Here is a 54061-nt window from a genome sequence, read left to right as displayed (position 1 = left end):
CGCGTCGCGCCCGTATTCGCCCGGCGACAGGGTGTAGACGAAGTTGCCGGTGCGGATCTCGTTGAGCAGCATTCCCGCCAGGGTGTCGCCGTTGGCTCGCGCAAAACGCGGGTCCTTGCGCAGCTGCGCGGCCCACTGCAGCATGCGCGGGTTGTAGCCCGGTGGCAGGTTCACGTGGTCGCGCAGGCCCCAGGCGCGCTCGCTGGGCCCATGCTGGAAGCGCAGCCAGGCACGGGCCTCGAAACGCAGCCGTTCGGTGATCGGGCGATCGACCGTCCACTCCAGTTCGTTGCGCGGCATCGCGCGCCAGCCCGGTGGCACCCCGGGTGCCGCGTCGGCCTGGGGCGGCGTGGCTTCCAGCAGCGGCAGGGTGGTCAGGCGCGACGGCTCCAGCGTCATCTCATAGGCCACCGGTTCGCCTTGCACCCGCAGGTCGGCGTGCAGCTGCCAGTCGGGCGGGAAGCTGGATTCCATCCGCTTCCATTCGGTGCCGTCGAAGCGGCTGAGCACCGGCCCGCGGAAGTACAGCGCTTGCGGCGCCGGCGGCGGGCCGTGGAAGCGGATGCGGAAGGCGATGCTGTCGTCGTTGGCGATCTCGGCCACGCCACCCATGCGCATGGTGCCCGACAGGCCGGTCCTGGCGCCGGCGTCCTGCGGCAGGCCCCAGAGCGGGCCGATGCGCGGGAACAGCACGAACAACACCACCATCACCGGCGCGCCCAGCATCGCCGCGCGGGCGGACAGCCAACCGGCCTGGCGCAGGCTGGGCTGGCCCACCGGCATGTGCGCCAGCACCAGCGCGGTGAGCAGGCCCCATACCGACACCAGCATCGCGGCGGCCACCGCGATGGACTGCGAATACAGGAAGTTGGTGAGCACCAGGAAGAAGCCGAGGAAGAACACCACCAGCGCATCGCGGCGTGCGCGCAGCTCCAGCGTCTTCAGCACCATCAGCAGCACCAGCATGGTCACGCCGGCTTCCTTGCCCAGCAGCGTGCGCTCGGTCAGCAGGGTGAAGGTGGCCGCCATGGCCAGCACGCCGATCAGGGTCCAGCGGCCGGGCAGCGGCGCGTTGTCCAGCGCCAGGCGGGCGCGCCACATCAGCACCAGCACGGCGAGCAGGCTGCACCACCAGGCGAGGTGGGCCAGGTGCGGCAGGATGGTCCAGCCGATCACGCCGAGCAGGAACAGTGTGTCGCGCGCATCGCGCGGCAGGTGGCGCCAGCCGGGCCAGCGCGGCAGCGGCGCCATGCCGGGCAGGGCGGCCAGCCGGCCGGTGCGCGGCTGTTGCTCGGCGGGATGGTCGTCGGTCAGCGCCACAGTGCCAGTGCCTCCAGGGCCGCGCGCCGGTGCGATTCACCATGGCCCGGCGGCAGCTCCTTGCCGGGCAGGCGCAGGCCGTGCGCCATGCCGGCCTGCTCGGCCACCAGCACCCAGGCGGCCAGGCGCGAGAGCCGGCGTTCGCTGTCGGGCAGCTGGGCCGCCTGGAACTCCAGCCAGAGCTCCTGCTGCGTGGCCTGGCAGGTGTCGCGGCTGACCAGCTCGCCGGTGCGTGCCACCTTCTTCCACACGATGCGGCGCAGAGTGTCGCCGCGCTGGTAGGCGCGCACGCCTTCGAATTCACCGCCTTCGCTGCGCTGCGACTGCGACGCCTCGCCGCCCACCGCATGCGCGGGGGGCAGGGGCGCGGGCGGTTTCTCAGGCGCGGGGTAGGCCAGCACCTGGGATGCGGGGCGCCAGATGGTCCAGGCGCGGAACAGGCCGAAGGGATACCGGGTTTCGGCCCGCACGGTGGGCACCGCATGCAGCCCGCGCCGCGGCGGCACGAAGCTCAGGCGCGCGCTCGCCTGCCCCTGCGCCGGCACGTCGACCCACACCGAACGCAGCGGCACCTTCGGCGGCGGCTCCGGGTCCAGCCGCAGGCCCACGCCGTGGCTCACGCGGCCGGCGCTCTGCACCACGATCTCCAGCGGCGCCGGTTCGCCCGCGAACACCGGCTGCGGCGGGCGCAGGTGCAGGCTCAGGCCGCGCAAGGTGCGGTGCGTGATGTGCATGGACATCAGCCCGCTGCCGGCGAGCAGGAAGGTGAGCACGTAACCCAGGTTGAGCTGGTAGTTGATGGAGGCCAGCAGCATCACGAAGAGCGTGAGCCCGAACACCAGCCCCGCCTTGCTGGGCACGATGTAGATGTTGCCTTGCGTCAGCGTCCAGCTGTCGGTGCGCGGGTGGCGCCCGGTCCACCACAGCCGGATGCGGCGCCGCAGCCACCTCACGGCCGGCACCTCATGGCAAGGGCACGGCCTGCAGCATCGCGCGAACCTGCTCGCGCTGGCCGCGGCCGGCGCCGGACACCGGCACCAGGCGGTGCGCGATGGTCTGCGCCAGGATGGCCTGGATGTCGTCCGGCGCCACGTAGTCGCGCCGGTCCAGCAGCGCCCGCGCCTTGGCCGCGCGCAGCACCGCGATGCCGGCGCGGGGTGACAGCCCGTCGACGAACCACTGGCCGGAGCGGGTGGCCGCGATCAGCGCCTGCAGGTAGTCCAGCAGCGCCTCCGAGGCATGCACCTGCAGCACCGCCTGCTGCGCCAGCAGCAGGTCCGCCGGCTCCATCACCGGCTGCAGGCGGTCCACCGCCGCGCGCCGGTCCTCGCCCTGCAGCAGGGCGCGCTCGGAGGCCCGGTCGGGGTAGCCCAGCGTGATGCACATCAGGAAGCGGTCCAGCTGGGATTCGGGCAGCGGGTAGGTGCCGAGCTGGTCGCTCGGGTTCTGCGTGGCGATCACGAAGAAGGGCAGCGGCAGCGCGCGGGTCTGGTTCTCCACCGTGACCTGCTGCTCCTCCATCGCCTCGAGCAGCGCGCTCTGCGTCTTGGGGCCGGCGCGGTTGATCTCGTCGGCCAGCAGCACCTGGGTGAACACGGGGCCCGGGTGGAACACGAACGCCTCGGTGGAGCGCTCGTACACGCTCACGCCGATCAGGTCCGAGGGCATCAGGTCGGCGGTGAACTGCACGCGCGAAAAGCGCAGGCCCAGCGACACCGCCAGCGCGTGCGCCAGCGTGGTCTTGCCGACGCCCGGCACGTCCTCGATCAGGAGGTGGCCGCCGGCCAGCAGGCAGGCGATGCAGTCCTCGATCTGCGAGCGCTTGCCGACGATGATCGTGCTAATCTGGTCCACGAGGCGGGCCAGCTGGCCTGCATGCTGGCTGGCGATGGACGACGATGCTCCGACGGGGTGCGCGCTCATGCGGCCGACGTTAACCCAGTTTTCCCATGGCCACTGCGTTCTACAGCCCGCCGGAGTGCCGCCTGCACGACATGGGCGCCGGCCACCCCGAATGCCCGCAGCGGCTGGACGCGATCAACGATCACCTGCGCGCCACCGGGCTGGACGTGGCGCTGGACCACCGCGACGCACCGCTGGCCACGCCGGAGCAGCTGGCGCGCGCGCACGATGCGCTCTACGTCGCCGAGATCCGGGACGCGTTGCAGGCGCTGGAGCACAGCGGCCGGTCCAAGGCCTTCGACCCCGACACCTCGGCCTGCCCGGCCACCTGGGCCGCCGCCTTGCGCGCCGCGGGTGCTGCAGTGGCCGCCACCGACGCGGTGCTGCAGGGCGAGGCCGAAAGCGCCTTCTGCGCCGTGCGTCCGCCGGGCCACCATGCCACGCGGGACCAGGCCATGGGCTTCTGCTTCTTCAACAACGTGGCGGTGGCCGCGCGCCATGCGCTGGACGTGCATGGCCTGCAGCGCGTGGCCATCGTCGACTTCGACGTGCACCACGGCAACGGCACCGAGGACATCATCGCCGGCGACGAGCGTGTGCTGATGGTGAGCATCTTCCAGCACCCGCTGTATCCGTACAGCGGCGCGGTGCCCAAGGGCACCAACATGGTCAACCTGCCGATCCCGCCCTACACCCGCGGCGCCGAGGTGCGCGAGATGATCGAGGCGATGTGGATGCCGCGGCTGGAGGCCTTCAAGCCGCAGATGGTGTTCATCTCCGCCGGCTTCGACGCGCACCGCGAGGACGAGCTCGGCCAGCTCGGCCTGGTGGAAGCGGACTACGAGTGGATGACCCGCCGCATCAAGGCCGTGGCCGACCGCCACGCCCAGGGCCGCATCGTCTCGTGCCTGGAGGGCGGCTACGCGCTGGGGGCGCTGGCGCGCAGCGTGGCGGCGCACCTGAGGGTGCTGGCCTCGGTGTAGCGGGGGCGGCTCAGGCTGCCTTGGCCAGCGGCGCCTGCAGCGCCTCGCCCCACACCACCTTCCTGCGCTCGGCCTCCCAGGCCTCGTAGCGCGCACCGTACACCTCCTCGACGCGGTTGCGCTTGACCTTGAAGGTGGGCGTGATGAAGCCGCTTTCCACCGTCCAGGGCGTGGTCACGATCACCAGGCAGGCGAGCTGTTCATGCGGGTCCAGCCGGGCGTTCACGCTGTCGAGGTGGGTCTGCAGCGATTGCTCCAGGGCCTGCCTGCCCGCAGGCGCCATGGCCCGCTGGGCCGCATCCGGCGAAAGCAGCACGATGCCCAGCGGCTGCGCCAGGTTGGCACCCGTCACACAGCAGGCTTCCACCGCGGCATGCACCATCAGCTTGTCCTCGATGGGCGCGGGTGCCACGTACTTGCCCTTGCTCGTCTTGAACAGGTCCTTCACGCGGCCGGTGATGCGCAGGTTGCCTTCGGCGTCGAGCTGGCCCTTGTCGCCGGTGTGCAGCCAGCCGTCGGGTGTGATCGCTTCGGCCGTGAGCTGCGGCTCCTTGAAGTAGCCCAGCATGGTGCAGGCGCTGCGCACCTGGACCTCGCCGCTGGCCGGGTCGATGCGGCTTTCCACGCCGTCATAGGGCAGGCCGACGGTGCCGGGCCGCATCACGCCGGGCAGCGTGGCATGCGAGACGCCGCAGTTCTCGGTCATGCCGTACACCTCGAGGATCGGCAGGCCGAGCTCGGCATACCACTGCAGCAGGTCGGTGGGCATGGGCGCCGCGCCGCCGGCGGCCACCGTGCACTGGTCCAGGCCCAGCGCGGCCAGCACCTTCTTGCGCACGATGCGGCCCACGATCGGCAGGCGCAGCAGGCGCTTCAGCTTGGCCGGCGGCAGCTTGGCATGCACGCCCTGCTGGAACTTCACCCACAGCCGCGGCACCGAGAAGAACACGGTCGGCCGGGCGCGCTGCAGGTCCGCGGCAAAGGTGTCCAGCGACTCGGCGAAGAACACATGGATGGAGTTGGCCAGCAGCCCGTGCTCCACCAGCGCCCGCTCGGCCACATGCGACAGCGGCAGGTACGACAGCATGCGTGCGTTGCCGCCCAGCTTCACCCGGCTCATCCCGGCCTGGATGCCCCAGGCGAAGGTGGCAAAGCTGTGCATCACGCCCTTGGGCGTGCCGGTGGTGCCGGAGGTGTACATGATGGTGGAGAGCTCGCCGCCGTCGCGCACCGGATGCCCGGCCAGCGGTGGCGTGCGCTGCACGATGTCGGCCCACTGCTCGTAGGCATTGGGCGGGGCCAGCGGCAGCGCGATGCAGGGCAGCCCGGCCGGCACGCCGGGTTTCATCGCCTCCCAGCCGTCCAGCTTGCCCACGAACAGCAGCTGCGATTCGCTGTGCTCCAGGATCTGGCGGATGGTGTCGGCCGCCAGCGTGGGGTACAGCGGCACCGACACATATCCGCCGAGCCAGATCGCGAAGTCGGCGATCAGCCAGTGGGCGCAGTTCTTCGACAGCAGCGCGATCTTGCTGCCGGCCGGCAGCCCGCGCGACTGCAGGTGCGCGGCCATGCGGCGCGCCTCGTCCATCAGCTGGCGCCAGGTGTGGTGCTGGACCTCAAGGCTGCCGTCGGCCGCGCGCACCGGCTGGGTGAGCACCACACGATCCGGTGCGGTGGTTTCCCAGTGGTACAGGCGCTGCAGCGCCAGGGATTCCGGGGCGATCGGGGTCGGGGCAGTGGGCATGGCGCGGGGCTCTCGGGGTGAAGGGGGCGGGGCCAGTCTCTCACCGCGGTGAGCCGGCCACGCGGGGACTTTCACCCAGAAGCTGACGCCCGGGTGGCACCAGGGAGCCAGTGGATACTCGCGTGGCTTCGCCGGCCATTGTTTTGTCCGCTTCGTCCAACGCCATGCTTCCTGCGCCCGACGCCATCACCTCCCTGCTGCCCGCCTTGCTGCGGCCCACCGCCGCCACCGAAGCCCTTGTGCTGATCGCCTGCCTGCTGCTGGCCTGGGGCGTGGTGCGCCTGCTGCGCGGGCGCGAACCCAAGCCGGGCAGCATCTGGTTCGGCGAACGCGTGGTCGACGGCGTGCTGTTCCCGGTGATCGCTCTGGCGCTGGCCTGGGGCGCGCGCCAGGCGCTGGCCGCGGCCGGGGTGCCGATCGCGGTGTTCAAGCTGGCGCTGCCCATCCTGGTGTCGCTGCTGGTCATCCGCCTGGGCGTGCGGGTGCTGCGGGTGGCCTTCCCGCAGTCGCAGTTCGTGCGTGTGCTGGAGCGCACCCTGTCCTGGCTGGTGTGGCTGTGGCTGGCGCTGTGGCTCACCGGCGCGCTGCCGGCGGTGCTGGCCGAGCTGGAGGACGTGCACTGGAAGGTCGGCGGCGCCAAGGTCACCTTGCGCAGCATCATCGAAGGCACCATCACCGCCGGCCTGGTGCTGGTGCTGGTGCTGTGGGTGTCGGCCGCCATCGAGGCGCGGCTGCTCAAGGGCGCGGGCCACGGCAACCTGTCGCTGCGCAAGATCGCCGCCAACGCGGTGCGCGCGCTGCTGCTGTTCGTGGGCCTGCTGCTGGCGCTGTCGGCCGCCGGCATCGACCTCACCGCGCTCAGCGTGTTGGGCGGTGCGGTCGGCGTGGGCCTGGGCTTCGGCCTGCAGAAGCTGGCATCGAACTACGTGTCGGGTTTCGTGATCCTGGCGGAGCGCTCGCTGCGCATCGGCGACATGGTGAAGGTGGACGGCTTCGAGGGCCGCATCACCGACATCGCCACCCGCTACACCGTGATCCGCGCCCTCAACGGGCGGGAGTCCATCGTGCCCAACGAGCTGCTCATCACCCAGCGGGTGGAAAACTCCTCGCTGGCCGACAGCAAGGTGCTGCTCAACACGGTGGTGCAGGTGGCCTACGGCACCGACCTGGACACGCTGATCCCCCGCCTGGAGTCCGCGGTGCGCGAGGTGCCCCGTGTGGTGGCCGACCCCGGCCCGGCGGTGCAGCTGTCCCAGTTTGCCGCCGACGGGCTGGAGCTGACGGTGCAGTTCTGGATCGCCGATCCGGAGAACGGGCAGGCCAGCGCACGCTCGGCGGTGAACCTGCAGCTGCTGCGCACGCTGAACCAGCTGGGCGTGGAGATCCCGTTCCCGCAGCGGGTGCTGCACACCCGCGAAACCGCCGCTGCGCGCGACGCGGCTGCTGCCCGGTGATCTGCCCGGGTCACCCGGGCTGGCACACCAACTGCCGGTGAAAACCCGATGGGCAGCCGCGGGGCTGCCAGGAGAGCTTTCGCATGGCAGGACCCGAGTCCGACGAATGGCATCGCCCGTTGCGCATCGGCATTTCGGCACGCCTGATGCACGACCCGCCGCCCGAGCTGGGTTTTCGCAAGAAACGGCTGCAGTACCTGGAGCAATCGATCGCCCACTGGATCATCCGCCATGGCGCGCTCGCGTTCATGGTGCCGGCGGTGGATGCCGAGTCGGCGCGGGTGGAGCGGGCCGTGCCGATCAGCTGCTACGTGGATGTGTTCGACGGGCTGGTGCTGCAGGGCGGGGCGGACGTGGCGCCGTCGTCCTACGGGCAGCAGCCGATCGACGCGCGCTGGCAGGGCGACCCGGTGCGCGACCGCTACGAGCTGGCGCTGATCCGCGAGTTCCTGGCCCAGCGCAAGCCCGTGATCGGCATCTGCCGGGGCTGCCAGCTGCTCAACGTGGCCTTTGGCGGCACGCTCTACCAGGACATCGCCACCCAGGTGCCGCACGCCAAGGCGCATGTGGACAACGACCTCTACGACGACCTCTATCACGAGGTGACGCTGGTGCCGGGCTCGGCGCTGGACGCGCTGTACCCGGCCGAACGCACCTTGCGTGTCACCAGCATCCACCACCAGGCGATCGACCGGCTGGGCGAGGGGCTGCAGGTGGAGGCGCGTTCGTCGGAAGACGGCATCGTGGAAGCGGTGAAGTGGGCCGGGCCCAGCTATGCGCGCGGCCTGCAGTGGCATCCCGAATTCCATGCCGACCGTGAGACCTTGCTGGCGAGCGCGCCGGTGATGCTGGACTTCCTGAATGCCTGTGCACAGCGAAGGCGCGAGACCACCGGGGCCAGGGTGCAATCGGCGGTATGAGCCTCGCCCGGCCGCCCGAAGAGGCGAATTCCCGCCTGGCGGGAACGCGCGCAGCGCGAAGAGTGCACCAATGAGCCCGGTGACGAGCGGTTCTCAGGCCGGCACCACCCATCTCAAGCCCAGCTGCTGCCCGATGAGGTCGAACAACGCATCGCGGTCGATCGGCTTGGACAGGTAGGCGCTGGCGCCTGCCGCGGCGCATTCCTGGCGGCTGATGTCCGAGGCATGCGCGGTGACGGCGATCACCGGGATGCCGGCCCAGTCGCTGCGCGCGCGGATGCGGCGCGTGGCCTCGATGCCGTTCATGCCGGGCATGGCCATGTCCATCAGCACCAGGTCGGGCAGCGAGGCGGCCATGAGGTCCAGCGCCTGCTGGCCGTCGGTGGCTTCGCGCACCTCGAAGTCCAGCAGCCGAAGCAGGTCGGCCAGCACGGCCCGGTTGCCGGCCACGTCGTCCACCACCAGCACCGAACGGCGCCGGCCTTCGTAGCCGGTGGCACGCCGGCAGGCGGGCGCTGCCACGGGTGGGGTGCGGCCGGCCGGCAGCGCCAGCGTGAACCCGAAGCGGCTGCCTTCGCCCTGCCGGCTGTCCACGTGGATGTCACCACCCATCAGGCGCACCAGCTGCCGGCTGATGGCCAGGCCCAGGCCGGTGCCGCCGCCGCGCTTCTGCACGTCGCCCACCTGCTCGAAGGGTTCGAAGATGCGCTCCCAGTGTTCGCGCGCGATGCCCACGCCGGTGTCGATGACGTCGAAGCACACGCTGTAGTCGCTGTCGCCACGCCGCACGCTCAAGGTGACCTGGCCCGCGTCGGTGAACTTCACCGCATTGGTCAGCAGGTTCAGCAGCACCTGGCGCAGGCGCTGGGCGTCGGCTTCCACCGTGTGCGGCAGGTCGGGTGCGGCCTGCACCACGAAGCGCAGGCCCTTGGCGTCGGCACGCACGCTGATGATGTCGGCCACGCCCTGCAGGAACCCCGCCAGTACCACCGGTGCACGCTGCAGCACGGTGCGGCCGGCCTCGATCTTCGAGAGGTCCAGCATGTCCACGATCAGGCTCAGCAGGTGCTCGCCGCTGGTGTGGATGGTGTCCAGCCCGGCGGCGCGGCGCTCCGCGCTCATGCCCTGGTTCAGCTTGAGGATCTGCGCATAACCAAGGATGGCGTTCAGCGGCGTGCGCAGCTCGTGGCTCATGCGCGAGAGGAATTCGGTCTTGGCCGCGCTGGCGGCTTCGGCGCGCTCCTTGGCCACCTGCAGCTCGGCGGTGCGCTCGGCCACCAGCTCCTCCAGGTGGTCGCGGTGGCGGCGCAGCTCGGCCTGGGCTTCGGCGTGCAGCTGCAGTTCGGCGTGCAGGCCCAGGCTCATGTCGTTGAGCGCCGAGGCCACGTCGTCCAGCTCGTCCGGCGCAGCGCCGCTGTGGCGCTGAAGCTGCAGCGGCCGGTCCAGCGCCTGCACCTTCAGGCTGCGCGCGTGGCGCGCCATGTGCTCCAGGTGGCGCGTGATCCACTGGCTGACGATGAACAGGATGAACAGCGCGATGAAGAAGGTCTTGGCCGTCTGGGTGGCCAGGATGACCAGCGTGCGGTCCACCAGCCGGCCGTACACGCCCGCCAGCCCGATGCCGACGGTGAGCGTGCCGATCTGCGTGCGCGGCGCGTTGGGCCCGTGCAGCACGTACTGGCGCACCAGCGTGCGCCCCGGCGTCTGCACGCCGGCCTCGAAGCGCTCCCCCATCTGGCCCTGCACCTTGGCGAACTGCACGTCACGCAGCGTCAGCAGGCCGTCCAGCTGCAGCTGCAGCTGCTGCTTGTCCACCGACCACAGGCTGTTGGCCACGCTGCCGACGTAGGAACTTTCGATCTGCCCGAACTGCGCATCGATGCCGGACAGGTCGCGCGAGTAGTCGAGGTAGAGCTGGATGGCCGTGGCCACCAGTGCCAGGCAGGAGCTGGCCAGCACGATGGCCGCCAACAGGCGCGGCCCCAGCCGGCGCTCACGCCGGCGCGGTTTCGGGGGCAATGCCATAGGCGTCCCGCACGAACTTCATGCGCTCGTTCACCTCGCCGCGCGTGATGCCGAAGTCTTCGATCGCATAGCGGTGTCCCACATGGCGCGCCTCCTGTTCACTGTCCACCAGCCAGGCGGCCATGGCAGCCTCGGCATCGGGGGTGAAGTCCATGCCGGCGAAGCGGTAGATCCGCCGCATCACCGAACGCCAGTCCTTGTTCATCTCATCGTAGTGCACGTCCAGCTGCTGTGCGGGGGCGATTTTTTCGCGCGACTGCATGCAACGCCGGGCCGCCTGCTCACAGAAGTCGAGCCAGGTGTCGCGGATGCCGTCGCGGCAGGGCCGGTCGGTGTGGCGCGCGGCGAAGTGCCACATCAGCGACATCACCGAGCCCACGGTCTTGACCGGGTCGCGGTGGGTGAACACGAGCTTGGCGTCCGGGAAGGTGGCGAGCAGCAGGTCCAGGTCCATCATGTGCTGCGGATTCTTCATGATCCAGCGCCGGCCGGGGGCGGTGTTACGTGACCATTCCACCAGCCTCATCTGGTCGGCCATATAGCCGTAGGCGCCGTGTTTGTCGGCCTGCAGGAACCAGCGGTAGTAACCGGGGATGTCGTACAGGCCCAGCGCGCTGAAGCTGCAGAACGAGTGGTTCAGCAGCAGCATCTCCTCCTCCGGCCAGTCCGGGTGCATGGGGTGCATCACGAAGGACTCCGGGTACATGCGGTGGCGCATCTCCAGCGCCTGGCAGGCCTCCTCGCGGCGCTGGGCCCGGGCGGCTGGCGGCTCGCTGCCGTCGAGCAGGACACGCGGCGCCGGGTTCATGCCTTCCCAGGTGCGCAGGTGCTGCAGCCGCGCATCGCAGGCGAGCATGCGGTGCAGCCGGGTGGTGCCGGAGCGGTGCGGGCCGACGATGATGAGGGGCGCGGCCAGCGGCCGCTGCACGATCTGCGGATGCGCTTCGAAGCAGGCCTGGCTCCAGAGCCGGTTCTTCAGTGAGCCGAGCGTGCGGCCCCATGCGATGCGGGTGCCGAACTCGTTCAGATCGGCTTCTTCGGCCAGCGCACGCAACAGCGCGCGCAGTGCCGGAAGGAAGCGCTCGTCGCCGAAACGATCGAGACCTGTGTCACGCCGCGCCGCTGCCAGCAGCGCGGCTTCCGAGAGTTCCATGCCGTATCCTTGTTCCATCTTGGAAGACCCCTTGCCATGACCGGGCCGCGTGCACGCCGCCATTGCCTTGCCGCAGCGCTTGCCGCGGCTGCCGTGTTGTGCTGCCTGCCGGGCGGGGCCGCTGGCGCGCCGCCGGCGACGCCCATCGTGCTGGGCACCAGCCAGCCGGAGGACACCGTGTCCGGCATGCTGCAGCGGCGCATCTACACCGAGGCGTTCCGCCGGATGGACGTGCCGCTGCAGATCGTGGTGTTCCCGCTGCAGCGCCTGAGCATCAGTGCCGACCAGGGCAGCATCGATGGCGACGTGGCGCGGGTGCATGGTTACGCCGCCTCGCATCCCGAGCTGCTGCGGGTGGAAGAGCCGGTGTACGAGGTCACCTGGTCGCTGTTTGCGGTGAACCCGGCGCTTCAGCTCGGCAGCCTGGCTGCATTGCCCGAGACCGGCTGGCGCGGTACCTACCTGCGTGGCGTGGGCGTCTGCGAGAGCGCGCTCAAGCGCCTGCTGCCGGCCGACCGGCTGATCGACGTCACCTCGGACGCCCAGGGCTTCAACATGCTGCGCCTGGGCCGCTCGGAGGTGCACTGCACCGCGGACCTGTCGGCCTTCACACTGCAGAACTCGCCGGAGTTCAAGGGCAGCACGATCACGCGCCGCGTGGTCGACATCGGCACCTTCCCGCTGCATCCCTACCTGCACCGCAAGCATGCGGAGCTGGCCACCCGGCTGGCCGCTGCGCTGCGCCAGATGAAGGCCGAGGGCCTGGTCGAGCGCTACCGGGCCGATGTGCTGCGCGAGGTGGAGCGGCGCTGAAGCCGCGTGCGGGTCACACACCGGTGCCGAGCGTGCGCATGCGCAGGTTCATCGGCGGCACCTCCTCGCCGTCGATGCGCACGTCCAGCATGGTGGGCCCCGGCCAGCGAAGCATGGCCTCGATGTCCAGCGCGGCCAGGTCCGCCGGCGAGCGCACCACGTATCCGGGGATGCCCATGGCGTGCGCGATGGCGGCGTAGTCCACCTGCGGCAGCTCGAAGCCGATTGGCTCGGCACCGGCCAGGCGCTGGCCGTGTTTGACCATGCCGAGGGCGCCGTCGTTGAGCACCACGAAGAGCACCGGCAGGCCGAGCGCGGCCGCCACGGTGATCTCCTGCCCGTTCATCAGGTAGCTGCCGTCGCCGGTGATGCACACCACCGGGCATTGGTGGTTGGCCGAAGCGATGCCCACCGCCGCGCCGATGGCCCAGCCCATGGGCGCGAAATCCATGGTCACGCGCAGCCAGCTGGCATGGCGGCGCCGCTCGCCGAGGCTGCTGCGCAGCGACGGCCCCGTGGTGCGAGCGCGGCTGCCCGGGTCGGCACGGCGATCCTGCGGGTTCAGGCAGTGCACCGCCCAGGCGGCGCTGTTGCCGGCGTCGGCCACGAAGCGGGTGTTCGGCGGGCAGCGCCGCGACAGCTCGTGCATCAGGCGCTGCGGCTTGATCGGCGCGGCGTCGCTGCGCAACTTGTGCGGCTGGTCCAGCATCGCGTCCAGGTCCTGCTGCTCGGCCTTGCGGTCGCGGAAGGGGTAGACGTTGGTGACCAGGCTGTGCGGTGCCATGCGCTCGATCAGCTGTTCGCACACCGTGAGGATGCGGCCGCGCACATGCAGCCGGGCCATGGGCGAGCGCATCAGGTTTTCGTCGGAGCTGTCGACGTGCACCAGCCGGCTGTTCAGCACGCTCTGGCTCCAGCCGCCGCTGCTGAACTCGCCGAAGCCGGTGCCGAAGGCCAGCAGCAGGTCCGGCTCGCTGCGCAGCAACGCTTCGGCGCTGGCATGGCCGCCGAAGCCGAACACACCCCGGTAGCCCGGGTGGCGCGGGTTGACGAAGCCCTTGCCATCGGGCGTGGTGACAAACGGCGCCTGCACCAGGTGGGCCAGCTTGAGGATGGCCGCCGTGGCTTCGCCGCAGCCGTCGCCGACCAGGAACACCGGCCGCTGGGCGCGCTGCAGCAGCGCCTGCAGCGCTTCCACGGCGGGCAGGTCCACCAGCGCCGACGGGGTGCGCAGCAGCAGCGAGAAATCATGCGGCTGCGAACCCGTGGGCACGGCGCTGCGCAGGATGTCCACCGGGATCGACAGGTGGCTGGGGCCCATGGGCATCTGGCTGGCGTGCATCAGCGCATTGAACAGCTTGATGTGCAGCTGCTCCGGGTGCGACACCAGCGAGTTGTAGCGGGTGCAGTGGCGCAGCATGCCCACGGTGTTGATGCCGGTGCAGCTGGACTCCTGCAGCGCACGCTTGCCAAAGGAATGGATGGGCGGCTGGCCGGTGATCACCAGCATCGGGATGCCGTTGTCGTAGGCGCAGGCCACGCCGGTGATCAGGTTGGTGGTGCCCGGCCCCGAGGTGGCGATGCAGACGCCGATCTTGCCGGTCTCGCGGGCATAACCGTCGGCCATGAAGGCGGCGCCAGCCTCGTGGCGCGCCACCACCGCCCGCGGGCCGCCGCGGCGGCCGCTGCGCGCAAGCGCGTTGTACAGCGGCTCGATCGCCCCACCCGGTACGCCGAACACGTATTCGATGCCGATCTTCTCCAGGCAGGAGACGATGAAGTCGGCGGCTTCAGGGGTGTGCAGGGCGGAGCTGTCGGCCCCCGAACGGGGAACCGCGGCATTCAGGCTGTCCACGAGGGCACTCACTGGCAAGGCAAAGACACGGAGCCACCTCCTGGTGGATCCACCCGGGGTGCGCTCGTTTCGAGCCGCGCCCCGCAAAGCCTTCCCTGCTCTTGTTGTTGTCGTTGTCCGGCGGACGCGTGAGTGTATCTATCGGTAAACGCGGTGTCTGTCGCTTTTGCAGGGTTTCCCCTTGGGTGAGGGGTGGTCCCTCAGTCGTCCGGCAGCGCGGCCGGCGTGATCCCGAAGCGGGCGGCGGCCAGCGCCGCAAATTCGCGATAGAGCGCCGCTGCCACCGTCGGCCGCGTGGTGGCCGACGCCATGCGCAGCGCATCGGCCAGCGCTTCGACTTGTGGCGCGGGTTCGTCCAGCACGGCGAGCAAGCGCTCGAGCAGGTTGAGCCCCAGCTGCACCGCGAGGCGGTCGGTCACATCCAAGGTGCCCAGGCGCTGCAAGGTGTCCAGGGCAAGGCGGCGCAACGCCGCGTGCACAGGGGCATGCAACGCGGCCGCCGCCGGGCTGTGCGGCGGGAGGGAAAAGGCGGCGCGGGTCATCGCGAGGACACGCTCAGCAGGTAGCGTGCCGCACCGGCCCGTGCGCAGCGCAACGAACGGCGGGTTTCTACAGCTTGTGCGTGGACAGCAGGATGCTGGTTTCGGTCTGCGCGATGCCGTCGATCAGGCGGATGCCGCTGAGCACGCGGTCAAAGGCCTCCAGCGAATCGGCGCGCAGCTCGGCCACGATGTCCCAGCGGCCGTTGGTGGTGTGCAGCGCCATCACCGCGGGGTCACCGCGCAGGGCGCGGAGCACCTCGTCGGCCCGGTTGCCTTCCACCGCCACCAGCATGAGCGCCCGGATGTGGTGGCCCTCCACCTGCGGTTTCAGCCGCACCGTGTAGCCCACGATCACGCCGTCGCGCTCCAGGCGGGCCAGGCGGTTCTGCACCGTGCCACGTGCCACGCGCAGGCGCTTGGCCAGCGTGGCCACCGGCATGCGCGCGTCATCGCGCAGCAGCGAGATCAGCTCCCGGTCAGTGTCGTCGAGACCAGACATAACGCTAGCTCCTTTTGGCAGTTTGCGCAGTTTATCGCGCGGATTGCACAGCTTTCTGGCTTCTCCTTGGCTGCGGGAGCCAGAAGAATCGCCCTTGTTGGCCTGCCGGCGCGCGGCATGGCCCATTGAAGGAGACTTTTGAATGACCCGCTTCATCGACGTACCCGCCCTGTCGCAGCTCGTGCAGGAGGTCGGTGTCGTGCGCTTCCTCGAAGAGCTCACCGAAACCCTGCGCCAGGATTACCTGCGCTGGAATGAATTCGACAAGTCCGCCCGCGTGGCCAGCCACTCGCCGCTGGGCGTGATCGAGCTGATGCCGGTGGCCGACGCCGCCCGCTATGCCTTCAAGTACGTGAATGGCCACCCGCGCAACACCGCGCGCGGCATGTTCACCGTGATGGCCTTCGGCGTGCTGGCCGATGTGGAAACCGGCTACCCGCTGCTGCTGTCGGAGCTGACCCTCACCACCGCGCTGCGCACCGCAGCCACCTCGGCATTGGCCGCCAAGGCGCTGGCGCGGCCCAACTCGCGCCGCATGGCCTTGATTGGCAACGGCGCCCAGAGCGAATTCCAGGCGCTGGCCTTCCACAGCATGCTGGGCATCGACGAGGTGCGGGTGTTCGACGTGGACCCGGCAGCCACCGCGAAGCTGGAGCAGAACCTTCGCGCCTTCCCTGGCTTGAAGGTGGTGCGCGCGGCTTCCACCGCCGAGGCGGTTCGAGGCGCCGACATCGTGACGACCGTCACCGCCGACAAGACACGCGCCACGATCATCACGCCCGACATGATCGAGCCCGGCATGCACATCAACGGTGTGGGCGGCGACTGCCCCGGCAAGACGGAGCTGCACCCCGATGTGCTGCGTGGCGCCCAGGTGTTTGTGGAATACGAGCCGCAGACCCGCATCGAAGGCGACATCCAGCAGCTGCCGGCGGACTTTCCGGTGACCGAGCTGTGGCGGGTGCTGGCGGGCGAACATGCCGGCCGCGCGGGCGCGCGGGCGGTGACGGTGTTCGACTCGGTGGGCTTTGCGCTGGAGGACTACTCCGCGCTGCGCTATGTGTACGAGCAGTGCCTCAAGCGCGGCATCGGCATCGACGCCGACCTGGTGCCGCCGGCCGACGACCCGAAGGACCTGTTCCGCCACACCCGCAACGGCGCACGGCGCCGCGCGCAGCTGAAGCGGGCAGCCTAGGAATCTGAGCGGCAGAAGCCGCCCAGATTCCTAGCCGGTGGCTGTCTGTCCGACTCCCCCGCGCCCCCTCCGCGAGGGGGCTCCAGCGAGTTGGGTCGGCTCCCTCCAGCCTCCCTCCGAGAGGGAGGCTCCAGCCAGAAGTGATGCCCTCAGGCCGTGGCTACCGGAATTTTGCCGATCTTGGCCTGCCACTCCTTCGGCCCTGTCACGTGGGCGGAGGTGCCGCCGGCGTCCACGGCCACGGTGACCGGCATGTCCTTCACCTCGAACTCGTAGATCGCTTCCATGCCCAGGTCGGCAAAGCCCACGACCTTGGCGGCCTTGATCGCCTTGCTCACCAGGTAGGCCGCGCCGCCCACCGCCATCAGGTAGGCGCTCTTGTGCTTGCGGATCGCCTCGATGGCGACCGGGCCGCGTTCGGCCTTGCCCACCATCGCGATCAGGCCCGTCTCGGCCAGCATCATGTCGGTGAACTTGTCCATGCGGGTGGCGGTGGTGGGGCCGGCGGGGCCCACGACCTCGTCGCGCACAGGGTCCACCGGGCCCACGTAGTAGATGACCCGGTTGGTGAAGTCCACCGGCAGCGGCTCACCCTTGGCCAGCATGTCCTGGATGCGCTTGTGCGCGGCGTCGCGGCCGGTGAGCATCTTGCCGTTGAGCAGCAGGGTGTCGCCTGGCTTCCAGCTCGCCACTTCTTCCCTGGTGAGGGTGTCCAGGTTGACCGAGCGGCTCTTGTTGTAGTCGGGCGCCCACTGCACGTTGGGCCACAGGTCCAGGCTGGGCGGCTCCAGGTAGGCCGGGCCGGAGCCGTCGAGCACGAAGTGCGCATGGCGGGTGGCGGCGCAGTTCGGGATCATCGCCACCGGTTTGCTGGCCGCGTGGGTGGGGTAGGTCTTGATCTTGATGTCCAGCACGGTGGTGAGGCCGCCCAGGCCTTGCGCGCCGATGCCCAGCGCATTGACCTTCTCGTACAGCTCGATGCGCAGCTCTTCGAGCTTGTTGGCCGGGCCGCGCTGCAGCAGCTCGTACATGTCGATGTCGTCCATCAGCGCTTCCTTGGCCATCAGCATCGCCTTCTCGGCGGTGCCGCCCACGCCGATGCCCAGCATGCCGGGCGGGCACCAGCCGGCTCCCATCAGCGGCACCGTCTTGAGCACCCAGTCGACCAGGTTGTCGCTCGGGTTCATCATCGCGAACTTGCTCTTGTTCTCCGAGCCGCCGCCCTTGGCCGCCACGGTCACGTCCACCGTGTTGCCAGGCACCACGGTCATGTGCACCACCGCCGGCGTGTTGTCCTTGGTGTTCTTGCGCTCGAAGATCGGGTCGTTGAGCACCGAGGCCCGCAGCACGTTGTCGGGGTTGAGGTAGCCGCGGCGCACGCCTTCGTTGACCGCGTCCTCGATCGAGCCGGCAAAGCCCTCGAAGCGCACGTCCATGCCGATCTTGAGGAACACGTTGACGATGCCGGTGTCCTGGCAGATCGGGCGCCGGCCTTCGGCGCACATCTTCGAATTGGTGAGGATCTGCGCGATCGCGTCCTTGGCCGCCGGCGACTGCTCGCGCTCATAGGCGCGCGCCAGGTGGGCGATGTAGTCGGCCGGGTGGTAGTAGCTGATGTACTGCAGCGCGGCCGCAACGGAATCGACGAGGTCGCTGTGCTGGATCGTGGTGGGCATGGCGGAGGTGGGTCGGCTCTGGGAACCCGGGATTATCCCAGTGCCGGCCTGCGACCACCCGATCGGGCTCAGAACGGCGGCGGCAGGCCGGTGTCGACCCGGTATTCACCTTCCATGCACGCCAGGCACAGCCAGTACGAGCCCTTGCTCTGGTCGAAGCGGCTGAAAAAGACCACTGGCCCCTTGTCGGTCACGAAGATCTCCGGGTCGGCGCGGGCGCGGTCCGGCGATTCAGGCGTGAGGCGGCGCAGGATGGGGTCGTTGTGGTTGAAGTTCATCAACCAGATCGATGAAGGGTAGTCCTTGCCCGCCTCGGTCAGCTGGGCGATCGCATAGGACCGGCCCTGGTACACGAAGGGCTCGGTGGAGAACCAGCTCCCGTTGTTCGGCGCCGCCACGCTCGATGCCCGGGTCCATACCACGCCGCCCTGGCCATCGCTGGCCTGCCGGTACACATTGACCGCCGTCTTGTTCACGGTGGTGATCATCACCAGCTGGCCGTTGAGCTCGGGCGCACGCCACATCCAAGGCTGCTCCTTGGTGCCGGGTTCGTTGGTGAGCTGCAGCAGCAGCTTGGTGTCGAGGTTGTAGCCAAAGACCTGCGGCACTCCGTCCACGGGCATGGGGTAGACCACGATGTTTTCATCGTCCACGAAGCGTACCGCGGGCAGCAGCCCGCTGCCCGTGAGGCCCGGAAGCAACTCCTCCGAAGCGGCGTCCGACACGTTGCGCCAGTAGTGGTTGCCGGCCGCGTCGTTGTAGGTCATCTTCGCGACGTCGTTGCGCGACAGGCTGCCAAAAGGGGCGTTGCGCTGGGCCGGCGCGGCCGTGCGGCGAGTCCAGGTGCCCGATGCGGTCTGCGTGGCGATGCCGATGAGCGCGTTTTCGGGCGTCGCCGGTACACCGGGCGGGAAGCGGGTGTAGACGATCACGTCGCTGGGAGTGCCCCGCGCCCATTCCGGCCCGTTCAGCGTGAAGCCCAGGCCACCCACCGGGGCGGCGGCGTACTCGATGAGCACACCTTTGCCGTCTGCCGGGATGAAGGCCCCGGTGGCGCGGTCGATGCCGCTCACCCAGATCGAGCCGCTCAAGGCGTCCACCCAGGTGAACAGCCCCTTCGCGGGGTTGAACTCCGGATCGATCATCCATCGGTACGGCGTGGCCAATACCTCCGTCTGCGCGTAGCTGGGCTGAAGCGCACCAGCGGCCAGCACCACGGCACCCAGCGCCGCCCGGACCCCCCACATTCCAACCATGTGACCCTCCCGTATTGCGCAGGCCGGCATTGCGTCCGCATGGACAAAGCGCGCACCGCCGACGTTATGTGGCTTCACTCTAGGCGATTCCTCGCCTGCCGGAGAGCTATTTGCACTCCGTTCCCCAATTCAGGGGAGCCCAGGCTGCGACAGGTGGCCGGCATGGGCAGACAACATGCTTCATCATCCGGCTCTCAGTGGACACCCCGACGTACCCACCGCATGCCTGCCTTGCAAACGCCGCACCAAGCCTTGTCTTCCCTCTGGGCCACCCTGGGCGGTGCGCCGGCGGCGCTGGACGCCGTGACGCTCACCGGCACCGAACCGGTGCTTCCATCGTCCTTCGCCGTGGGCACGGCGGCGCAGGCCAGCATCGCCGCTGCTGCGCTGGCCGCCTGCGAGGTGGGCGTGCTGCGGGGTGGTCCGCCGCAGCAGGTGAGGGTGGACATGCACCATGCGGCCGCCGAGTTCCGCAGCGAGCGCTACCTTCGCATCCATGGCGAGCCCCCCGCCGACCCCTGGGACAGGATCGCCGGCTTCTACCGCACCGGCTCGGGCGGCGGCGTGCGGGTGCACACCAATTTCCCCCACCACCGCGACGGCATCCTGCGGCTGCTCGGCTGTGAATACGACAAGGCGGCGGTCGCGCGCGCGCTGCTGGAGCGAGATGCGGTCGAGTTCGAAACGCTCGCCAGCGACGCTGGCCTGTGCGTGGCCGCGCTGCGCAGCATGGCGGAATGGGACGCCCTTCCGCAAGCCCGCGCGGTGGCCGGCCTGCCGGTGCTGAGCGTCACCCGCATCGACGCCTCGCCGGTGCGCCCGTTGCAGCCCCTGCCTGCCGGCGCCCGGCCGCTGCACGGCCTGCGGGTGCTGGACCTCACCCGCGTGGTGGCCGGGCCGGTCGCCGGGCGCACGCTGGCCGCCCATGGGGCGGACGTGATGCTGGTCACCGCAGCGCACCTGCCCGCGATCGACACCCTGGTGGTGGACACCGGCCGCGGCAAGCGCTCGGCCCAGCTGGACCTGCGCACCCCCGCCGGGCGGGAGGCGCTGCAGGCGCTGGTGCGCCAGGCGGACGTGTTCCTGCAGGGCTACCGCCCGGGCGGCCTGGCGGCCCTGGGCTTCGGTCCGGACGCGCTGGCCAGGTTGCGGCCCGGCATCGTCTGCGCTTCCCTCACCGCCTACGGCCCCATCGGCCCCTGGGCGCGGCGGCGCGGGTTCGACTCGCTGGTGCAGACCGCCAGCGGTTTCAATGTCGCTGAAGCGGAGGCAGCCGGCAGCACCGAGCCGCGGCCGCTCCCGGCGCAGGCGCTGGACCATGCGTCCGGGTACCTGCTGGCCTTTGGCATCGCGCGGGCGCTGGCCCGCCGCGCCACCGAGGGCGGCAGCTGGCATGTGCAGGTGTCGCTGGCGCAGACGGCGCATTGGCTGCGCGGCCTGGGGCGGGTGCCCGGCGGGCTGGCCGCGCCCGATCCCTCGCTGGACGATGTGCGGGGCCTGCTGGAAGAGTCGGATTCCGGCTTCGGCCGCCTGCTGGCGGTGCGCCATGCCGGCCAGCTGGAGCGCACGCCGCCCACCTGGACCCGGCCTGCGGTGCCGCTGGGCAGCCACCGGCCGGTGTGGACCGACCAGTGACCGGCTGGACGGGTCAGTGCTTGCTGGAGGGCACACCCGCCAGGATGCGGTCGGTCATCGCGATCGCCATCGCCGAGAGCAGGAAGGTGAAGTGGATCACCGTCTGCGCGATCAAGGCCTTCTCGCTGTAGGCCTCGGCGTTGATGAAGGTCCTGAGCAGGTGGATGGAGCTGATGCCGATGATGGCGGTGGCCAGCTTGACCTTGAGCACCGAGGCGTTGACGTGGCTCAGCCATTCCGGCTGGTCGGGGTGGCCTTCCAGGTTCATGCGGGAGACGAAGGTCTCGTAGCCACCCACGATCACCATGATCAGCAGGTTGCTGATCATCACCACGTCGATCAGCCCTAGCACCACCAGCATGATGATGGTTTCGGTCAGCTTGGCGGTCGCCAGCTGCGCCGTGCCGGTTGGCGTGACGGCCGACAGGATGGCCTGCAATGCCGTCTGGCTGCCCATGGCAGCCTCGATCAGGTGCAGCAGCTCCACCCAGAAGTGCACCACGTACACGCCCTGCGCAAGGATCAGCCCCAGGTACAGCGGCAGCTGCAGCCAGCGGCTCATGAAGATCAGGTTGGGCAGGGGCCGCAGGGGGCGGTTCGGGTCTTCCATTGAGGCCATGGGCATGTCCGGTGCGTAAACTGGGGCGGATTCTAGGCAGCGCTGCCCGAGTAAGCGCTTCGTAAGAGCCGCTGCCTAAGGTGCAGCCCGGTTCACCCCTCACCCCGACGGAGACAACGATGACCAGCGCCGCAGATGCCCCCCACGAACTCAAGCTCTATCCGCCGCCGCAGAGCTTTGTGGAGCGGGCGCACATCTCGGGCATGGCGGCCTACGACAAGCTGGTGGCCGAAGCGGAAGCCGACTACGAAGGCTACTGGGCCCGGCTGGCGCGCGAACTGGTGAGCTGGAAGACACCGTTTTCCAAAGTGTTGGACGACAGCCAGGCGCCTTTCTTCAAGTGGTTCGAGGACGGCACGCTCAACGTGTCCTACAACTGCCTGGACCGCCATGTGCAAGGCGGCAAGGGCGACAAGGTCGCCATCCGCTTCGAGGCGGACGACGGCAAGGTCACCACCGCCACCTACAGCGAGCTGCTGGCGCGCACCTGCCAGATGGCCAATGCGCTGCGCAAGATGGGCGTGGCCAAGGGCGACCGCGTGGTCATCTACATGCCGATGTCCATCGAAGGCGTGATCGCGATGCAGGCCTGCGCACGCATCGGCGCCACCCACTCGGTGGTGTTCGGCGGCTTCTCGGCGCAGAGCCTGCGCGACCGCATCGAGGACGCCGGCGCGGTGATGGTGATCACCGCCGACGAGCAGGTGCGCGGCGGCAAGAACCTGCCGCTCAAGAGCATCGTCGACGAAGCGCTCGGCCTGGGCGGCTGCGACAGCGTCAAGCATGTGATCGTCTATCGCCGCACCGGCAGCGCGAGCGTGGGCTTCAGCGCGCCGCGCGACGTGTGGCTGCACGAGGCGCTGTACGGCCAGCCCGTCACCTGCGAGCCGGAGTGGGTGGGCGCCGAACATCCGCTGTTCCTGCTCTACACCTCCGGCTCCACCGGCAAGCCCAAGGGCGTGCAGCATTCGTCCGGCGGCTACCTGCTGCATGCGGCGCTCACCACCAAGTGGACCTTCGACCTGAAGGACGAGGACGTGTTCTGGTGCACGGCCGACATCGGCTGGGTCACCGGCCACAGCTACATCACCTACGGCCCACTCGCGTTGGGTGCCACCGAGGTGGTGTTCGAAGGCATTCCCACCTACCCGGATGCCGGCCGCTTCTGGAAGATGATCCAGGACCACCGGGTGACGGTGTTCTACACCGCGCCGACGGCGATCCGCTCGCTGATCAAGGCGGCCGAGGGCAACAACACCGCGCATCCGCGCAACTACAACCTGAGCAGCCTGCGCCTGCTGGGCTCGGTGGGCGAGCCGATCAACCCGGCTGCCTGGGAGTGGTACCACGAGCATGTGGGCGGTGGCCGCTGCCCCATCGTGGACACCTGGTGGCAGACCGAGACCGGCGGCCACATGATCACGCCCATGCCCGGCGCCACGCCGCTGTGGCCCGGCTCCTGCACCTTGCCCTTCCCCGGCATCGATGCGGCGATCGTGGACGAGACGGGCGCCGACGTGCCCAACGGGCAGGGTGGCATCCTGGTCATCAAGAAGCCCTGGCCCGGCATGATCCGCATCATCTACGGCGACCCCGAGCGCTACAAGAAGAGCTACTTCCCGCCCGAGCTGCGCGGTTATTACCTCGCCGGCGATGGCGCGATCCGCGACGCCAAGACCGGCTACTTCACGATCACCGGCCGCATCGACGACGTGCTCAACGTCAGCGGCCACCGCATGGGCACGATGGAGATCGAGTCCGCGCTGGTGTCGCACACCAGCCTGGTGGCCGAAGCCGCGGTGGTGGGCCGCCCCGACGAGACCACCGGCGAAGCCATCTGCGCCTTCGTGGTGCTCAAGCGCGCGCGCCCCACCGGCGACGAAGCCAAGGCCATCGCCAAGGAATTGCGCGACTGGGTGGGCAAGGAAATCGGCCCGATCGCCAAGCCCAAGGACATCCGCTTCGGCGACAACCTGCCCAAGACCCGTTCCGGCAAGATCATGCGCCGCCTGCTGCGCTCCATCGCCAAGGGCGAGCAGATCACGCAGGACACCTCGACGCTGGAGAACCCGGCCATCTTGGAGCAATTGGCGCAGACGAATTGATCCAAGACGCCCGGCTGGCGTGAGCGCGTGAGCGCGTGCCGGGTTCGAGGAGCACTCATGTCGCGAAGCGACGTGATGTGCTCACCACAACCCGGCGATCCTGGAGCAATTGGCGCAGACCAACTGAACGTTCGGCGTTGCTGCAAAGGGCCGTGCACTGCACGGCCCTTTTTCCTTTCGTCCCTACACTGCGCGCCTCACGCCTTTTCTGCACGGCCTCGCCTTGCCCACTTCAGCCGCCTCCTCCGAGCCCCTGTCCGCCTGCATCGACTTCGTAGGCGCTGCTGCCGACGGCAGCGCGCTGCGCCATGCCTTCGGCAAGCCGCTGCAGCGGCTGGTGGCGCACACGGCGGCGGAAGTGCCCCCCCTGCTGGACCGGGCGCACCGCCTGGCGCTGCAGGGTCGCTGGTGCGTAGGGTTCGTGCGCTACGAGGCCGCGGCGGCGTTCGACCCCGCCTGCCGCACCCATGAAGCCGATGGGCCGCTCGCCTGGTTCGCGGTGTATGACGAACCGGTGGCCTGGCCCTGCGAACTCGCCGCACCGCAAGCTCCCTTGCACTGGCAAGCCGGCCTGCAGCGCCGGGCCTTCGATACCGCCGTGCGGCGCATCCACCAGGCCATCACCGAGGGGGAGGTCTACCAGGTGAACCTCACCGCGCCCTGGCACGGCCGCTTCGACGGGGAGCCTCTCGCGCTGTTCCAGGCCCTGCACCGGGCCCAGCCGCAGGCCTATGCCGCCTTCGTCGACGCCGGCGACGAGCAGGTGCTCAGCGTCTCACCCGAACTTTTTTTCGACTGGCGCGATGGCCGCCTGCTGAGCCGGCCGATGAAGGGCACCGCCCCGCGTGGCGCCACGCCGCAGGAGGACGAGGCCATGGCCGCCGGGCTGCTGGCCAGCGAGAAGGAGCGGGCCGAGAACCTGATGATCGTGGACCTGATTCGCAACGACTTGTCGCGCGTGGCCCAGCCCTTCAGCGTGCAGGTGCCGCAGCTGTTCGAGCGCCGCGCCTGGCCCACGGTCTGGCAGATGACCTCGGACGTGACCGCGCGCACACGCGAGGGCACCACGCTGGCGCAGGTGTTCGGTGCGCTCTTCCCTTGCGGCTCCATCACCGGGGCGCCCAAGCTGCGCGCCATGCACTGGATACGGCAGCTGGAAGCACAACCACGCGGCGTGTACTGCGGCGCCATCGGGGTGCTGCAGCCGGGCGGCGCGGCCACGTTCAGCGTGGGCATCCGCACGGTGGTGCTGCGCGGCGGCAACGCACGCTGCGGCATCGGCAGCGGCATCACCATCGATGCGCATGCGGACGCGGAGTGGCGTGAGTGGCAGCACAAGGCGGCCTTCCTGCAGCGTGCCAGCCACTCTTTCGAGCTGCTGCAGACGCTGAGGCTGGAGCAGGGCCATTACCCGGCGCTGGCGTTGCACCTGGCGCGCCTGGCGGACGCCGCCCGCCACTTCGGCCGCCCGTTCGACGCAGCGGCGGCGCGGCAGGCGCTGCAGCAGCTGGCGCAGCAACACGCCTGCGGCACCTGGCGCGTGCGGCTGCTGGTGGATGGCCACGGACAGGCCCGCATCCAGGCGTTTGCGCTGGGCGTCACCGGTCAGCCGGTGCGTGTGCAGCTGGCGGCCAGCCCGGTGGTCGCGCCGCAGGACTTCCTGCGTTTCAAGACCACGCGGCGCGAGCACTACGAGGCGCATGCGCCGGCCGATGCCGCCGTGTTCGACACCCTGCTGTGGAACGCCGACCGCGAGGTCACCGAGTTCACCCGCGGCAACGTGCTCGCGCAGCTGGACGACGGCCGCTGGATCACGCCGCCGCTGCGCTGCGGCCTGCTGGACGGGGTGGGCCGGGCGCTGGCGCTCCAGCACGGCCGGGCCACGGAGGCGGTGTTGCGGGTGGACGAGCTGCCGCGTGTGCGCGAGTTGCGCTTCGTCAATGCCCTGCGAGGCGAGTTGCGAACGATTCTCATTGACTGATAGACTCGCCGCTTCACAACCCGGACCACCCCATGAAGCTGATTCCCGTACTCGCTGGCCTGCTCGCCACCCTGGTGGCGTCCACGGCCTTTGCCAAGGCCGACTGCACGGCCCACCCCAAGGCCGAATGGATGAAGGAAGCCGACGCCAAGGCCAAGATCGAAGCCCAGGGCTACACGATCAAGAAGTTCAAGGTCGATGGCCAGTGTTATGAGATCTACGGCAAGAACAAGGACGGCAAGAAGGTGGAGATCTACTTCGACACCAAGACGCTGGACGTGGTGAAGTCCGAAGTCGAGAAGTAAAGCCAGGTGCCTCGTACCGACGGCCGCGTTCCGGTGTGGGACGCGGCCGTTCGTCTTCTGCACTGGTCGCTCGCGGCGCTGGTGCTGTTCAACGGGGTGCGCGACGACGGCGACTTCGTGCACCGGGTGATCGGTTATGCGGCCGTCGGCGTCGTGGGTGCGCGCCTGCTGTGGGCGGCGGTGGCCTCGGGCGCGGCGGCCTGGAGCGAGCTGACGCTGTCGATGCCCGGCACCCTGCGCTATCTGCGCCGGCTGCTCCGGGGCAACGTGGCGCGCCACCTGGGCCACAACCCGCTCGGGCGCTGGATGGTCTGGCTGCTATGGAGCCTGGTGCTGCTGCTGGGGCTGACCGGCTGGCTCAGCCGCACCGATGCCCTGTGGGGCGAAGACTGGCCGCGCGATGTGCACGCGCTGCTTGCCAAGCTGCTGTGGGTGGCGGTCGCGCTGCACCTGGCCGGCGTGGCCCTCATGAGCTGGCTTCAACGCGAGAACCTGCCGCTGGCGATGATCACCGGCAGCAAGCGCGCCCCTTCGCAGGACGGCACCTAGGCTTTGGTGCCGTGGCGGCCAGCGCCCGCGGCAAAACGCGCCGCACCTTCCTGCGCCTCACCCGAGCGCAGTGTCTCCAGGCCCAGGGCGAACTCCTGCGCCAGCGCCTCGCGCAGCGAGCGGCCCGCTTGCCGAAGGGTGCTCGCGCGGTCGTTGCGCAGGCATTGCTGCGGCAGCGCCGCGATCTCTGCCGCCAGGGCCTGGGCCGCCGCCAGGGCCTGGCCGGCCGGCACCTTGCGGTTGGCCAGGCCGATCTGGAGCGCTTCTTCGGCATCCACCGGCCGGCCGGTGAGGATGAGGTCCAGCGCGCGGCTTTCGCCGATCAGCCGCGGCAGCCGCACGGTGCCGCCGTCGATGAGCGGCACGCCCCAGCGGCGGCAGAACACGCCGAACACGGCGGTCTCGTCCACCACCCGCAGGTCGCACCACAGCGCGAGCTCCAGCCCGCCCGCGACGGCGTAGCCGGACACCGCGGCGATCACCGGCTTGGACAGCTGCAGGCGCGACGGGCCCATCGGGCCGTCGCTCGCCAGGTCGGTGTTCAAGGGCAGCGCCATCTCGCCATGCTGACCCTGGGCGACGGCTCGCAAATCCGCTCCGGCGCAGAAGTGGCCGCCCGCGCCGGTGAGCACAGCGACGTGGGCCGACGGTTCGCTCTCGAATTCGCGGAACGCGTCGGCCAGCGCCCGCGCGGTGAGGCCGTCCACGGCATTGCGCACCTCGGGACGGTGGAGCGTCACGGTCCACACCGGGCCGTTGCGGGCCATGAGCACGGGGTTGGGCTGCATGTGGGCTGCCTCAGGGTTTGTCGGCACCGCTGAGCGCCTCCTGGCGATAGCGCTCGATCAGGCCTTCGGTCTTCATCTGCTTCAACGCCGTTGCGAGCTGCGGCGCCAGGGCCGCATGCCGGCGGTGCAGGTAGGGGTAGAACGGAAACGGGCCGAGGTCCAGCACGGCCCGCACGTTGGCCGCGCCGCGGAACTCCGGCTCGAGGAGCTGGTGCTGCATGGCGATGTCGGAGCTGCACATCAGGTCCACGCGCTGTGCCAGCAGCATCCGCAGGGCCTGGTCGCCGGTGCTTGCCGCCACGACACGTTCGGGCCCCAGCGCGTTGCGCAGCGTCGATTCGCAGACGGCCACGCCTCGCGTGACCACGGCTTTCAGCTCGGTGCGGGCGAGCGCCGGCAGGTCGGGGAACCCGGCCTGAGGCGCCAGCCCGTACAGCACCATGCGTGCATCCATCACCGGCTCTTCCACACGCACCAGTTGCGGATGTGCCGCGGCATAACCATGCACCCGCGCGACATCACCATCCACCTCCCCGCCGTCCGACAGCAGGGTGAGGCGCTGTGTTGGATAGACCGCGATGTCGAACGGCACGCCGACGCGACGGAAGGCTTCGGTGTAGACCAGGCGGATCCAGCGGCCGATGTAGCTGCTCTCCGGCTGGATGCTGCCCATGAGCAGCGGCGTCGCGAAGGCCGTAGCGGCGCACACGGCGAGGGCCGCGGCGGCAAGCGGAATGCGCAGGGCGGAGCGCATCTCAGAAGCGCTCCAGCGCGGTTTGTGCACCGGCGAGTGCGGCGCGCGCTTCAGCGTCCGGCAGCTCCAGCTCCATGCGCAGCAGCTGGGCCGCGATGGTCTTGCCGAGGTTGTCGCTGCGCAGGCTGTGCGCGGCGCCTCCGCCGAGCGCGCCGTCGACCACGAACTTCAGGGCCAGCAGGCCCGGCAGGGCGTAGCGGCGCACCCGGCTGGTGTCGGAGCCGATCAGGTGGGCAAAATGCTCGGCCACCCGTTGCGCGGTGAGTGCCTGCGCCAGCACCTGGTAGCCCGCGTCGTCCCAGGCGAACACGCCGATGTCGGCGCGATCGGCCTTGTCGCCGCTGCGCGCATGCGCAATGTCGGCCAGCAATCGCTTCATGCAGCGACCTTCGAGAGATGGACCTGCACGGCCGACTCTACGCGCTCGCGCTGCAAGGTGGTGGGCCATAACCCCAGCAGCTGGCTGGCTGGCGCGATGCCATGGAAGCCTCCCATGTACGGTGGCCCGGACAAGGCCATCCAGGGGAACAGGCGCGGGAAGGCGTCGGCCACGCGCTTGTCGGCGCAGCGCACCGCCATGCGCAGCCACACCTCGTTGAGCTCGGCTTCGCGCGAGCGGTCGGCATGCGGGCCCAGAAAGGCGTCGTGGCCGATGAACTCCACGCACAGCTCGTCGGTGGCCATGCGCCTGTCGGCCATCTGCTGCTTCACCGAATCGACCACGGCGCGTGCCTTGGCCATGGCATCGGGCCAGCAAAAGCCGACCACCGCCTGGCCCATCCAGCCGTCTTCATATCCGGCCACCACCTTCAGCCGCGGCGGGCGTGCGCGGCCGCGCGCGCCGCGCAGGCGCACCCGGTCGCTGCCCAGGTCGTCCAGCCGCAGCTCGCCCATGTCCAGCACCACGTCGGGTGAGAGGTAGGCGCGCGGGTCGTGCACCTCGTACAGCAGCTGCTGCCGCACGGTGTGGAAGTTGATGCGGCCGCCGGTGCCGGGCGCCTTGGTGATGATGGCGCTGCCGTCCTCGGCCACTTCGGCGATCGGATAGCCGATGTGGGTAAGGTCGGGCACCCGCGCCCAGGCAGCGGCCGAGCCGAAGTTGCCGCCGGCGCCCTGGCCGGAACACTCCAGCAGGTGGCCCACGGCCAGGCCCTGCGCCAGCCGGTCGAGGCCCGCTGCGTCGGTGGGCGAAAGCGGCCAGCCGAATTCATGCACCAGCGGCGCGAGGAACAGCGCCGCGTCGGCCACCCGGCCGGTGATGACGATCTCCGCGCCCTGCGCGAGCGCCTGCACGATGGGCGCGGCGCCCAGGTAGGCGTTGGCGAACACCAGGCGGTCGCGCACCGCGGCGATGGAAGCGCCGGTGTCCAGGTGGGCCAGGCTTTCGCCCTCGGCCTGCAGCGCGTCCAGCCGGGGCAGGAGGGCATCGCCTGTCACCACCGCGACACGCGCGTGCCAGCCTTTGGCTTTGAATGCGGCCACCACGGCATCGCGCGCGCCTTCCGGATGGAGCCCCCCTGCATTGAGCACGAACTTCACGCCCCGCTGCGCGGCGGCCGGCCACAGGCTGGTGAGCATGGGCACCAGGTCGCGCGTGAAGCCGGCGGCCGGGTCCTTCGCCTGGTCCTTGCGCAGGATGGCGAGCGTGAGCTCGGCCAGGTGGTCGGAGCAGACGTAGTGCGCGCCGCCGCGTTCGATGGCGGCCTTCACCGGCTCCCATGAATCGCCATAGAAGCCCAGGCCGGCGGCCACGCGCACGGTTTTCATGCCGGTGCCTGCGTGCGGGCGGGGGCGGCGCCCGGCCTGGCGCGCGCGGGGCTGGCCTGCAGGAAGAGCTGGGTCGTCTGCTCAGCCAGGGCGTCGAGGTCCACGCTGCCGGCGGCGCGCGACTTCGGCTTGTACCAGGTGCCCGAAAAATTGATCGCGCCCAGGATCAGCAGGCGGGCGAACTTCGGCTCCGCCCGCAGCAGGCCTTGCGCATGCAGCTCGTCGATGGTGGCCTGCCAGATGGCGTCGTAGCGGTCCTTCAGCTTGATGATCCGGCGCTTGTACTCGTCGGGCAGGGAGCGCCAGTCGTACAGCATCACCGGGATGAAGTCGCTGCCGGTGTCGTGCAGGATGCCGTAGTGCGTGCGCACCAGGCGGCGGAAACGTTCGGCCGCCGGCAGCTCGCCGGTGCCGCTGCTCAGCACCTCCTCGGTGCGTTCCAGACCCAGGCGCAAACCCTCTTCCATCACGGCCATCAGCAGTTCATGCTTGTTGGCGAAGTGATAGAACGGGCTGCCCGAGCGCATGTCCACCGCATGGGCGATGTCGCGCACGGTGGTCCCGTCAAAGCCCTTTTCGCGGAACAGGCGCGCGGCCACGCGCACCAGCTCGGCACGCCGGTTGTTCACGTTCTCGGTGGTGGCCGCCTCGGTGGTGCGGGCGGCCGTGGAGCGGGTGGCGGGTTGGCGGGCGGTGGCAGTTCGTCTGGAGGGCATCTGGGGTTTCCACGCTGACGCGCGGAGGCCGTATTGGATAGAAAGCAGCAGCTGCTTCAACAAAGCAATCGCTTGCTTGGCAAAGAATAGCAAGGCCCCGTGCGCTTCGCAACGAGGGCAAAGGAGACGCGGGCTGTGCAGGTTCTGCAGATCGTCATCAGCGGCATCGCGCAGGGGTGCATCTACGGCCTGATCGCGCTCGGCTTCGTGCTGATCTACAAGGCCACCGAGACGGTGAGCTTTGCCCAGGGCGAGCTGATGATGCTGGGCGCCTTCCTGGCACTGGCCGCGATGACCTTCTTCGGCTTCCCGTTCTGGCTGGCGGTGCCTTGCGCGATCGTCGGCATGGCGCTGGTGGGCATCGTGGCCGAGCGCGCCGCCATCCGGCCCATCCTCGGGCAACCCGCGTTCAGCATCGTGATGCTCACCATCGGGCTGGGTTACATCGCGCGCGGCGCGATCACCATGATCCCCAACATCGGCACGGAGACGCACACCTTGCCGGTGCCCTACAAGGACCAGGTCTGGCGCCTGGGCGGCCTGGTGCTCAACGCCGAGCAGGCGGTGGTGATCGGCGTGACGGCGCTGCTGTGCGCCGGGCTGTACCTGATGTTCAGCCGCAGCCGGGTGGGCATTGCGATGCAGGCGGTGTCGCAGAATCAGCTGGCCGCTTACTACATGGGCATCCCGGTCAAGCGGCTCAACGGGCTGGTGTGGGGGCTGGCGGCCGCGGTGGCCGCGGTGGCGGGGCTGCTGCTGGCGCCGATCACCTTCGTGCACGCGAACATGGGCTTCATCGGGCTGAAGGCTTTTCCGGCCGCGGTGGTAGGCGGCTTCGGCAGCCTGCCGGGCGCGGTGGTGGGTGGGCTGGTGATCGGTGTGGTGGAGTCGCTGTCGGGCTTCTACCTGCCTGAGGGCTTCAAGGACGTGGCGGCCTACGTGGTGGTACTGATCATGCTCATGGTCAAGCCCAACGGCCTGTTCGGCGGCAGCCTGAGGAAGAAGGTCTGATGAAGCTCCCACGCTCGCTTCGTTCGCTGCCCTCCGAGGGGGCGCAGACCGCCCTTGGGGCGGCCCGGCGGGAGCTCTGATGCGGTTCGTCTTCAAGACCTCGTACGACCAGGACATCCGGCTGGCCAAGCATGGCGGCCATGTGTTCTGGTACTCGATGCTGCTGGTGGCGCTGCTCACCGGGCCGTGGACGGTGCCGGACTACTGGCTGTCGCAGCTGACCTTCATCTGCATCTATGGCGTGGTGGGGCTGGGGCTGATGCTGCTGGCGGGCTTTACCGGCTTGTTCTCCATCGGCCATGCGGCCTTCCTGGGCGTGGGGGCGTACACCGAGGCGTACCTGCAAGCGCGCGGCTGGCCGTTTCCCTTGTCGATCGCGGCGGCTGCGGCGTTGTCAGCCGCGGTGGGCTGCGTGGTGGGGCTGCCGGCGCTGCGCGTAAAAGGCGTTTACCTCGGCATCGCCACCTTGTCCTTCGGCTTCATCGTGGAGGAGGTGCTGGCGCGCTGGGAGAGCGTCACCGGCGGCAATGCCGGCAAGAGCGTGCCCAGCCTCTCGGCCTTTGGCTGGAGCGCCGATACGGCCATGAGCTTCTATTTCGTCTGCCTGGCGGTGGCAGTGGGCGCCACGTTGTTGGTGCTGAACCTGCTGCGTTCTCCCACAGGTCGCGCGTTCGTCGCGATACGCGATTCGGAGATTTCGGCGCAGAGCATGGGTATTCATCTCGCGCGCTTCAAGACCTTGTCGTTCGCGCTGTCAGCCGCGCTGGCCGGCATCGGCGGCGCCTTGTACGCCCACCAACTGCGCTTCATCTCGCCGGACCAGTTCGGCATCCTGCAGTCCATCGACTTGCTGCTGATGGTGGTGATCGGCGGGCTCGGCTCGATCCATGGTGTGTTCATGGGGGCCATCTTCCTGATCACCATGCCGCAGGTGATTGCGCTGATGAAGGACCACTTGCCGGATGTGATCGGGCAGGCGGCGGGCTTGCAGGGATTTGTGTATGGGCTGGTGCTGGTGGCGTTTGTGCTGTTCGAGCCTATGGGCTTGTATGGGCGCTGGCTGAAGGTGCGGACCTATCTGCAACTCTTTCCCTTCTATCGGCGGGGCTTGTTCAAGCGCCAGAAGTCGTTTCAGAAGTCGGAGCGCTTGCGGTGAGGCGGGTCTTTTGGAGCGAGCAAAGGCGTGGGCGGGCGGCCGTCGGCGCTTCATCTGCTTGCCCTCGCTGCGCGAGGGTGCCCTGCGATGCTCGGCATTGCGGCTTCGTGGCTCAACTCGCTGCGTTCACTTCGTTCACTCCGCTCAGACAGTCGCCACGAGTCAGTTCACGAAGCGCGCTGCGCGCGCAGCCGCAATGCCTGCGCTTCTCGGCTTCGCAAGGCGCGCCGCCGTCCACCCGCCCACGCCTTTGCTCGTTGCGTTGGGCGTGTTCGTCGGAGCGCGAACAGCCAGTGGTGGATGTCGCGGCGGGTGACCTCCGCCCCGATATGCGCAGCCTCCGAGCCGGGGGCTTGGAATGAACCGACCTCTGCTCGTAGCGAGGAATCTCAGCGTGCGCTTCGGTGGCGTGCTGGCGGTCAACAAGGTGAGCTTCGACGTTCGCCAAGGCGAAGTGTTCACCCTGATCGGGCCCAACGGCGCCGGCAAGACCACCGTGTTCAACCTCATCAGCCGCATCTACACGCCCACCACCGGCGAACTGCACTTCGAAGGCCAACTGCTCAATGCAGTGGCGCCGCATGCGGTGGCCGGGCTGGGCATCGCGCGCACCTTCCAGAACATCGAGCTCTTCGAGCACGCCACGGTGTTGCAGAACCTGCTGATCGGCCGCCATGTGCATCGGCAGACCAACGTGTGGCAGGAGATGCTGTTCACCCGTCGCGCACGCGATGCGGAGCGGGCCACGCGGCGCAAGGTGGAGGAGGTGATCGACTTCCTGGACCTGCAGCACCATCGCGAGTCGCTGGTGATGGGCCTGCCCTACGGTGTGCGCAAGGTGGTGGAGCTGGCGCGGGCCCTGTGTACCGAACCCAAACTGCTGTTGCTGGATGAACCTTCGTCGGGCCTCAATCCCGACGAGACCGGCGACATGGCGTTCTGGATCCACGACATCCGCAACGAGCTCGGCATCACGGTGCTGATGGTCGAGCACGACATGGGGCTGGTGTCCAAGGTGTCGGACCGGGTGCTGGCGATGAACCAGGGGGAAGTGCTGGCCACCGGCACGCCGGCCGAGGTGCAGGCGCATCCGGGGGTGATCGAGGCCTACCTCGGGTCGTCCGAAGACCTGTCGTCCTTGCGCCGGCCGGTTGCGGTGGCGGAGAGGAAGGTCGCATGAGCGACGCTGGCGACGCGGTGCTGACACTCACCAACGTGGAAAGCGCCTATGGGCCGATCAAGGCCATCCGGGGCGTGTCGCTCAAAGTCAAGAAGGGCGAGATCTCCACCGTGCTGGGCTCCAACGGTGCGGGCAAGACCACCATCCTGAAGACGATCTCTGGGATCATCGACCCGCGCAAGGGCAGCGTGCACTTCCGCGGCGAAGACATCACCTCGCGCGATCCGGCGCTGATCGTGCAGAACGGCCTGTGCCACGTGCCTGAAGGGCGCGAGGTATTCGCGCTGCTGTCGGTGAAGGACAACCTGCTGATGGGCGCCTACACCCGGCGCGACCGCGATGCGGTGGCCCGCGACATGGCGCAGGTGTTCGACTACTTTCCCATCCTGCGCGAGCGCGCCGACCAGGACGCCGGGCTGTTGTCCGGCGGGCAGCAGCAGATGCTGGCGATCAGCCGTGCGCTGATGGGTGCGCCCGAACTCATCCTGCTCGACGAGCCCAGCCTGGGCCTGAGTCCCAAGCTCACGAAGACGATCTTCGAGATCGTGGTGCGCATCAACCGCGAGCGCGGCACGACCTTCCTGCTGGTGGAGCAGAACGCCAACATGGCGCTGCACGTGGCGGACTACGGCTACGTGCTGGAGAACGGCCGCATCGTGATGGAGGACACCTGCGAGCGCCTGCGCGAGAAGGACGACATCAAGGAGTTCTACCTCGGGATGAAGGAAGCCGGCGCACGCGGCGAGCGGCGCTGGAAGAAGAGGAAGACCTGGCGATGAGCGTCTTGTGGAATACGGGGCACATCCAGACGCGCACCGACATCGTGGTGCCGGGCGAGACGCTGCCGCAGCTGTTCCGCAACGCGGCGCGCCAGCGCGGCGAGCGCACCTTCATGCGGCAGAAGGAATTCGGCCTGTGGCGCGCCTGGAGCTGGAACGAGACCGAGCGCGGGGTGCGCGAGATCGCGATGGGTCTGGCGGCACTGGGGTTCCACCCGGGCGAGCGCGCGTCCATCCTGTCCAATACCGTCATCGAATGGGTGCTGGCCGACGTCGGCATCCTGTGCGCGGGCGGCGTGTCCAACGGCATCTACCCCACCGACGCCGCCAGCCAGGTGCACTACCTCTGCGAGGACTCCTCCACCGTGGTGCTGTTCGTGGAAGACGACGAGCAGCTCGACAAGGCGCTGGAGGTGCGCGATCAGCTGCCGCTGTTGCGCCAGATCGTGGTGTTTGACATGGAGGGCCTGCGCGAATTCAGCGACCCCATGGTGATGAGCCTGGAGGCGCTGCGGGCGCTGGGCCGCGACCACGATGCCGCCCACCCGCGGGAGTTCGACCGGCGATGTGATGTCGCGCAACCCGATGACCTGGCGATCCTCATCTACACCTCCGGCACCACTGGCAAACCCAAGGGCGCGATGCATTCGCACCGTGCGCTGGTGCACACCGTGCGCGGCTACAACCAGCTGATCGCGCAGGACGAATCCGACGAACGCATGTGCTTCCTGCCGCTGTGCCATGTGGCCGAGCGGCTGGGCGGCGAGTACTTCGCGATGTACACCGGCTCGGTGCTCAACTTCGTGGAGAACCCGGACACCGTGCCGGAGAACGTGCGCGAGATCGCGCCCACCGTGTTCACCGCGGTGCCACGGGTGTGGGAGAAGTTCTACTCCGGCGTGAGCATTGCGCTGTCGGAGGCCAGCGGCCTGCAGCAGGCGGTGTACCGCTGGGCGATCGGCGTGGGCCACCAGGTGGTGGACAAGGTGCTGGCGCAGCAGCCGGTGCCGGCGTGGCTGAAGGCGAAGTTCCACCTCGCGCGCCTGCTGGCCCTGAACAACGCGCGCAAGCTGATCGGCATCCACCGCGCGCGCTTCCTGGTCACCGGCGCCGCGCCGATCGCGCCTGACCTGATCCGCTGGTACCTGGCGCTTGGCGTGCCCATGCTGGAGGTGTGGGGCCAGACCGAGAGCTGCGGCGCGGCCACCGGCATGCCGGCCGGGCGCATCAAGCCGGGCAGCATCGGGCCGGCCTGCGCCTACAACGAGGTGAAGCTGGATGAGCGCACCGGCGAGCTGCTGATCCGCGGCACCAATGTGTTCATGGGCTACCTCAACCAGCCGGAGAAGACGGCCGAGACGATCGATGCCGAGGGCTGGCTGCACACGGGCGACGTCGGCCTGGTGGATGCGGACGGGTATTTCCGCATCACCGACCGCATGAAAGACATCATCATCACCGCGGGCGGCAAGAACATCACGCCCAGCGAGATCGAGAACGAGTTGAAGTTCTCGCCCTACATCACCGACGCGGTGGTCATCGGCGACAAGCGGCCCTACCTCACCGTGCTCATCATGATCGACCAGGAGAACGTCGAGAAGTACGCGCAGGACCACGACGTGCCGTTCTCCAATTACGCCAGCCTCACGCGCGCACCGGAGGTGCAAGCGCTGATCGAGGCGGAGCTCGCGCGTGTGAACAAGAAGTTCGCGCGAGTGGAACAGGTGAAGACCTTCCGCCTGATCGACACCCAGCTCTCCGCCGACGACGAGGAGCTCACGCCCACCATGAAGCTCAAGCGCAGCCTGGTGCAGAAGAAGTACGCACCGCTGATCGATTCGATGTACGCATCCTGACCCGAGGAGACACACGACATGAAGCTCAAGCACATCGTCCTGGCCCTGCTGGCCCTGGCCGCCGCCCCCTTTGCGCAGGCGGAAACGCCCACGCAAGGCGTGACCAAGACGGAGATCACCATCGGCTCCATCGTCGACATGTCCGGCCCGCTGGCCGGCTACGGCAAGCAGATCCGCATGGGGATGTTGCTGCGGCTGGACGAGCTCAACGAGCAGGGCGGCGTGAACGGCCGCAAGATCAAGCTGCTGGTCGAAGACGACGGCTACGACCCCAAGAAGGCGGTGCTGGCCGCGCAGAAGCTGGTCAACCAGGACAAGGTGTTCGCGATGGTGGCCCACCTGGGCACCGCGCCCAACATGGCGAGCATGCCGATCCAGTTCGAAAAGAACGTGGTGAACTTCTTCCCGGTGACGGCCGCGCGCGAGATGTACGAGCCGCTGCACCGGCTGAAGTATTCGTTCGCCGCGCCCTACTACGACCAGATCCGCAGTGCGCTGCCGCGCCTGATGAAGGAGAAGGCGCTGAAGAAGCCCTGCATCCTCTACCAGGACGACGACTTCGGGCTGGAGGTGCTGCGCGGCACCGAGTCGGGCCTGAAGACCATCGGCCTGGAACTGGCGGAAAAGACCACCTACAAACGCGGCGCCACCGACTTCTCCAGCCAGGTGGCACGGCTGAAGGCGGCCGACTGCGACATGGTGGTGCTGGGGACCATCATCCGCGAGACCATCGGCAGCATCGGCGAAGCGCGCAAGACCGGCTACAACCCCACCTTCCTGGGCTCCAGCGCGGTGTACACCGACCTCATCCACAAGCTGGGTGGCAAGGCGATGGACGGGCTGTATGCCACCCACACGGTGCAGCACCCCTACCTGGACGAAGCCTCGCAGCCCATCCGCTTCTGGGCCAACAAGTACAAGACCAAGTTCAACGAGGACCCGACCGTGTTCTCGGTGTACGGCTATGACGCGGTGGACACCTTCATCAAGGGCGTGCAGTCGGCCGGGCCCAACCTCACGGTGGACAGCTTCATCGCCGCGATGGACAAGATGAACATCCCCGGCGACATGTTCGGCGGCCCGGACCTCAGCTTCACGGCCAGCAAGCGCCTGGGCAGCCAGGCCTCACGCATGTCGCAGCTGCAGGACAGCCGCTGGAAGGTGGTGTCGAAGTACGTGACGCCGACGAACTGAGGCCCGGAGCCGCCCGTTCAAGGGGCGGCTTGCAACTTCTTGGCAGCTTCATCCACGAACGCGTTCACGGCGGTGGCGACCGCCTGGGTCCAGGCTTCCTCCGAGAAGATCTGCCCCGGCTGCGCGGTGTCTGCCTGGAGGGTGATCGGCGGGTTAGAGCCCATGGTCACTTCGACAACGATCGTCGATCGGATCGTTCCGACCATCACGCCGGGTTGCAGCCACAGCCAGAACTTCTTGATGCGGACGTCCACCGTGGTCGGTACGGAAGGAGCGGCGTCCCCAGCGCTGTCCACTCGGTATCCAGCCTTCGTGAAGGCACTCACGAGTGCGGCTCGCGTGACGGCGGCGACGTTGTCGTCCGCGTCCAGGAGCACGTCGCCTTGGGCGAGCCCGTAGCCATTGCGCTTGCGCGCGACGGCACGTGCCTTGGTCGTGGCCGAGGCGGCCGAGCTCGGTTCTGCTCCGAGGGAAGGGGTGCTCGGCTCGGCGGGTGCGTCTTCGAATTGGCGGGCATCCTCGACCGAGCGGAGCAGGACGGCACGTGCTGTCGACGGATATGGCGCTGCCGCAACCCTGTGAGGCACGTGGATCACGGTTCGCCCTGAGGCGCAGGCGCCTAACAACAGGGATGCCGAGATCAGGCCAAGCAGGGGGATGAGGCGCAGGCGATTCATGGAGATGCTGCAAGCGGGTGAATGAGGCGCTCGATCCTAACGCCCGTCAGCGCTGCTCAGCAGCTGCAGCGTGAGTGCATCGCGCTCGCCTCCGAAGTAGCGCTCCAGCGCCTGGGCGAACAGCGGCGTTTCGGGCGCCACCTGTTCGAACAGCGTCATCGACGACCTGAACTTCAGGTCGTCGGGCGAGCCGAGCACGTCGAGTGCGCTGCGGCCCGCCGGCACGGCGAGCATCAGCGCCGTGCAGTCGGCCAGCCGAGGGCCCAGCACCGGGTGCTGCCAGTACGCCAGCGCCTCCTCACGCGAGGCGATGCCGTAGTGCAGCGCGGTGGCGCTGCGGCCCAGACCGCGCAACTGCGGGAACACGAACCACATCCAGTGGCTGGCTTTCCGGGCTGCGGCCAGCTCGGCCCGCACGCGGGCGATGACGGGCGCCTGGGCGTCGATAAAGCGGTTCAGATCAAAAATCATGTAGTTGCCTTACTGGTCCCTGGGAGAACTACCGAGAAAAGGCGGGGAGCGTGGCGATAGAGTTGGTGTAGTTTTGCTACATGTCGCTATGCGATTCCTGCCACTGCTGCTCTGCCTGGCCGGCGCATTCGGTCCAGCCTACTCCCAGCCCACGAACCCCATGTCCTCCAGCGTTGTTCATCCCGCCTGGTCGCGCCAAGCCACCATCTATGAAGTGAACCTGCGCCAGTACACGCCGCAAGGCAGCCTGTCCGCATTTGAAGCCGAGCTGCCTCGGCTGAGGGCCATGGGTGTGGACATCGTCTGGCTGATGCCCATCCACCCGATCGGCTCCAAGCAGCGCAAGGGCACGCTGGGCAGCTACTACGCGGTGCGCGACTACACCGGCGTCAATCCGGAATTCGGCACCGTGGCCGACGTGAAGCACCTGGTGGCGAGTGCGCACGCGCTGGGCATGAAAGTCATTCTCGACTGGGTGGCCAACCACACCGCCTGGGACCACCCCTGGGTGCAGCAGCATCCCGATTGGTACAAGAAGAACGACCAGGGCGAGATCTTCCCGGTCACTTTCGGCAGCGGGCCCGATCGTGAGGAATGGACCGACGTGGTCGCACTCGACTACACCCAGCCGGCGCTGTGGCGCGCCATGATCGACGCCATGGCCTTCTGGCTGCGCGAGGCGGACATCGATGGCTTCCGCTGCGACGTGGCCGGCCTGGTGCCCACGCCGTTCTGGGAGCAGGCGCGCGCGGAGCTGGACCGCATCCAGCCGGTGTTCATGCTGGCCGAGTGGAGCGAGCCCGAGCTGCACGCCAAGGCCTTCGACATGACCTACGACTGGGACCTGTACGAGCTGCTGAAGAAGGTGGCAAAGGGCCAGGCCGATGCGCGCGACCTGGCGGCTTACGTGCAGCATCCGAAGAAGGCCTTTCCAGCGGACGCCTACCGCATGACCTTCACCGGCAACCACGACACCAACTCCTGGCATGGCAGCGACGTGGAGCTGTATGGCCCGGCGTTCAAGCCGATGGCCGTGCTGGCCGCCACCTTGCCTGGCATGCCGCTGGTGTACGGCGGCCAGGAAGCGGGGTTCGACAAGCGCCTGGCCTTCTTCGAGAAAGACCCGATCGCATGGAAGCAGCGCGAGCTCGCGCCGCTGTACGCCGAGCTGCTCCAGCTCAAGCATGCACACCCGGCGTTGGCCAATGGCAGCGCAGGTGGGGCAGCGGAGGTGCTGCCGCTGGGCAACGACGCGGTGTTCGGCTTCCAGCGCCGGCGCGAGGAGGACCAGGTGACGGTGCTGGTGAACCTGAGCGGCCAGCCGCAGCCCTTCCGCCGCCCCGGCCATGACGGCGAAGAGACATTGCCCGGCTGGGGCTGGCGCATTCTGGAAGGACGGCCATGACAAGGTTTTTCACCGCCCTGTTGCTGCTGGCCTGTGCCGCCTGCAGCCAGGCACCTGTGCAGAGGCCACCGAGTGCCCAGCCCAATGTCACCGTGCTGGCGCAGCCGCTGGCGATGCCCGGCCTGGCCCGCGAGCGCACGCTGCGCCTGTACCTGCCGCCCAGCTATGGGCAGGGTGAGCGGCGCTATCCGGTGATCTACATGCACGACGGGCAGAATCTGTTCGACGACGCCACCTCGTATGTGGGCGAATGGGGCGTGGACGAAACCCTGAATGCCCTGGCGCGCTCGCATGGTTTCGAAGCCATCGTGGTGGGCGTCGACCACGGCGGCGACAAGCGCATGACCGAGCTCAACCCCTGGGCGAACCCGCGCTTTGGCGCGGGCGAGGGCGATGCCTACCTCGGCTTCCTGGTGGACGTGGTCAAGCCATTCATCGACAGCCACTACCGCACACTGCCCGGGCGCGACACCACCGCCATCTTCGGCAGCTCCATGGGCGGGTTGATCTCCGACGTGGCCATCCATCGCTATCCGCAGGTGTTCGGCAAGGCGGGTGTCTTCTCGCCCGCCTACTGGACCGCGCCGGACGTGTGGGCCTACGCCGAACGCCAGCGCCTGCCGGCCGGCGCGCGGGTGTACCTGTACATGGGCGGCCAGGAAGGGCGGGGCATGGTGGACGAGGTGCGGCGCATGCATCAGCTGCTGGGCAGCACCTTGCCCGCGGGCGCGGAGGCCACCTTGCATGTGGAGCCGGCGGCGGAACACAACGAAACCGCCTGGCGGCGCGAGTTCGGCCCCGCGCTGGTGTGGCTGTTCGGCTTGCAGCCGCAAGCTGCTGCGAGCCGATGATCGCGGGGCGCTACAGCCCGGCCAGCTCGCGCGTGAGCTGAGCAGCCGGCACTTCCTTGCAGCCGCTGGGGTCCTGGCCCGACCACAGCGGCGAGAAGTCGCCGCGGCCGGTTGCCTCGGCCTTTGCGCGCAGCGGCGCGATCGCCGAGGTGGCCAGCGGGAACGCGGGGGCCACATCGCTCATCGCCCCCAGCTCCTTCATCACGCGGTTGACGATGCCGCGCGCCGGCCGGCCGGTGAACAGGCGCGTGAGGGCGGTGTGGCGAGCTGCGTCGCTCTTCAGGGCCGCGCGGTGCACGGCGCTGGTGGTGGCCTCGGGGCACAGCAGGTAGGCGGTGCCCACCTGCACCGCGGCGGCGCCCAGCGCCATGGCGGCCCGCACGGCTTGCGCGTCGGCGATGCCGCCGGCCGCGATCACCGGCACATCGATCGCCTTCACGATCTGTCGCACCAGCGGCAAGGTGCCGATCTGCGTGCTCAGGTCGTCGCTGAGGAACATGCCGCGGTGGCCACCGGCTTCGACGCCTTGCGCGATCACCGCGTCGACGCCACGCGCGGCCAGCCAGCGTGCTTCGTCCACCGTGGTGGCCGAGGCCAGCACCTTGCCGCCCCAGCTGCGCACACGCGCGAGCAGCTCGTCGCTGGGCAGGCCGAAGTGGAAGCTCACCACCGCCGGCTTCACGGCCGCCAGCACTTCGGCCGCTTCCGCGCTGAAGGGCAGGCGCCCCGGGCCGGCCGGGATGGCGCTCGCGTCGATGTCGTACTCCCTGTAGTACGGCGCGAGCGCCGCGCGCCAGCTGGCCTCGCGCGCAGCGTCGGGCTCCGGCGGCGTGTGGGCGAAGAAGTTGACGTGGAAGGGCCGCCGCGTGCCGGCCTGGATGGCGGCCAGCTCGCTGCGCATGGTGTCGGTGTTGAGCATCGCGCACGGCAGCGAACCCAGCCCGCCCGCCTCACTGACGGCGATGGCCAGCGCGCTGCCCTGCACACCGGCCATCGGGGCCTGCAACACGGGCAGCTCGATCTTGAACAGGTCGGTGAGTGCGGTCATGAAATCTACCGGCGTGAGTGAATGCCGATGATTCTCTTGCGACAACGGCGCGCCGCCTCGCGCCGTTGTCATGCCCTTCAACGCTGTGGGCGCTTCCCCGCCCTTCGGCATGCGGCCATGGCCGCCAAGCCGGCGAACATCAGTGTCCAGGTCTCCGGCTCCGGCACGGGCGAGATGGTGTCGCCGCCGGTCGAGACCTCGGCGTAGTAGCCAATCCGGGCGTAGGCATCGGCCACGTTCGTGAACGTCATGCTGACGGAACCCGTGCGGTGCTCGAAGCCGTCAGGTCCCACTGTGCCGCTGCCATCGAAGTGGTACTCGTGCAAACGGTCTGACGACGACTGCGGCATGCAGCTCTCCCACGGAGCGAAGTCCCCCTGCGTGGCGGTGGGGCAGATCGCGCCGCCGCCCAGGACCGCGTCGCCATAGCTTCCGGCGGTGCCGAAGATGTCGTAGGACAGCGAGATCGTCACCTGGGTGTTAGGGCTGATCTCCGCGTTTTGCCGCCATGGCAGGAAGACCCTGCTGTACAGCTGCTCAGGCCCGGTGGTGCGGCCGTATGCGCCGGTGTCGTCATGCCAGGTCTCGTAGGCGCCGATGCCCAGCTCGGTCCAGTTGCGCCCATCGTCCCACCAGTTCACGTCGAAATAGGTGCGCTTGTCCGTACCGCTCCAGCTCGACATGTCGAAGTTCAGGCGTGCGTCCACGCCGTCATGGGTGTCGAGGTCGATCACGGTGAAGCTCATGCCGGTGATCCGGGAACCGGATTCGACGGCGTGGACGGCAGTGCTGGCGCATAGCGCCGTGAGAAGGGCGGTTGTGGAGAGCAGGGTCTTCATGGCAAGGTCAAAGAAGGATGCGCAGTGAGCGCGGAATCCGGCGGTGCCGGGGCCCACCGTGCGCCAGCAAGTACCCCTCCCGCTGGACCGATGCCTGCCCCCCAAGTCTTGGGGGCAGGCCTGTCGGCTCAGGTGTTCCACGCCCACGCGATCAGCACCACCTTGCCGCGGATGCTGGGCCCGGACGCCGGGCCGGAGAACGGCACCTCCATGCGGAGCTTGTCGTCGGCCAGCTGCTGGTAGGGCAGGCGCAGGTTCGCCTCGCCCACGTTCTTCGACTCCCAGCTGTACTTCACCATCCAGTCGCCACCGGCCTGCTCCGGCGGCTCCAGCACCACCACCAGGGAGTCGCGGAAGAGGTAGCTGCCTTCGTAGTGCTGGTTGGGCCAGAAGGCGCGGTCGACTTCGTAGTCCGGCACGCGGATGCGCACGTCCATCGAGTACGACAAGGTGCGGTCGGCGGTGGACACCTTGGCCCGGTTGGCGAGGAACACGGTGCTCAGGTACACCAGCCGCGCGCCGGCGCCGGCCGCGGGGTCGGTGAGCTGCTGGTGGGTGCGGCAGGCGGGTGAATCCTCCTCGGCCACGCGCCGGCTCAGGTACCAGCGCTTGCCGCGCGGCCTGGCGAGCAGCTCGAACTGGTAGAGCGCGTCCACGTTCTTGCCGTCAATCTCTTCGGGCAAGGCCACCGCGTCCACCTGCAGCCACAGGTCCACCCGCACATCGCCGAAGAGAAAGCGCACCAGGTTCTGGTAGGCCTCCTCGCTGTTGACGATGCCGTAGTGGCCCGAGTGCGAACGGTAGGCATAAGCCGTGGCGCAGGTGCGTGTGACCACGTCGTTGTCGTCCAGGCCCCACACCGAGGCGTTCTCCACCTTCACCAGGCCGTCGCTGCCATGGCCCACGAAGGATCGCGACAGGCCCTTGGCCACTTCATAGTCGCTGCGGTTGGTGCCCACCAGGCAGAATATGCGGTCCAGCGGAAACACGCTCTCGTGCACGAAATCCACCCGCTGGTAGCGCGTGGCCACCGCCTCCAGCGCCAGGTACTGCGCCATGCGCCGGTGGTTGAAGGTGTTGATCTCGTCGAGCGTGAGCCAGCCGGGCACGTTGATGCCCAGCAGGTCGATGCCGTTGTGCGGCGTGGCATAGGTGAACACCTTGTCCACCGCGGCGCGCGATTCCACGCTGCCCAGGGCCTTGTTCTGCAGGAAGGCGCGCACGACCAGGCCGCCCATGGAGTGCGCCACCAGGTAGCACCTGAAGGCCTCCGGCTTCAACCCGGGCTCCTGTGCGCACACCAGCTCGCGCACGCGCTGGATCAGCCCGTCCAGGCCGCGCGCGTAGTCCTCGATGTCGCTGGAGCGGCCGTCGCCGAAGATGCTGGAGCCGGCGTCGTAGTAGCGGTAGATCACCACCGAGCGGGCCGGGATGCCGGTGTTGCCGCGCGGCGGCTGCCAGTCCCGGTCCATGATGTCGGCGCCGTTTTCGTACACGTCGCGGTAGCCGAAGTCGCTGGCCAGGCGCAGGAAGGGCGACTCGAAGATGAACTTCTTCGGCGGCTCGTTGCGGTTCACCGTCGCCCGGTACATGGTGGAGCCCACGTTGAAGCCGCAGAAGGGGTCGGCCGCGGTCTCGTTGCGCTCGCCCTCGGTCATGGCGTAGCCGCGCACGTAGATGATGGGGAAGAACGGTGCTTCCATCAGATCAGCGCGGCGATCGCTTGGCCCATCTCGGTGGTGGAGGCGCTGCCGCCCAGGTCGCGTGTGCGCGGGCCCTGCAGCAGCACCGTCTCGATCGCCCTGACGATGGCGTCGTGGGCCTCGCGGTGGCCGAGGAAGTCCAGCATCAGCGCGCCCGACCAGATCATGGCCACCGGGTTGGCGATGTTCTGCCCGGCGATGTCGGGCGCCGAGCCATGCACCGGCTCGAAGAGGGACGGGAACTTGCGCTCCGGGTTGAGGTTGGCCGACGGTGCCAGGCCGATGGTGCCGGTGCAGGCCGGCCCCAGGTCGGACAGGATGTCGCCGAACAGGTTGGAGGCCACCACCACGTCGAAGCGCTGTGGCTGCAGCACGAAGCGCGCGCACAGGATGTCGATGTGCTGCTTGTCGTGCGTGATGTCGGGGTAGGCCGCCGCGATGGCGTCGGCGCGCGAATCCCACCAGGGCATGCTGATGGCGATGCCGTTGCTCTTGGTGGCCACGGTCACATGCTTGCGCGCGCGGCTGCGCGCCAGTTCGAAGGCGTACTTGAGCACCCGGTCGGTGCCGTGGCGGGTGAACACCGATTCCTGGATCACCAGCTCGCGCTCGGTGCCTTCGAAGAGCCGCCCGCCCAGGTTGGTGTATTCGCCCTCGGTGTTCTCGCGCACCACGAAGAAGTCGATGTCGCCGGCCTTGCGGCCGGCCAGCGGGCAGGGCACGCCGTCGAACAGGCGCACCGGGCGCAGGTTGATGTACTGGTCGAACTCGCGCCGGAACTTCAGCAGCGAGCCCCACAACGACACATGGTCGGGCACGGTGGCCGGCCAGCCCACGGCGCCGAAGTAGATGGCATCGTGGCCTTCCAGTTGCGCCTTCCAGTCGGCCGGCATCATCGCACCGGTTTTCAGGTAGTGGTCGCAGCTGGCCCATTCGATCGGCGTGGTGTGCAGCGTGATGCCGAAGCGGCGTGCGGCGGCATCGAGCACGCGCAGGCCTTCGGGCATCACTTCCTTGCCGATGCCGTCACCGGGGATGACGGCGATGTTCAGGGGAGTGCTCATCGGGCCATCCTAGCCGCGCACCGCTGCCTTGTCAGCGTGTGCGCGGCGGCGGCTCCACGCTGCCGGTGATGGCATGCAGCCAGCCTTATGCTGGTGCATCCCTCACTGCTGGAGCCAGCATGTCCCGTACGCCTGATTTCCCGCCCGGCCTCAACGGTGGTGTCCCACAGGACCAACGCCAGGGGCGCATGGGCGAGACCAACCCCCGCAGCCCCGATGAAGACAGCGTGGACCCGGGCCAGCTCGAACGTGACCTGGAGCGCCCCGAGCCGCCGAAGCAGGACTGAGCTGCGGCGGGCAGGGCGCGCAGCCTCAGGAGGTGGCGAGCGCCGGCTCCTCCCAAGGCGGCGTGGACGTGTCCGCTGAAGGCGCCGCAGCCGGTGCAGGCGCTGCGGCCGGTGTGCCCGGCAGCGCGTTGCGCTGCAGCTCGCCGCCCAGCGCATCCACCAGGTCCGGTATGAGCCGGCCGAGCTCGCCGGTGATCAAGGCCACGTCGGTGTCGAAGCCGCCATCGCTGCCGCCGCGGCTGCGCTCGTTGTCTTCCAGCACCACGTCCAGCAACTTCAGCTTCTTCAGCGTCATGCTCTCGGTGAGCACGAAGGACACGCGGCCATCCCAGGTCATCGCCAGCTGCGTCGGCAGCTTGCCCTGCTTGATGTGCTCGCCCACCTCGTCGATGTCCAGCGTGTGGCGCGCGTAGCGCACGGTGGACTTCTCGCTGTCGGGCTGCTTCAGCTCGCATTCACGGTCCACCGTGAAGCCGGCCGGCGCTTCCTTGCTGGCCAGCCACTCGGCCATGGCGGTGGCCGGTGACGCTTCAGTCTGCAGCAGCGTCAGCGTGAGCCCGCCACCCAGCAGCTCCACCAGGGTGCTGGTCACCTTGTCGGCCTTTTTCAGGCTGCCCGCGTCCACCACCACCCTCTGTGCGGCGGGATCCACCCACACCCAGGTGGTGGCGCGCTTGGGGAAGGCGCGCGGCAGCAGCTCGTGCACGATGCCTTCCTTGATCTCCTTGGCCTGCTTGCCCTTGGGCTTGCGCCCGGTGTCGGCCTGGATCTTCTCCAGCTGCGCTTCCAGCCGCTGCTTCACCACCGAGCCGGGCACGGCCTTGGTCTCGGTGCACAGCTTCAGCAGGATGTGGCCGGCGATGCTTTCGGCCAGCGCGCCATGCTTGTCGCCGCGCGGTTCCACGAAGCCCGCGGATTCGATCTGGGTGGCGCCGCACTCGGCAAAACGCGCCGCGGCGAGGCGGTCTTCGATCTCGGCCAGCGAGGGCTGCGCCCACTGGGTGATGCGGTAGATGAGGGCGTTCTTGAACATAGGGGGCCGATTCTGCTGTATCGGCGCCCCCGCCCTGGCGCGGTTACAGCCGGTTGAGGTAAGTGAAGGTGCCCTGCTCCTTCACCTCGTGCGCTGCTTCACGCATTGCCGTCATGGCCACGCGGTACAGCGAGGTGGCGAGGCTGATGCGTTTGACACCGGCGGCTTGCAGTTCAGCCACGCTGAAGGACTTGCCCGGGATGCCGGCCATGAAGTTCACCGGCTTCTTCACCGCCTGGCACACCGCACGCACCGCCTCCAGGCTTGGAAGCCCCGGCGCGAACAACACGTCGGCCCCTGCGCGCTCGAAGGCCTGCAGGCGCGCGATCGTGTCGTCCAGGTCATTGCGGCCGCGCAGGTGGTTCTCGGTGCGCGCGGTGAGCGTGAACGGGAACGGCAGGGCGCGTGCCGCTTCGGCCGCTGCGGCCACACGTTCGGCCGCGAAACCGATGTCGAACAGCGGGTTCGTGTCGTCACCGGTGGCGTCCTCGATGGAGCCGCCGACGATCCCGGTCTGTGCTGCCAGCATGATGTTGCGCGCCACGTCGGCGGGCGCATCGGCGAAGCCTTTTTCCAGGTCGGCGGCCACCGGCAGCTCGGTGGCGCCCACCACCGCACGCAGGTGGGCCAGCGCTTCCTCCAGCGTCACCTGCCCATCGCGCTTGCCCAGCACCGCGGCCGAGGCCCCGCTGGAAGTGGCCAGCGCCTCAAAGCCCATGCCGGCCAGCGCGCGTGCCGAGCCGGCATCCCAGGGGTTGGGGATCACGAAGGCGCCGGGCCGTTCGTGCAGGGCGCGGAATTGCAAGGCCTTGTCGTGTCGGGTGGTCGTCATGCGGTGCCTCCTGGGTGTGGGTGTAGCAGGGCATCGTAGAAGCAATGCGGCCCCTGTGCTGGCCGCATTCGGACGCGTACCATGCGCGTTCCAAAAAACCAGGAGGACACGGTCATGAACAAGCGTCATTTCCTTGCCGGCGCCGGGGCCGGTGTGGCGGCCCTGCTGCCCGCAGGTGCGGCCGTCGCGGCCACTGCCGGCACGGCCAGCCCGGGGCTGCTCACCGTGAGCGGGGCCATCGGCAAGAGCAACCGCGGCCCGCTGGACCCGGCGCTGGACCAGATGATGGCCAAGCACGGCATCCAGTTCGACAAGGCGTTCGTGCTCGATGCCGCTGCGCTGCAACGCATGCCGGCGGTGGCGATCAAGCCGACGCTCGAATACGACGCCAAGGTCCACACGTTGCGCGGCCCGCTGCTCAGCACCGTGCTGCAGGCCGCCGGCGTCGCGCCCGGTGCGGCAGTGACCCTCGGCCTGCGGGCGGTGGACGGCTACAACGTCGCGGTGAGCCTGGCCGATGCGGCGCGCTACCGCATGATCGTCGCCACCCACATCGACGGCCAGCCGATGGCGCTGGGTGGGCTGGGGCCGCAGTGGGCGGTGTATGAGGCCGACACACTCGACGCCTTCAAGGCCAAGCCGCTGAACGAGCGCTTTGCCCTGTGCCCCTGGGGGCTTTATCACATCGACGTCAAGGCCGCCTGAGCCAAGGGCCGGCTGAGGAAACGCGAGCCCGCGAGGCCGAAGCGCCAGGGCACGTCCATCGCCTTGGAGATGCCGATGCGCGGGCCGCTCACCACGTCGGGCGTGCGCACGGCGGGCTGCAGCGCGAAGGGCGTGGCGTCCAGCGCCAGGCCGCTGTGCGCCATCGTGATGCCCAGCGCCTGGCCCAGGCGGCCGGGCCCGGAGCACAGCAGACGGACATCCTCCAGCCCGCGCCGCTGCTGCATCACCTCGATGCCCTGGGTGGGCTCCAGCGCACGGATCAGCACCCCCGCGCCATGCCCCGCCTCCCGGCACACGAAGTTCAGGCACCAGTGCAGCCCGTACGAGCGGTAGACATACACATGCCCGGGCGGGCCGAACATCACCGCGTTGCGCGGCGTGGGGCCCAAGTGGCTGTGCGACGCGGGGTCCGCGCGGTCGTAGGCCTCGGTCTCCACGATGCGCCCGCCCACACCGTCCACCAGGAACAGCGCGCCGATCAGGCGCTGTGCCACCTCGTGAGCCGGGGCGGAAAAGTCGATGCGCCGGCGCGCCATCAATGGAGGATGCGGTCCAGCAGCCCGGTGAGCTCGCCTCCGTCCACCGGCTTGCGGAGGTAGATGTCGAAGCCGGCCTGCATCGCCTTGTCCTTGGCTTCGGGCGTGGCCACGGCGGTCAGCGCCACCAGCACCATGCGCGCGCGGCCGTGCTCGCCGCCACGCAGCGTCTTGGCAGCCTCGTACCCGTCCATCACCGGCATGTTGATGTCCAGGATCACGAGGTCGGGTGCAAAGGCGGCCGCCTGCTCCACCGCCTGCTGGCCGTCGTAGGCGGTGCGCACCTCGTAGTTGAGGAACTCCAGCAGCATGGCCAGCGTGTCGGCGCCGTCGCGGTTGTCGTCCACCACCAGGATGCGTTGGGGGCGGGAAGTGTCTGGGGCGTTCATGGTGAGCTCTGTGCCGGGGATGCCCAGGATGGAGCGAACGGCGTGCCACCGGTTCCCGGGGGACCCGGGGATCCCCCAAAGGGGGGCTTGGGCATGGGGGTTGCCCATTTGTGGCAAAGCGTTAACCAATCACAAAAATGACAAACTCTTCCTGGACCGCCGGCCCCGTGCTGGTGGTCGACGACAACGAGGACGCGGCCGACGGCCTGGCAGCCTTGCTGCGCGGCGAACTCGGCTGCGCGGTCTACACCGCCTACGACGGTGCGGAGGCCCTGGACAAGGCGGGCGAGGTGCATCCCGAGGTGGTGGTGATGGACATCACCATGCCGCACGTGGACGGCATCGAGGCCGCGGGGCTGCTGCGGCGCGTGTTCCGCCACAAGGCGCCGCGCCTGATCGCGGTGAGCGGCCGCTGCTCCGAAGCCGATGCCGAAGAAGCGCAGGCCTGGGGCTTCGATCACCTGCTCGCCAAACCGGTGGATGTCGCCCGGCTGGTGGACGCGGTGCGTGGCACGCCGGAGCACCATCGCCGCACGCCGCGCTGACGCGAAGCGGCATCTTTGTCTCCCCAAGCTTGCCTGTACAAGTCGGCTGCCCCCAGCGGGCCGGCCCGTAAACTGACGCCATGACATTGCCTACCATCGAGCACCAGACCGGCGACAACCCCCAGGCCAGCATCATCGTGCTGCATGGCTTGGGCGCCGATGGCCACGATTTCGAGCCCATCGCCCGCGAGCTGGACCTCGGCGCCGTGGGGCCGGTGCGCTTCGTGTTCCCGCATGCGCCCACCCGGCCGGTGAGCCTAAACGGGGGCATGGTGATGCGCGCCTGGTACGACATCGTCGGGCTGGACTTCACCCGCCGCGGCGAGGACGAGTCCGGCCTGCGCGCGTCGCAGGCCGAGGTGGAGGCGCTGATCGAGCGCGAGCGAGGCCGCGGCATTGCCACCAGCCGCATCGTGCTGGCCGGCTTTTCACAAGGCTGTGCGATGGCGCTGATGACCGGCCTGCGCCATGGGCAGCGCCTGGCCGGCATCGTGGGCCTGTCGGGCTACCTGCCGCTGGCCACCCAGACGCCCGCCGAGCGCCACGCCGCCAATGCGGACACGCCGGTGTTCCTGGCCCATGGCCGGCAGGACCCGGTGGTGCCTTTCGTGGCGGGTGCGGCGGCGCGCGACGCACTGCTGGGCTGGGGCCATCCGGTGGAATGGCACGAGTACCGCATGCAGCACTCGGTGTGCGCCGAGGAGATCGCCGACCTGCAGCGCTGGCTGCTGGTGCGGCTGGGCTGAACCTTCAGCCGGGCCTCAGCGGCCCGGTTGCAGCAGCGGGTGGTCCGCAGTGTCCACCGGCGGCAGATCGCCAAAACCGCTGAGCGTGCTGTCGCGCGCGGCGCGCTCCTGGCGTGCGGCTTCCAGGCGGGCGCGGGCGGCCTTCACGCGGCGGGAGATCACGCGCGCCTGGCGCTCCTCGGCCTTCAGCTCGGCGGCCGGTGCGCAGACGAAACCACCGCCTTTCCACCACACCAGCACTTCGGTGCCGGGTGCGAGGTGCTGCTCATTGGCCGGGAACTCCATTTCCACCACGCCCAGCGGCAGCTCGAAGCGCACGGTGCCGCGTTCGGTGACGGTCGTGCGGTTGCGCAGCTTCTTCAGCGGCTCAAGCAGCCCGGGAACGATGGGCGTGTGGGGCCAGGAGAGAACTCGGTTCATCGGCTGCCTCGTGGTGGAGTCGGCGCCATATTGCCGCGCCACCGCCGCCCGCGCGAAGCCTTTACCCGTGGTTACGGCCGGCGTGGCGCCTTGCCGACGTTCCCCCGCAGCTGCGGGTACAAGCGGCACACCAGGGACAGGGCTGGTCACTCCGCGGCCGCGCAGGGAACGCTGCTTGCCGCGAGCAGTGTCCCCCAGCCACCTGCCGGAAGGACACCGCGATGAACAACGTGCTGAGCAAGATGTCGCCGAGCATCACCAAGATGATCCGCATGGACCATACCCATGTGCTGTCCACCTTCCACAAGTTCGAGGTGGACACCTCGTCGGTGCGCAAGCAGGCGATCGTCAAGACCGCCTGCCTGGCGCTGGAAATCCATGCCCAGCTGGAGGAAGAGATCTTCTATCCCGCGCTGCAGGCGGTGGCCGGCGACAACCAGGTGCTGCACAAGGCGAAGCCCGAGCATGACGAGATGAAGCGCCTGATCGCCGAGTTGCGCGGGCTGGCGCCGGAGGACGAGGCCTTTGACCTCAAGTTCCATGAGCTGATGCGCGACGTGATGCACCACGTGGCCGACGAAGAAACCGTGCTGCTGCCTGCCGCGGAGCTGCTGCTGAAGGACCGCCTGGGCGAACTGGGCGCGCAGATGACCAGGCGCCGGCTCGAACTGGCCGGTCCGCGCGTGGCCGAGATCGCCGGCAACAGCGCGCTCGCCATGCCGGCGGGCACCATGCTGATGGCCGGCGGCCTGCTGGCGGGCGGCTACCTGCTCAAGCGGGCATTCGAGCAGCGACGGCACTGAGCCTTCAGCTCGGCGTGAAAGCGAAATTCGCCCATGCGTTGTGCGGCAGCGGCGTCACGTCGCGCATCACGAAGTGCGAGCGGGGCAGGGCGGGCAGGCGTGTGAAGTCCACCCGCAGGTCCTGCGGTGGCACCTCGTAGCCCAGCCGGCGCGCGAGGAAGTCGACCGACACCCGCATCAGGGCGAGCGCGATGCCTTCGCCGGGGCAGCGGTGATCGTGCTGCACCTCGCCGCCGCCCTGGGGCACCAGCTCGAACGGGCCGGGTGCATGCCCACGAAAGCGCTCGGGGCGGAACTCGTGCGGCGCCTCCCAGCTGCGCGCATCATGGTTGGTGCCATACAGGTCCAGCAGCACGCGCTGGCCCTGGCGGAAGCTGTAGCCGTCCCACTCGAACTCCTCGCGCGAACGTGCCACCACCGCCGGAAAGAAGGGATAGAAGCGCCGCACTTCCTGCACAAAATGCTCCACGTCGCGCGGATTGCCGCGCTGCAGCAGCGCCAGGCTTTGCGGGTACTCGTGCAGTGCATGGGCGGCGAACACGATGAAGACCGACACCGCCACGGTGGGCCGCAGCACATTGAGCAGCTCGACCGCCGCCACCCGCGGCGGCAGCAGCGCACCGTCCAGCGACCGGTGGCTGGCGATCACCTCCAGCGCGCTGTTCGCCAGCGGCTGGTGGCGGCCTGCACGCACGTCCTCCACCAGGCCGGCCAGCCACTGCTCGGCCTGGCCGCGTGCGGCGCGGGCGCGCAGGTGGTGCAGCGACGCGGCTTCGTCGAAGAGCGCGCTGAGCTGCCGCGCCCGCAGGCGCACCTCGTCCCCGCGCAGCGGTACGCCCGCCCAGGTGCACACCGCACGGGTCAGCAGGCGCTGCGCGGCCTCGTACAGCACCACGCGGCGCTGGCCCCGATGCCAGTCCGAAGCCGCCTGGCGCCAGCCTTCGGCCACCTCGTTGGCCAGCAGCGCGACCCGTTCCGGCGTGACCACCGACATGAACATCGCCTTGCGGCGCTGGTGGGCCTCGCCGTCCAGGGTCTGCACACCCCCCTTGCCGAAGAGCGTGGCGCGCAGCGGCTCGGGTGCGGCCCCCCGCCGAGTGAAGCGGCGCTGGTCGTAAAAGAGCTCGGCGGCCCGGGGGCCGCTCATGCACACGGTGCGCCGCAACAGGATGCGTGCCTCGAACACGTCGCTGCGCAGGCGCTCGCAGCGCTTGGAGATGAAGCAGTAGGGGTCCGCCATCAAGGCGAGCGTGCTGTCGAAGGCATCGTCATGGGGCATGGGCCGCATCTGGAGGCTCCCCGGGCTGCAGGGCCCGACATGCAGGACGGGCAATCGGTGTGCGAGCCGATATCGACCCGCGGCGCTACGATCGCCCGATGAACGCCGTGGGCTTCACCGTCTTTCCCACCGCCATCGGTGCGTGTGCACTGGCCTGGGGGCCGGCCGGCATCGTGGGCGTGTGGCTGCCCGAAAGCGATGCGGCCGCCACGCAGGCCCGTGTGCTGCGGCGCTGGCCGCAGGCCCGGCCTTCGGCTGTGCCCCCGACGGTGCGGCGCGCGGTGCAGGGCATCACCGCCTTGCTGGAGGGCGGCAGCGACGACCTGCAGGACGTGGCGCTGGACCTGTCACGCACACCGGCCTTCCACCGCCGCGTGTACGAGGTGGCCCGCGCCATCGTGCCGGGCCGCACGCTCACCTACGGCGAGGTGGCGCAACAGCTGGGCGAACCGGGCGCCGCGCGTGCGGTGGGGCAGGCGCTGGGGCGCAATCCGTTTCCGATCGTGGTGCCCTGCCACCGGGTGCTGGCCGCGGGTGGCCAGGCGGGCGGCTTCTCCGCGCCGGGCGGCGTGGGCACCAAGTTCCGGCTGCTGCAGATCGAAGGCGGCCTCACCAACGGGCAGCCGCAGCTCTTCTGACGTTCGTGATCAGCCGCGCAGCCACTGCGTGAGCGAG

54 protein-coding genes (2 of these 54 running past the window's edge) are annotated in these 54061 nt (G+C 69.1%); 24 read left to right on the top strand and 30 right to left on the bottom strand.

The window, feature by feature from the left end; all coding sequences use genetic code 11:
- The 3 genes in view from VPH43_RS06180 to VPH43_RS06170 are tightly spaced (at most 10 nt apart) and all read right to left on the bottom strand, a layout consistent with a single transcriptional unit that may run on beyond the window.
- A protein-coding gene (locus VPH43_RS06180; protein ID WP_328576776.1) for a transglutaminase family protein crosses the window boundary here: on the bottom strand, positions 1–1320 show its 5' portion. 819 nt of this gene lie to the left of the window's left edge; the window shows 1320 of its 2139 coding nt (coding positions 1–1320); it begins with the start codon at positions 1318–1320; the stop codon falls past the left edge of the window.
- Entirely contained in the window at positions 1311–2273 is a 963-nt protein-coding gene (locus VPH43_RS06175) for a DUF58 domain-containing protein (RefSeq protein ID WP_328576775.1), read from the bottom strand. The genes VPH43_RS06180 and VPH43_RS06175 overlap by 10 nt, the downstream gene beginning before the upstream one ends.
- A 10-nt stretch (positions 2274–2283) precedes the next feature.
- Positions 2284–3243 (bottom strand): AAA family ATPase, encoded by a 960-nt coding sequence (locus VPH43_RS06170; RefSeq protein WP_328576774.1) that lies wholly within the window; start codon positions 3241–3243, stop codon positions 2284–2286.
- A 26-nt stretch (positions 3244–3269) separates the two neighbouring features.
- Between VPH43_RS06170 and VPH43_RS06165 the strand changes: the two genes are divergently transcribed.
- Positions 3270–4205: a histone deacetylase family protein gene (locus VPH43_RS06165; RefSeq protein WP_328576773.1), complete on the top strand. Its 936-nt coding sequence runs from the start codon at positions 3270–3272 to the stop codon at positions 4203–4205.
- A 10-nt stretch (positions 4206–4215) separates the two neighbouring features.
- On the opposite strand, the gene VPH43_RS06160 is transcribed toward VPH43_RS06165, so the two are convergent.
- The gene (locus tag VPH43_RS06160) at positions 4216–5949 is read right to left on the bottom strand and encodes an AMP-binding protein (RefSeq protein ID WP_328576772.1); all 1734 of its coding nucleotides are present in this window, start codon (positions 5947–5949) and stop codon (positions 4216–4218) included.
- 164 nt (positions 5950–6113) lie between these two features.
- On the opposite strand from VPH43_RS06160, the gene VPH43_RS06155 reads away from it, so the two are divergent.
- Together VPH43_RS06155 and VPH43_RS06150 are read left to right on the top strand one after the other, a co-directional pair.
- Entirely contained in the window at positions 6114–7403 is a 1290-nt protein-coding gene (locus tag VPH43_RS06155) for a mechanosensitive ion channel family protein (protein ID WP_328576771.1), read from the top strand.
- An 83-nt stretch (positions 7404–7486) separates the two neighbouring features.
- Complete coding sequence (locus VPH43_RS06150) at positions 7487–8323, top strand: gamma-glutamyl-gamma-aminobutyrate hydrolase family protein (RefSeq protein WP_328576770.1); 837 nt, start codon at positions 7487–7489, stop codon at positions 8321–8323.
- Between the two features lie 93 nt (positions 8324–8416).
- On the opposite strand, the gene VPH43_RS06145 is transcribed toward VPH43_RS06150, so the two are convergent.
- Together VPH43_RS06145 and VPH43_RS06140 are read right to left on the bottom strand one after the other, a co-directional pair.
- Positions 8417–10348, bottom strand: a complete 1932-nt coding sequence (locus VPH43_RS06145; protein WP_328576769.1) for an ATP-binding protein — start codon at positions 10346–10348, stop codon at positions 8417–8419.
- Positions 10317–11501 carry a sulfotransferase family protein gene (locus VPH43_RS06140; RefSeq protein ID WP_328576768.1) on the bottom strand — a complete coding sequence of 395 codons (1185 nt, stop codon included), beginning with the start codon at positions 11499–11501 and terminating at the stop codon, positions 10317–10319. The genes VPH43_RS06145 and VPH43_RS06140 overlap by 32 nt, the downstream gene beginning before the upstream one ends.
- A 36-nt stretch (positions 11502–11537) precedes the next feature.
- Between VPH43_RS06140 and VPH43_RS06135 the strand changes: the two genes are divergently transcribed.
- Complete coding sequence (locus VPH43_RS06135) at positions 11538–12314, top strand: hypothetical protein (RefSeq protein ID WP_328576767.1); 777 nt, start codon at positions 11538–11540, stop codon at positions 12312–12314.
- A gap of 13 nt (positions 12315–12327) precedes the next feature.
- Here VPH43_RS06135 and VPH43_RS06130 read toward each other — a convergent pair whose 3' ends face one another.
- The 3 genes from VPH43_RS06130 to VPH43_RS06120 all read right to left on the bottom strand — a co-directional run bounded on the left by VPH43_RS06130 (position 12328) and on the right by VPH43_RS06120 (position 15210).
- Positions 12328–14169, bottom strand: coding sequence for a thiamine pyrophosphate-binding protein (locus VPH43_RS06130; RefSeq protein ID WP_328576766.1), 1842 nt, complete (start codon positions 14167–14169; stop codon positions 12328–12330).
- A gap of 200 nt (positions 14170–14369) precedes the next feature.
- A complete protein-coding gene (locus VPH43_RS06125; RefSeq protein ID WP_328576765.1) occupies positions 14370–14711 on the bottom strand; it encodes a hypothetical protein in 342 nt (113 codons plus the stop codon).
- A 67-nt stretch (positions 14712–14778) separates the two neighbouring features.
- Positions 14779–15210, bottom strand: coding sequence for an Lrp/AsnC family transcriptional regulator (locus VPH43_RS06120; protein ID WP_328576764.1), 432 nt, complete (start codon positions 15208–15210; stop codon positions 14779–14781).
- A 142-nt stretch (positions 15211–15352) separates the two neighbouring features.
- Between VPH43_RS06120 and VPH43_RS06115 the strand changes: the two genes are divergently transcribed.
- On the top strand, positions 15353–16405 hold the full coding sequence (locus VPH43_RS06115; RefSeq protein WP_328576763.1) for an ornithine cyclodeaminase: 1053 nt from the start codon (positions 15353–15355) through the stop codon (positions 16403–16405).
- Between the two features lie 149 nt (positions 16406–16554).
- On the opposite strand, the gene VPH43_RS06110 is transcribed toward VPH43_RS06115, so the two are convergent.
- Together VPH43_RS06110 and VPH43_RS06105 are read right to left on the bottom strand one after the other, a co-directional pair.
- Positions 16555–18081, bottom strand: a complete 1527-nt coding sequence (locus VPH43_RS06110) for a fumarate hydratase (RefSeq protein ID WP_328576762.1) — start codon at positions 18079–18081, stop codon at positions 16555–16557.
- Positions 18082–18149: 68 nt separating this feature from the next.
- The gene (locus tag VPH43_RS06105; protein WP_328576761.1) at positions 18150–19337 is read right to left on the bottom strand and encodes a hypothetical protein; all 1188 of its coding nucleotides are present in this window, start codon (positions 19335–19337) and stop codon (positions 18150–18152) included.
- 222 nt (positions 19338–19559) lie between these two features.
- Between VPH43_RS06105 and VPH43_RS06100 the strand changes: the two genes are divergently transcribed.
- Positions 19560–20972: a CoA transferase gene (locus VPH43_RS06100; protein WP_328576760.1), complete on the top strand. Its 1413-nt coding sequence runs from the start codon at positions 19560–19562 to the stop codon at positions 20970–20972.
- Positions 20973–20985: 13 nt separating this feature from the next.
- On the opposite strand, the gene VPH43_RS06095 is transcribed toward VPH43_RS06100, so the two are convergent.
- Positions 20986–21591, bottom strand: a complete 606-nt coding sequence (locus tag VPH43_RS06095) for a YqhA family protein (RefSeq protein ID WP_328576850.1) — start codon at positions 21589–21591, stop codon at positions 20986–20988.
- A 119-nt stretch (positions 21592–21710) separates the two neighbouring features.
- On the opposite strand from VPH43_RS06095, the gene acs reads away from it, so the two are divergent.
- From acs to VPH43_RS06075, 4 genes are all read left to right on the top strand, one after another.
- Entirely contained in the window at positions 21711–23696 is a 1986-nt protein-coding gene (gene acs / locus VPH43_RS06090; protein ID WP_328576759.1) for an acetate--CoA ligase, read from the top strand.
- Between the two features lie 223 nt (positions 23697–23919).
- On the top strand, positions 23920–25677 hold the full coding sequence (gene pabB / locus VPH43_RS06085; protein WP_442909214.1) for an aminodeoxychorismate synthase component I: 1758 nt from the start codon (positions 23920–23922) through the stop codon (positions 25675–25677).
- Between the two features lie 32 nt (positions 25678–25709).
- A complete protein-coding gene (locus VPH43_RS06080) occupies positions 25710–25982 on the top strand; it encodes a PepSY domain-containing protein (RefSeq protein ID WP_328576758.1) in 273 nt (90 codons plus the stop codon).
- 6 nt (positions 25983–25988) lie between these two features.
- On the top strand, positions 25989–26531 hold the full coding sequence (locus VPH43_RS06075) for a cytochrome b/b6 domain-containing protein (RefSeq protein ID WP_328576757.1): 543 nt from the start codon (positions 25989–25991) through the stop codon (positions 26529–26531).
- On the opposite strand, the gene VPH43_RS06070 is transcribed toward VPH43_RS06075, so the two are convergent.
- Genes VPH43_RS06070 through VPH43_RS06050 form a run of 5 tightly spaced genes read right to left on the bottom strand, consistent with a single transcriptional unit; the run spans position 26528 to position 30556 of the window.
- The gene (locus tag VPH43_RS06070) at positions 26528–27319 is read right to left on the bottom strand and encodes a crotonase/enoyl-CoA hydratase family protein (protein WP_328576756.1); all 792 of its coding nucleotides are present in this window, start codon (positions 27317–27319) and stop codon (positions 26528–26530) included. The two genes, VPH43_RS06075 and VPH43_RS06070, sit on opposite strands and share 4 nt — an antisense overlap.
- Positions 27320–27329: 10 nt before the next feature.
- Positions 27330–28073, bottom strand: coding sequence for a substrate-binding periplasmic protein (locus tag VPH43_RS06065; protein WP_328576755.1), 744 nt, complete (start codon positions 28071–28073; stop codon positions 27330–27332).
- A gap of 1 nt (position 28074) precedes the next feature.
- Positions 28075–28452 (bottom strand): AtuA-related protein, encoded by a 378-nt coding sequence (locus VPH43_RS06060; RefSeq protein WP_328576754.1) that lies wholly within the window; start codon positions 28450–28452, stop codon positions 28075–28077.
- Positions 28449–29840 (bottom strand): acyclic terpene utilization AtuA family protein, encoded by a 1392-nt coding sequence (locus VPH43_RS06055; RefSeq protein WP_328576753.1) that lies wholly within the window; start codon positions 29838–29840, stop codon positions 28449–28451. The genes VPH43_RS06060 and VPH43_RS06055 overlap by 4 nt, the downstream gene beginning before the upstream one ends.
- Positions 29837–30556, bottom strand: a complete 720-nt coding sequence (locus VPH43_RS06050; RefSeq protein ID WP_328576752.1) for a TetR family transcriptional regulator — start codon at positions 30554–30556, stop codon at positions 29837–29839. The genes VPH43_RS06055 and VPH43_RS06050 overlap by 4 nt, the downstream gene beginning before the upstream one ends.
- 135 nt (positions 30557–30691) lie before the next feature.
- Here VPH43_RS06050 and VPH43_RS06045 point away from each other — a divergent pair, with 135 nt between their 5' ends.
- The 6 genes from VPH43_RS06045 to VPH43_RS06020 all read left to right on the top strand — a co-directional run bounded on the left by VPH43_RS06045 (position 30692) and on the right by VPH43_RS06020 (position 37732).
- Positions 30692–31567: a branched-chain amino acid ABC transporter permease gene (locus tag VPH43_RS06045; protein WP_328576751.1), complete on the top strand. Its 876-nt coding sequence runs from the start codon at positions 30692–30694 to the stop codon at positions 31565–31567.
- A gap of 79 nt (positions 31568–31646) precedes the next feature.
- A complete protein-coding gene (locus VPH43_RS06040; protein WP_328576750.1) occupies positions 31647–32723 on the top strand; it encodes a branched-chain amino acid ABC transporter permease in 1077 nt (358 codons plus the stop codon).
- 358 nt (positions 32724–33081) lie between these two features.
- Positions 33082–33903 carry an ABC transporter ATP-binding protein gene (locus VPH43_RS06035; RefSeq protein WP_328576749.1) on the top strand — a complete coding sequence of 274 codons (822 nt, stop codon included), beginning with the start codon at positions 33082–33084 and terminating at the stop codon, positions 33901–33903.
- Positions 33900–34682, top strand: a complete 783-nt coding sequence (locus VPH43_RS06030; RefSeq protein WP_328576748.1) for an ABC transporter ATP-binding protein — start codon at positions 33900–33902, stop codon at positions 34680–34682. The genes VPH43_RS06035 and VPH43_RS06030 overlap by 4 nt, the downstream gene beginning before the upstream one ends.
- Positions 34679–36538, top strand: a complete 1860-nt coding sequence (locus VPH43_RS06025; protein ID WP_328576747.1) for an AMP-dependent synthetase/ligase — start codon at positions 34679–34681, stop codon at positions 36536–36538. Before VPH43_RS06030 ends, VPH43_RS06025 begins: the two co-directional genes overlap by 4 nt.
- A gap of 18 nt (positions 36539–36556) precedes the next feature.
- The gene (locus tag VPH43_RS06020; RefSeq protein WP_328576746.1) at positions 36557–37732 is read left to right on the top strand and encodes an ABC transporter substrate-binding protein; all 1176 of its coding nucleotides are present in this window, start codon (positions 36557–36559) and stop codon (positions 37730–37732) included.
- A 17-nt stretch (positions 37733–37749) separates the two neighbouring features.
- On the opposite strand, the gene VPH43_RS06015 is transcribed toward VPH43_RS06020, so the two are convergent.
- Together VPH43_RS06015 and VPH43_RS06010 are read right to left on the bottom strand one after the other, a co-directional pair.
- Complete coding sequence (locus VPH43_RS06015) at positions 37750–38409, bottom strand: hypothetical protein (protein WP_328576745.1); 660 nt, start codon at positions 38407–38409, stop codon at positions 37750–37752.
- Between the two features lie 36 nt (positions 38410–38445).
- A complete protein-coding gene (locus VPH43_RS06010; RefSeq protein WP_328576744.1) occupies positions 38446–38880 on the bottom strand; it encodes a DUF1810 domain-containing protein in 435 nt (144 codons plus the stop codon).
- A 160-nt stretch (positions 38881–39040) separates the two neighbouring features.
- Between VPH43_RS06010 and VPH43_RS06005 the strand changes: the two genes are divergently transcribed.
- The gene (locus tag VPH43_RS06005; RefSeq protein WP_328576743.1) at positions 39041–40285 is read left to right on the top strand and encodes an alpha-amylase family glycosyl hydrolase; all 1245 of its coding nucleotides are present in this window, start codon (positions 39041–39043) and stop codon (positions 40283–40285) included.
- The gene (locus tag VPH43_RS06000) at positions 40282–41136 is read left to right on the top strand and encodes an alpha/beta hydrolase (protein ID WP_328576742.1); all 855 of its coding nucleotides are present in this window, start codon (positions 40282–40284) and stop codon (positions 41134–41136) included. Before VPH43_RS06005 ends, VPH43_RS06000 begins: the two co-directional genes overlap by 4 nt.
- 10 nt (positions 41137–41146) lie before the next feature.
- Here the strand turns inward: VPH43_RS06000 and VPH43_RS05995 are convergent, their stop codons facing one another.
- From VPH43_RS05995 to VPH43_RS05980, 4 genes are all read right to left on the bottom strand, one after another.
- Positions 41147–42184, bottom strand: a complete 1038-nt coding sequence (locus VPH43_RS05995; protein ID WP_328576741.1) for an NAD(P)H-dependent flavin oxidoreductase — start codon at positions 42182–42184, stop codon at positions 41147–41149.
- 77 nt (positions 42185–42261) lie between these two features.
- Positions 42262–43023, bottom strand: coding sequence for a PEP-CTERM sorting domain-containing protein (locus VPH43_RS05990; RefSeq protein ID WP_328576740.1), 762 nt, complete (start codon positions 43021–43023; stop codon positions 42262–42264).
- A gap of 128 nt (positions 43024–43151) precedes the next feature.
- Entirely contained in the window at positions 43152–44726 is a 1575-nt protein-coding gene (locus tag VPH43_RS05985) for an esterase/lipase family protein (RefSeq protein ID WP_328576739.1), read from the bottom strand.
- Positions 44726–45790: a tartrate dehydrogenase gene (locus VPH43_RS05980; RefSeq protein ID WP_328576738.1), complete on the bottom strand. Its 1065-nt coding sequence runs from the start codon at positions 45788–45790 to the stop codon at positions 44726–44728. Before VPH43_RS05980 ends, VPH43_RS05985 begins: the two co-directional genes overlap by 1 nt.
- Positions 45791–45909: 119 nt before the next feature.
- Between VPH43_RS05980 and VPH43_RS05975 the strand changes: the two genes are divergently transcribed.
- The gene (locus tag VPH43_RS05975; RefSeq protein WP_328576737.1) at positions 45910–46077 is read left to right on the top strand and encodes a hypothetical protein; all 168 of its coding nucleotides are present in this window, start codon (positions 45910–45912) and stop codon (positions 46075–46077) included.
- Between the two features lie 25 nt (positions 46078–46102).
- On the opposite strand, the gene VPH43_RS05970 is transcribed toward VPH43_RS05975, so the two are convergent.
- Both VPH43_RS05970 and VPH43_RS05965 read right to left on the bottom strand, forming a co-directional pair.
- On the bottom strand, positions 46103–47110 hold the full coding sequence (locus tag VPH43_RS05970) for a recombination-associated protein RdgC (protein WP_328576736.1): 1008 nt from the start codon (positions 47108–47110) through the stop codon (positions 46103–46105).
- Between the two features lie 43 nt (positions 47111–47153).
- The gene (locus VPH43_RS05965; RefSeq protein ID WP_328576735.1) at positions 47154–47942 is read right to left on the bottom strand and encodes an isocitrate lyase/PEP mutase family protein; all 789 of its coding nucleotides are present in this window, start codon (positions 47940–47942) and stop codon (positions 47154–47156) included.
- 114 nt (positions 47943–48056) lie between these two features.
- Between VPH43_RS05965 and VPH43_RS05960 the strand changes: the two genes are divergently transcribed.
- The gene (locus VPH43_RS05960; protein ID WP_328576734.1) at positions 48057–48647 is read left to right on the top strand and encodes a molybdopterin-dependent oxidoreductase; all 591 of its coding nucleotides are present in this window, start codon (positions 48057–48059) and stop codon (positions 48645–48647) included.
- On the opposite strand, the gene VPH43_RS05955 is transcribed toward VPH43_RS05960, so the two are convergent.
- Entirely contained in the window at positions 48623–49204 is a 582-nt protein-coding gene (locus VPH43_RS05955; RefSeq protein WP_328576733.1) for a DNA-3-methyladenine glycosylase, read from the bottom strand. The genes VPH43_RS05960 and VPH43_RS05955 overlap by 25 nt on opposite strands.
- The gene (locus VPH43_RS05950; protein WP_328576732.1) at positions 49204–49593 is read right to left on the bottom strand and encodes a response regulator; all 390 of its coding nucleotides are present in this window, start codon (positions 49591–49593) and stop codon (positions 49204–49206) included. The genes VPH43_RS05955 and VPH43_RS05950 overlap by 1 nt, the downstream gene beginning before the upstream one ends.
- 137 nt (positions 49594–49730) lie before the next feature.
- Here VPH43_RS05950 and VPH43_RS05945 point away from each other — a divergent pair, with 137 nt between their 5' ends.
- Positions 49731–50138: a response regulator gene (locus tag VPH43_RS05945; RefSeq protein ID WP_328576731.1), complete on the top strand. Its 408-nt coding sequence runs from the start codon at positions 49731–49733 to the stop codon at positions 50136–50138.
- An 80-nt stretch (positions 50139–50218) separates the two neighbouring features.
- Entirely contained in the window at positions 50219–50884 is a 666-nt protein-coding gene (locus VPH43_RS05940) for an alpha/beta hydrolase (RefSeq protein WP_328576730.1), read from the top strand.
- 15 nt (positions 50885–50899) lie between these two features.
- Here VPH43_RS05940 and VPH43_RS05935 read toward each other — a convergent pair whose 3' ends face one another.
- A complete protein-coding gene (locus tag VPH43_RS05935) occupies positions 50900–51304 on the bottom strand; it encodes a hypothetical protein (RefSeq protein ID WP_328576729.1) in 405 nt (134 codons plus the stop codon).
- 221 nt (positions 51305–51525) lie between these two features.
- Here VPH43_RS05935 and VPH43_RS05930 point away from each other — a divergent pair, with 221 nt between their 5' ends.
- Entirely contained in the window at positions 51526–52107 is a 582-nt protein-coding gene (locus tag VPH43_RS05930) for a hemerythrin domain-containing protein (protein WP_328576728.1), read from the top strand.
- A 4-nt stretch (positions 52108–52111) separates the two neighbouring features.
- On the opposite strand, the gene VPH43_RS05925 is transcribed toward VPH43_RS05930, so the two are convergent.
- On the bottom strand, positions 52112–53386 hold the full coding sequence (locus VPH43_RS05925) for a cytochrome P450 (RefSeq protein ID WP_328576727.1): 1275 nt from the start codon (positions 53384–53386) through the stop codon (positions 52112–52114).
- Positions 53387–53484: 98 nt separating this feature from the next.
- On the opposite strand from VPH43_RS05925, the gene VPH43_RS05920 reads away from it, so the two are divergent.
- Positions 53485–54024 carry a methylated-DNA--[protein]-cysteine S-methyltransferase gene (locus tag VPH43_RS05920; RefSeq protein WP_328576726.1) on the top strand — a complete coding sequence of 180 codons (540 nt, stop codon included), beginning with the start codon at positions 53485–53487 and terminating at the stop codon, positions 54022–54024.
- Between the two features lie 9 nt (positions 54025–54033).
- On the opposite strand, the gene VPH43_RS05915 is transcribed toward VPH43_RS05920, so the two are convergent.
- On the bottom strand, positions 54034–54061 hold the end of the coding sequence (locus VPH43_RS05915; RefSeq protein WP_328576725.1) for a DUF445 domain-containing protein. The gene runs 1196 nt beyond the window's last position; 28 of the gene's 1224 nt are visible here — the last part of the coding sequence; its start codon lies beyond the right edge, outside the window; its stop codon occupies positions 54034–54036.

This window comes from Ideonella sp. BN130291 (assembly GCF_036231905.1).
In the GTDB taxonomy this organism is placed as follows: Bacteria; Pseudomonadota; Gammaproteobacteria; order Burkholderiales; family Burkholderiaceae_C; genus CAMLIZ01.
Note: the sequence above shows the minus strand (reverse complement) of the source record. Positions and strands in the feature narration are given on the sequence as shown.

What these genes read in the sequence shown, in the direction of transcription:
- VPH43_RS06170 (WP_328576774.1), bottom strand. Translation starts at nt 3,243, where the DNA reads ATGAGCGCGCACCCCGTCGGAGCATCGTCGTCCATCGCCAGCCAGCAT.
- VPH43_RS06165 (WP_328576773.1), top strand. Translation starts at nt 3,270, where the DNA reads ATGGCCACTGCGTTCTACAGCCCGCCGGAGTGCCGCCTGCACGACATG.
- VPH43_RS06160 (WP_328576772.1), bottom strand. Translation starts at nt 5,949, where the DNA reads ATGCCCACTGCCCCGACCCCGATCGCCCCGGAATCCCTGGCGCTGCAG.
- VPH43_RS06155 (WP_328576771.1), top strand. Translation starts at nt 6,114, where the DNA reads ATGCTTCCTGCGCCCGACGCCATCACCTCCCTGCTGCCCGCCTTGCTG.
- VPH43_RS06150 (WP_328576770.1), top strand. Translation starts at nt 7,487, where the DNA reads ATGGCAGGACCCGAGTCCGACGAATGGCATCGCCCGTTGCGCATCGGC.
- VPH43_RS06145 (WP_328576769.1), bottom strand. Translation starts at nt 10,348, where the DNA reads ATGGCATTGCCCCCGAAACCGCGCCGGCGTGAGCGCCGGCTGGGGCCG.
- VPH43_RS06140 (WP_328576768.1), bottom strand. Translation starts at nt 11,501, where the DNA reads ATGGAACTCTCGGAAGCCGCGCTGCTGGCAGCGGCGCGGCGTGACACA.
- VPH43_RS06135 (WP_328576767.1), top strand. Translation starts at nt 11,538, where the DNA reads ATGACCGGGCCGCGTGCACGCCGCCATTGCCTTGCCGCAGCGCTTGCC.
- VPH43_RS06125 (WP_328576765.1), bottom strand. Translation starts at nt 14,711, where the DNA reads ATGACCCGCGCCGCCTTTTCCCTCCCGCCGCACAGCCCGGCGGCGGCC.
- VPH43_RS06120 (WP_328576764.1), bottom strand. Translation starts at nt 15,210, where the DNA reads ATGTCTGGTCTCGACGACACTGACCGGGAGCTGATCTCGCTGCTGCGC.
- VPH43_RS06115 (WP_328576763.1), top strand. Translation starts at nt 15,353, where the DNA reads ATGACCCGCTTCATCGACGTACCCGCCCTGTCGCAGCTCGTGCAGGAG.
- VPH43_RS06110 (WP_328576762.1), bottom strand. Translation starts at nt 18,081, where the DNA reads ATGCCCACCACGATCCAGCACAGCGACCTCGTCGATTCCGTTGCGGCC.
- VPH43_RS06105 (WP_328576761.1), bottom strand. Translation starts at nt 19,337, where the DNA reads ATGGTTGGAATGTGGGGGGTCCGGGCGGCGCTGGGTGCCGTGGTGCTG.
- VPH43_RS06100 (WP_328576760.1), top strand. Translation starts at nt 19,560, where the DNA reads ATGCCTGCCTTGCAAACGCCGCACCAAGCCTTGTCTTCCCTCTGGGCC.
- VPH43_RS06095 (WP_328576850.1), bottom strand. Translation starts at nt 21,591, where the DNA reads ATGGCCTCAATGGAAGACCCGAACCGCCCCCTGCGGCCCCTGCCCAAC.
- acs (WP_328576759.1), top strand. Translation starts at nt 21,711, where the DNA reads ATGACCAGCGCCGCAGATGCCCCCCACGAACTCAAGCTCTATCCGCCG.
- VPH43_RS06080 (WP_328576758.1), top strand. Translation starts at nt 25,710, where the DNA reads ATGAAGCTGATTCCCGTACTCGCTGGCCTGCTCGCCACCCTGGTGGCG.
- VPH43_RS06070 (WP_328576756.1), bottom strand. Translation starts at nt 27,319, where the DNA reads ATGCAGCCCAACCCCGTGCTCATGGCCCGCAACGGCCCGGTGTGGACC.
- VPH43_RS06065 (WP_328576755.1), bottom strand. Translation starts at nt 28,073, where the DNA reads ATGCGCTCCGCCCTGCGCATTCCGCTTGCCGCCGCGGCCCTCGCCGTG.
- VPH43_RS06060 (WP_328576754.1), bottom strand. Translation starts at nt 28,452, where the DNA reads ATGAAGCGATTGCTGGCCGACATTGCGCATGCGCGCAGCGGCGACAAG.
- VPH43_RS06055 (WP_328576753.1), bottom strand. Translation starts at nt 29,840, where the DNA reads ATGAAAACCGTGCGCGTGGCCGCCGGCCTGGGCTTCTATGGCGATTCA.
- VPH43_RS06050 (WP_328576752.1), bottom strand. Translation starts at nt 30,556, where the DNA reads ATGCCCTCCAGACGAACTGCCACCGCCCGCCAACCCGCCACCCGCTCC.
- VPH43_RS06040 (WP_328576750.1), top strand. Translation starts at nt 31,647, where the DNA reads ATGCGGTTCGTCTTCAAGACCTCGTACGACCAGGACATCCGGCTGGCC.
- VPH43_RS06035 (WP_328576749.1), top strand. Translation starts at nt 33,082, where the DNA reads ATGAACCGACCTCTGCTCGTAGCGAGGAATCTCAGCGTGCGCTTCGGT.
- VPH43_RS06030 (WP_328576748.1), top strand. Translation starts at nt 33,900, where the DNA reads ATGAGCGACGCTGGCGACGCGGTGCTGACACTCACCAACGTGGAAAGC.
- VPH43_RS06025 (WP_328576747.1), top strand. Translation starts at nt 34,679, where the DNA reads ATGAGCGTCTTGTGGAATACGGGGCACATCCAGACGCGCACCGACATC.
- VPH43_RS06020 (WP_328576746.1), top strand. Translation starts at nt 36,557, where the DNA reads ATGAAGCTCAAGCACATCGTCCTGGCCCTGCTGGCCCTGGCCGCCGCC.
- VPH43_RS06015 (WP_328576745.1), bottom strand. Translation starts at nt 38,409, where the DNA reads ATGAATCGCCTGCGCCTCATCCCCCTGCTTGGCCTGATCTCGGCATCC.
- VPH43_RS06010 (WP_328576744.1), bottom strand. Translation starts at nt 38,880, where the DNA reads ATGATTTTTGATCTGAACCGCTTTATCGACGCCCAGGCGCCCGTCATC.
- VPH43_RS06005 (WP_328576743.1), top strand. Translation starts at nt 39,041, where the DNA reads ATGTCCTCCAGCGTTGTTCATCCCGCCTGGTCGCGCCAAGCCACCATC.
- VPH43_RS06000 (WP_328576742.1), top strand. Translation starts at nt 40,282, where the DNA reads ATGACAAGGTTTTTCACCGCCCTGTTGCTGCTGGCCTGTGCCGCCTGC.
- VPH43_RS05995 (WP_328576741.1), bottom strand. Translation starts at nt 42,184, where the DNA reads ATGACCGCACTCACCGACCTGTTCAAGATCGAGCTGCCCGTGTTGCAG.
- VPH43_RS05990 (WP_328576740.1), bottom strand. Translation starts at nt 43,023, where the DNA reads ATGAAGACCCTGCTCTCCACAACCGCCCTTCTCACGGCGCTATGCGCC.
- VPH43_RS05985 (WP_328576739.1), bottom strand. Translation starts at nt 44,726, where the DNA reads ATGGAAGCACCGTTCTTCCCCATCATCTACGTGCGCGGCTACGCCATG.
- VPH43_RS05980 (WP_328576738.1), bottom strand. Translation starts at nt 45,790, where the DNA reads ATGAGCACTCCCCTGAACATCGCCGTCATCCCCGGTGACGGCATCGGC.
- VPH43_RS05975 (WP_328576737.1), top strand. Translation starts at nt 45,910, where the DNA reads ATGTCCCGTACGCCTGATTTCCCGCCCGGCCTCAACGGTGGTGTCCCA.
- VPH43_RS05970 (WP_328576736.1), bottom strand. Translation starts at nt 47,110, where the DNA reads ATGTTCAAGAACGCCCTCATCTACCGCATCACCCAGTGGGCGCAGCCC.
- VPH43_RS05965 (WP_328576735.1), bottom strand. Translation starts at nt 47,942, where the DNA reads ATGACGACCACCCGACACGACAAGGCCTTGCAATTCCGCGCCCTGCAC.
- VPH43_RS05960 (WP_328576734.1), top strand. Translation starts at nt 48,057, where the DNA reads ATGAACAAGCGTCATTTCCTTGCCGGCGCCGGGGCCGGTGTGGCGGCC.
- VPH43_RS05955 (WP_328576733.1), bottom strand. Translation starts at nt 49,204, where the DNA reads ATGGCGCGCCGGCGCATCGACTTTTCCGCCCCGGCTCACGAGGTGGCA.
- VPH43_RS05950 (WP_328576732.1), bottom strand. Translation starts at nt 49,593, where the DNA reads ATGAACGCCCCAGACACTTCCCGCCCCCAACGCATCCTGGTGGTGGAC.
- VPH43_RS05945 (WP_328576731.1), top strand. Translation starts at nt 49,731, where the DNA reads ATGACAAACTCTTCCTGGACCGCCGGCCCCGTGCTGGTGGTCGACGAC.
- VPH43_RS05940 (WP_328576730.1), top strand. Translation starts at nt 50,219, where the DNA reads ATGACATTGCCTACCATCGAGCACCAGACCGGCGACAACCCCCAGGCC.
- VPH43_RS05935 (WP_328576729.1), bottom strand. Translation starts at nt 51,304, where the DNA reads ATGAACCGAGTTCTCTCCTGGCCCCACACGCCCATCGTTCCCGGGCTG.
- VPH43_RS05930 (WP_328576728.1), top strand. Translation starts at nt 51,526, where the DNA reads ATGAACAACGTGCTGAGCAAGATGTCGCCGAGCATCACCAAGATGATC.
- VPH43_RS05925 (WP_328576727.1), bottom strand. Translation starts at nt 53,386, where the DNA reads ATGCCCCATGACGATGCCTTCGACAGCACGCTCGCCTTGATGGCGGAC.
- VPH43_RS05920 (WP_328576726.1), top strand. Translation starts at nt 53,485, where the DNA reads ATGAACGCCGTGGGCTTCACCGTCTTTCCCACCGCCATCGGTGCGTGT.